General features: G+C 69.1%; 47 protein-coding genes, 1 tRNA gene and 11 pseudogenes (1 of these 59 only partly in view). 32 read left to right on the top strand and 27 right to left on the bottom strand.

Going from position 1 to position 55,998, the window contains the following annotated elements:
• Together BMG07_RS01385 and BMG07_RS01390 are read left to right on the top strand one after the other, a co-directional pair.
• The coding region (locus BMG07_RS01385) for a SelB C-terminal domain-containing protein (protein ID WP_269758529.1) at positions 1-752 on the top strand (752 nt) is incomplete at its 5' end.
• Between the two features lie 23 nt (positions 753-775).
• Positions 776-868 (top strand) — tRNA-Sec (locus BMG07_RS01390).
• A 150-nt stretch (positions 869-1,018) separates the two neighbouring features.
• Here the strand turns inward: BMG07_RS01390 and selD are convergent.
• The gene (selD, locus tag BMG07_RS01395) at positions 1,019-2,089 is read right to left on the bottom strand and encodes a selenide, water dikinase SelD (RefSeq protein ID WP_198082857.1); all 1,071 of its coding nucleotides are present in this window, start codon (positions 2,087-2,089) and stop codon (positions 1,019-1,021) included.
• Positions 2,090-2,163: 74 nt separating this feature from the next.
• Here selD and BMG07_RS01400 point away from each other — a divergent pair, with 74 nt between their 5' ends.
• The 5 genes and pseudogenes from BMG07_RS01400 (at position 2,164) to mnmH (ending at position 6,674) form a co-directional block, all read left to right on the top strand.
• Entirely contained in the window at positions 2,164-3,021 is an 858-nt protein-coding gene (locus tag BMG07_RS01400) for a putative selenate ABC transporter substrate-binding protein (protein WP_198082858.1), read from the top strand.
• A gap of 10 nt (positions 3,022-3,031) precedes the next feature.
• Positions 3,032-3,852, top strand: a pseudogene (locus BMG07_RS01405) (phosphonate ABC transporter ATP-binding protein).
• Positions 3,849-4,678: pseudogene (locus BMG07_RS01410) on the top strand (PhnE/PtxC family ABC transporter permease). The pseudogenes BMG07_RS01405 and BMG07_RS01410 overlap by 4 nt, the downstream one beginning before the upstream one ends.
• The gene (phnE, locus tag BMG07_RS01415) at positions 4,675-5,478 is read left to right on the top strand and encodes a phosphonate ABC transporter, permease protein PhnE (RefSeq protein WP_198082859.1); all 804 of its coding nucleotides are present in this window, start codon (positions 4,675-4,677) and stop codon (positions 5,476-5,478) included. The pseudogene BMG07_RS01410 and the gene phnE overlap by 4 nt, the downstream one beginning before the upstream one ends.
• Positions 5,479-5,603: 125 nt before the next feature.
• The gene (gene mnmH, locus BMG07_RS01420; RefSeq protein ID WP_198082860.1) at positions 5,604-6,674 is read left to right on the top strand and encodes a tRNA 2-selenouridine(34) synthase MnmH; all 1,071 of its coding nucleotides are present in this window, start codon (positions 5,604-5,606) and stop codon (positions 6,672-6,674) included.
• Here mnmH and fdhD read toward each other — a convergent pair.
• The gene (fdhD, locus tag BMG07_RS01425; RefSeq protein WP_198082861.1) at positions 6,608-7,528 is read right to left on the bottom strand and encodes a formate dehydrogenase accessory sulfurtransferase FdhD; all 921 of its coding nucleotides are present in this window, start codon (positions 7,526-7,528) and stop codon (positions 6,608-6,610) included. The genes mnmH and fdhD overlap by 67 nt on opposite strands.
• Before the next feature lie 335 nt (positions 7,529-7,863).
• Positions 7,864-10,191 (bottom strand): annotated as a pseudogene (locus BMG07_RS01430) (FdhF/YdeP family oxidoreductase); the annotation flags it as partial.
• Positions 10,192-10,399: 208 nt separating this feature from the next.
• Between BMG07_RS01430 and BMG07_RS01435 the strand changes: the two are divergent.
• Positions 10,400-10,900: a sugar O-acetyltransferase gene (locus BMG07_RS01435; RefSeq protein WP_307866829.1), complete on the top strand. Its 501-nt coding sequence runs from the start codon at positions 10,400-10,402 to the stop codon at positions 10,898-10,900.
• 10 nt (positions 10,901-10,910) lie between these two features.
• Here BMG07_RS01435 and BMG07_RS44605 read toward each other — a convergent pair.
• From BMG07_RS44605 to modB, 3 genes and pseudogenes are all read right to left on the bottom strand, one after another.
• Positions 10,911-11,701: pseudogene (locus tag BMG07_RS44605) on the bottom strand (ABC transporter ATP-binding protein).
• 352 nt (positions 11,702-12,053) lie between these two features.
• Positions 12,054-12,803: a molybdate ABC transporter substrate-binding protein gene (gene modA / locus BMG07_RS01445; RefSeq protein ID WP_198082862.1), complete on the bottom strand. Its 750-nt coding sequence runs from the start codon at positions 12,801-12,803 to the stop codon at positions 12,054-12,056.
• A gap of 34 nt (positions 12,804-12,837) precedes the next feature.
• Positions 12,838-13,521, bottom strand: coding sequence for a molybdate ABC transporter permease subunit (gene modB / locus BMG07_RS01450; protein WP_198082863.1), 684 nt, complete (start codon positions 13,519-13,521; stop codon positions 12,838-12,840).
• Between the two features lie 106 nt (positions 13,522-13,627).
• Between modB and BMG07_RS01455 the strand changes: the two genes are divergently transcribed.
• Positions 13,628-13,867: a hypothetical protein gene (locus tag BMG07_RS01455; protein WP_198082864.1), complete on the top strand. Its 240-nt coding sequence runs from the start codon at positions 13,628-13,630 to the stop codon at positions 13,865-13,867.
• Positions 13,868-13,881: 14 nt separating this feature from the next.
• Complete coding sequence (locus BMG07_RS01460; RefSeq protein WP_307866830.1) at positions 13,882-14,547, top strand: nitroreductase; 666 nt, start codon at positions 13,882-13,884, stop codon at positions 14,545-14,547.
• Here BMG07_RS01460 and tsaA read toward each other — a convergent pair.
• Together tsaA and BMG07_RS01470 are read right to left on the bottom strand one after the other, a co-directional pair.
• A pseudogene (tsaA, locus tag BMG07_RS01465) lies at positions 14,508-15,004 on the bottom strand (tRNA (N6-threonylcarbamoyladenosine(37)-N6)-methyltransferase TrmO). The gene BMG07_RS01460 and the pseudogene tsaA sit on opposite strands and share 40 nt — an antisense overlap.
• On the bottom strand, positions 15,001-15,348 hold the full coding sequence (locus BMG07_RS01470; RefSeq protein WP_198082865.1) for a winged helix-turn-helix domain-containing protein: 348 nt from the start codon (positions 15,346-15,348) through the stop codon (positions 15,001-15,003). Before BMG07_RS01470 ends, tsaA begins: the two are co-directional and overlap by 4 nt.
• 111 nt (positions 15,349-15,459) lie before the next feature.
• Between BMG07_RS01470 and BMG07_RS01475 the strand changes: the two genes are divergently transcribed.
• The gene (locus BMG07_RS01475; protein WP_198082866.1) at positions 15,460-16,059 is read left to right on the top strand and encodes a hypothetical protein; all 600 of its coding nucleotides are present in this window, start codon (positions 15,460-15,462) and stop codon (positions 16,057-16,059) included.
• Positions 16,060-16,074: 15 nt separating this feature from the next.
• On the opposite strand, the gene BMG07_RS01480 is transcribed toward BMG07_RS01475, so the two are convergent.
• The 3 genes from BMG07_RS01480 to apbC form a co-directional block, all read right to left on the bottom strand.
• Positions 16,075-17,775 (bottom strand): OFA family MFS transporter, encoded by a 1,701-nt coding sequence (locus BMG07_RS01480; RefSeq protein ID WP_198082867.1) that lies wholly within the window; start codon positions 17,773-17,775, stop codon positions 16,075-16,077.
• Between the two features lie 147 nt (positions 17,776-17,922).
• A complete protein-coding gene (locus tag BMG07_RS01485) occupies positions 17,923-18,867 on the bottom strand; it encodes a LysR substrate-binding domain-containing protein (protein ID WP_198082868.1) in 945 nt (314 codons plus the stop codon).
• A 134-nt stretch (positions 18,868-19,001) separates the two neighbouring features.
• A complete protein-coding gene (gene apbC / locus BMG07_RS01490) occupies positions 19,002-20,093 on the bottom strand; it encodes an iron-sulfur cluster carrier protein ApbC (RefSeq protein WP_198082869.1) in 1,092 nt (363 codons plus the stop codon).
• Between the two features lie 116 nt (positions 20,094-20,209).
• Between apbC and BMG07_RS01495 the strand changes: the two genes are divergently transcribed.
• The 7 genes and pseudogenes from BMG07_RS01495 to BMG07_RS01520 all read left to right on the top strand — a co-directional run bounded on the left by BMG07_RS01495 (position 20,210) and on the right by BMG07_RS01520 (position 28,186).
• A complete protein-coding gene (locus BMG07_RS01495) occupies positions 20,210-21,403 on the top strand; it encodes a patatin-like phospholipase family protein (protein ID WP_198082870.1) in 1,194 nt (397 codons plus the stop codon).
• Between the two features lie 107 nt (positions 21,404-21,510).
• Positions 21,511-21,867 (top strand): hypothetical protein, encoded by a 357-nt coding sequence (locus BMG07_RS01500; protein WP_269758532.1) that lies wholly within the window; start codon positions 21,511-21,513, stop codon positions 21,865-21,867.
• 76 nt (positions 21,868-21,943) lie between these two features.
• The gene (locus BMG07_RS41260) at positions 21,944-22,207 is read left to right on the top strand and encodes a hypothetical protein (RefSeq protein WP_269758533.1); all 264 of its coding nucleotides are present in this window, start codon (positions 21,944-21,946) and stop codon (positions 22,205-22,207) included.
• A complete protein-coding gene (locus BMG07_RS01505; RefSeq protein ID WP_269758534.1) occupies positions 22,204-23,175 on the top strand; it encodes a TolC family protein in 972 nt (323 codons plus the stop codon). The genes BMG07_RS41260 and BMG07_RS01505 overlap by 4 nt, the downstream gene beginning before the upstream one ends.
• Before the next feature lie 82 nt (positions 23,176-23,257).
• Complete coding sequence (locus BMG07_RS01510; protein ID WP_198082872.1) at positions 23,258-24,670, top strand: efflux RND transporter periplasmic adaptor subunit; 1,413 nt, start codon at positions 23,258-23,260, stop codon at positions 24,668-24,670.
• A pseudogene (locus BMG07_RS01515) lies at positions 24,667-27,725 on the top strand (efflux RND transporter permease subunit); the annotation flags it as partial. The gene BMG07_RS01510 and the pseudogene BMG07_RS01515, both read left to right, overlap by 4 nt.
• Before the next feature lie 113 nt (positions 27,726-27,838).
• Positions 27,839-28,186 (top strand): copper-binding protein, encoded by a 348-nt coding sequence (locus tag BMG07_RS01520; protein ID WP_198082873.1) that lies wholly within the window; start codon positions 27,839-27,841, stop codon positions 28,184-28,186.
• 13 nt (positions 28,187-28,199) lie between these two features.
• Here BMG07_RS01520 and BMG07_RS01525 read toward each other — a convergent pair whose 3' ends face one another.
• From BMG07_RS01525 to BMG07_RS01535, 3 genes are all read right to left on the bottom strand, one after another.
• Complete coding sequence (locus BMG07_RS01525) at positions 28,200-28,817, bottom strand: DUF4337 domain-containing protein (RefSeq protein WP_198082874.1); 618 nt, start codon at positions 28,815-28,817, stop codon at positions 28,200-28,202.
• A gap of 67 nt (positions 28,818-28,884) precedes the next feature.
• Positions 28,885-30,144 (bottom strand): diaminopropionate ammonia-lyase, encoded by a 1,260-nt coding sequence (locus BMG07_RS01530; RefSeq protein ID WP_198082875.1) that lies wholly within the window; start codon positions 30,142-30,144, stop codon positions 28,885-28,887.
• A gap of 5 nt (positions 30,145-30,149) precedes the next feature.
• Positions 30,150-31,337, bottom strand: coding sequence for a M20 aminoacylase family protein (locus BMG07_RS01535; RefSeq protein ID WP_198082876.1), 1,188 nt, complete (start codon positions 31,335-31,337; stop codon positions 30,150-30,152).
• Positions 31,338-31,423: 86 nt separating this feature from the next.
• On the opposite strand from BMG07_RS01535, the gene BMG07_RS01540 reads away from it, so the two are divergent.
• Positions 31,424-31,894, top strand: coding sequence for an Lrp/AsnC family transcriptional regulator (locus BMG07_RS01540; RefSeq protein ID WP_198082877.1), 471 nt, complete (start codon positions 31,424-31,426; stop codon positions 31,892-31,894).
• Between the two features lie 55 nt (positions 31,895-31,949).
• Here the strand turns inward: BMG07_RS01540 and BMG07_RS01545 are convergent, their stop codons facing one another.
• The 5 genes from BMG07_RS01545 to BMG07_RS41265 all read right to left on the bottom strand — a co-directional run bounded on the left by BMG07_RS01545 (position 31,950) and on the right by BMG07_RS41265 (position 36,185).
• The gene (locus BMG07_RS01545; RefSeq protein WP_198082878.1) at positions 31,950-32,423 is read right to left on the bottom strand and encodes a hypothetical protein; all 474 of its coding nucleotides are present in this window, start codon (positions 32,421-32,423) and stop codon (positions 31,950-31,952) included.
• Between the two features lie 87 nt (positions 32,424-32,510).
• Positions 32,511-33,206 carry a YceH family protein gene (locus tag BMG07_RS01550; protein WP_198082879.1) on the bottom strand — a complete coding sequence of 232 codons (696 nt, stop codon included), beginning with the start codon at positions 33,204-33,206 and terminating at the stop codon, positions 32,511-32,513.
• Positions 33,207-33,245: 39 nt separating this feature from the next.
• A complete protein-coding gene (locus BMG07_RS01555; protein WP_198082880.1) occupies positions 33,246-33,959 on the bottom strand; it encodes a phosphodiester glycosidase family protein in 714 nt (237 codons plus the stop codon).
• Between the two features lie 28 nt (positions 33,960-33,987).
• On the bottom strand, positions 33,988-35,022 hold the full coding sequence (locus tag BMG07_RS01560; protein WP_198082881.1) for an isocitrate/isopropylmalate dehydrogenase family protein: 1,035 nt from the start codon (positions 35,020-35,022) through the stop codon (positions 33,988-33,990).
• A 74-nt stretch (positions 35,023-35,096) separates the two neighbouring features.
• The gene (locus tag BMG07_RS41265; RefSeq protein ID WP_269758535.1) at positions 35,097-36,185 is read right to left on the bottom strand and encodes a hypothetical protein; all 1,089 of its coding nucleotides are present in this window, start codon (positions 36,183-36,185) and stop codon (positions 35,097-35,099) included.
• 89 nt (positions 36,186-36,274) lie between these two features.
• Between BMG07_RS41265 and metG the strand changes: the two are divergent.
• Positions 36,275-38,370 (top strand): annotated as a pseudogene (gene metG / locus BMG07_RS01575) (methionine--tRNA ligase).
• Between the two features lie 440 nt (positions 38,371-38,810).
• On the opposite strand, the pseudogene BMG07_RS41270 reads toward metG, so the two are convergent.
• Positions 38,811-40,355, bottom strand: a pseudogene (locus BMG07_RS41270) (hydrogenase maturation protein); the annotation flags it as partial.
• A gap of 156 nt (positions 40,356-40,511) precedes the next feature.
• On the opposite strand from BMG07_RS41270, the gene BMG07_RS01585 reads away from it, so the two are divergent.
• Entirely contained in the window at positions 40,512-41,024 is a 513-nt protein-coding gene (locus BMG07_RS01585; RefSeq protein WP_198082883.1) for a GAF domain-containing protein, read from the top strand.
• Between the two features lie 36 nt (positions 41,025-41,060).
• Positions 41,061-42,740, top strand: coding sequence for a SulP family inorganic anion transporter (locus tag BMG07_RS01590; RefSeq protein WP_198082884.1), 1,680 nt, complete (start codon positions 41,061-41,063; stop codon positions 42,738-42,740).
• A 3-nt stretch (positions 42,741-42,743) separates the two neighbouring features.
• Here BMG07_RS01590 and BMG07_RS01595 read toward each other — a convergent pair whose 3' ends face one another.
• Positions 42,744-43,220, bottom strand: a complete 477-nt coding sequence (locus BMG07_RS01595) for an outer membrane protein assembly factor BamE (RefSeq protein WP_198082961.1) — start codon at positions 43,218-43,220, stop codon at positions 42,744-42,746.
• Positions 43,221-43,289: 69 nt separating this feature from the next.
• Here BMG07_RS01595 and BMG07_RS01600 point away from each other — a divergent pair, with 69 nt between their 5' ends.
• From BMG07_RS01600 to BMG07_RS01630, 7 genes and pseudogenes are all read left to right on the top strand, one after another.
• Positions 43,290-43,496 (top strand): DUF3460 family protein, encoded by a 207-nt coding sequence (locus BMG07_RS01600; RefSeq protein ID WP_198082885.1) that lies wholly within the window; start codon positions 43,290-43,292, stop codon positions 43,494-43,496.
• Between the two features lie 76 nt (positions 43,497-43,572).
• Positions 43,573-44,409, top strand: a complete 837-nt coding sequence (locus tag BMG07_RS01605; protein WP_198082886.1) for a ScpA family protein — start codon at positions 43,573-43,575, stop codon at positions 44,407-44,409.
• Positions 44,410-44,440: 31 nt separating this feature from the next.
• Positions 44,441-46,011 (top strand): annotated as a pseudogene (gene nadB / locus BMG07_RS01610) (L-aspartate oxidase).
• A gap of 72 nt (positions 46,012-46,083) precedes the next feature.
• Entirely contained in the window at positions 46,084-46,980 is an 897-nt protein-coding gene (panB, locus tag BMG07_RS01615; RefSeq protein ID WP_198082887.1) for a 3-methyl-2-oxobutanoate hydroxymethyltransferase, read from the top strand.
• A gap of 22 nt (positions 46,981-47,002) precedes the next feature.
• Positions 47,003-47,845 (top strand): pantoate--beta-alanine ligase, encoded by an 843-nt coding sequence (gene panC / locus BMG07_RS01620; protein ID WP_198082888.1) that lies wholly within the window; start codon positions 47,003-47,005, stop codon positions 47,843-47,845.
• Positions 47,842-48,480, top strand: coding sequence for a 7-carboxy-7-deazaguanine synthase (gene queE / locus BMG07_RS01625; RefSeq protein WP_198082889.1), 639 nt, complete (start codon positions 47,842-47,844; stop codon positions 48,478-48,480). The genes panC and queE overlap by 4 nt, the downstream gene beginning before the upstream one ends.
• Positions 48,481-48,513: 33 nt before the next feature.
• Positions 48,514-48,876, top strand: a complete 363-nt coding sequence (locus tag BMG07_RS01630; protein ID WP_198082890.1) for a 6-carboxytetrahydropterin synthase — start codon at positions 48,514-48,516, stop codon at positions 48,874-48,876.
• 117 nt (positions 48,877-48,993) lie between these two features.
• Here BMG07_RS01630 and nadA read toward each other — a convergent pair.
• The 6 genes and pseudogenes from nadA to BMG07_RS01660 all read right to left on the bottom strand — a co-directional run bounded on the left by nadA (position 48,994) and on the right by BMG07_RS01660 (position 53,351).
• Positions 48,994-50,114: pseudogene (gene nadA / locus BMG07_RS01635) on the bottom strand (quinolinate synthase NadA).
• A 16-nt stretch (positions 50,115-50,130) separates the two neighbouring features.
• Positions 50,131-51,003: a carboxylating nicotinate-nucleotide diphosphorylase gene (gene nadC / locus BMG07_RS01640; protein ID WP_198082891.1), complete on the bottom strand. Its 873-nt coding sequence runs from the start codon at positions 51,001-51,003 to the stop codon at positions 50,131-50,133.
• Positions 51,004-51,023: 20 nt separating this feature from the next.
• A pseudogene (locus BMG07_RS01645) lies at positions 51,024-52,069 on the bottom strand (NAD(P)H-dependent glycerol-3-phosphate dehydrogenase).
• Between the two features lie 24 nt (positions 52,070-52,093).
• The gene (gene secB, locus BMG07_RS01650) at positions 52,094-52,558 is read right to left on the bottom strand and encodes a protein-export chaperone SecB (protein ID WP_130420675.1); all 465 of its coding nucleotides are present in this window, start codon (positions 52,556-52,558) and stop codon (positions 52,094-52,096) included.
• Positions 52,559-52,686: 128 nt separating this feature from the next.
• The gene (gene grxC, locus BMG07_RS01655) at positions 52,687-52,947 is read right to left on the bottom strand and encodes a glutaredoxin 3 (RefSeq protein ID WP_198082892.1); all 261 of its coding nucleotides are present in this window, start codon (positions 52,945-52,947) and stop codon (positions 52,687-52,689) included.
• Between the two features lie 20 nt (positions 52,948-52,967).
• Positions 52,968-53,351, bottom strand: a complete 384-nt coding sequence (locus BMG07_RS01660; protein WP_269758542.1) for a rhodanese-like domain-containing protein — start codon at positions 53,349-53,351, stop codon at positions 52,968-52,970.
• Between the two features lie 105 nt (positions 53,352-53,456).
• On the opposite strand from BMG07_RS01660, the gene gpmA reads away from it, so the two are divergent.
• From gpmA to BMG07_RS01675, 3 genes are all read left to right on the top strand, one after another.
• The gene (gene gpmA / locus BMG07_RS01665; protein WP_198082893.1) at positions 53,457-54,200 is read left to right on the top strand and encodes a 2,3-diphosphoglycerate-dependent phosphoglycerate mutase; all 744 of its coding nucleotides are present in this window, start codon (positions 53,457-53,459) and stop codon (positions 54,198-54,200) included.
• A 103-nt stretch (positions 54,201-54,303) separates the two neighbouring features.
• The gene (locus tag BMG07_RS01670; RefSeq protein ID WP_198082963.1) at positions 54,304-55,746 is read left to right on the top strand and encodes a S41 family peptidase; all 1,443 of its coding nucleotides are present in this window, start codon (positions 54,304-54,306) and stop codon (positions 55,744-55,746) included.
• Between the two features lie 117 nt (positions 55,747-55,863).
• Positions 55,864-55,998, top strand: the beginning of a protein-coding gene (locus BMG07_RS01675; protein WP_198082894.1) for a molybdopterin-synthase adenylyltransferase MoeB. The gene runs 624 nt beyond the window's last position; 135 of the gene's 759 nt are visible here — the first part of the coding sequence; its start codon is at positions 55,864-55,866; its stop codon lies beyond the right edge, outside the window.

Raw genomic sequence — 55,998 nt, forward strand, 5'->3', positions numbered from 1 at the left:
GCCGCGCTGCTGCACAACGCGCCGCTGGCGTCGACACCGCGCGGCTGGCGCGGGCGCTCTCGCTGCCGGACCCATCGGCGCTGCCGCTGCCCGGCGATGCGGTGCGCATCGACCACACGGCCATCGCGCAAGCGCATCTGGACACGCTGGAAGAACAGATCACCGAACGCCTTGCCGACTTCCATCGCACGGCGCCCGACGAGGTCGGCCCCGACGCGCGCCGCCTCAAGCGCCTGGCCGCGCCGCGCACCGACGACGCGCTGTGGCGCCATGCGCTCGATGCGCTGCTCGCGCGCGGCGCGCTGGTGCGCAGCGGCACCTGGCTGCATCTGCCGGACCACGCGGCGCGCCTGGACGAAGCGGAGCAGAAGCTCGCGCAGAAACTGCTGCCGCTGCTGCTCGACGGCGGCTTCGATCCGCCATGGGTGCGCGACCTTGCGAAGGACTGCGCGACGAGCGAGCCGATGGTGCGCCAGACGCTCGCGAGCCTCGCGCGGCGCGGCGAGGCCTTCCAGGTGGTGAAGGACTTGTACTATCCGCTGGCAACCATCGAACGGCTCGCGGCCCTTGCGCGCGACTGCCTCGACGGCCCGGAAGGCCTGCAGGCCGCGAGCTTCAGGGATGCGACAGGGCTGGGCCGCAAGCGCGCGATCCAGCTGCTGGAGTTTTTCGACCGTGTGGGGCTGACGCGGCGCGTGAAGGACACGCACCTGCTGCGGCCCGACACCTCGTTGTTCGGGGCGAGGCCGTGAACAACGATGAAGACGAGAGTCATGGGAGGGGATCGTCCCTGGTGGGGCGGCCGGGCTTCAAACCCGGTGGGTGGCGCCAGTCGTCGCCGGGAGGGTTCGACTCCCTCCCCTTTCCGCCGTATTTGCCTTTGTCTTGCGCCTTCCCCTTTCGGGGGAAGGTTGGGATGGGGGCAAGCGGCGCTGGTTCTGCTGCGGCAGTGTTTCATCGACCGCCGCTTGCCCCCACCCCGGCCCTCCCCCGGGAGGGGAGGGAGCAATGCAAGGACTCAGGGCACCACGCGCAGCGAGGGCTCGCCGGCCTCGACGCGGCCGATGACCGCAGCCTGCGCAAAGCCTTCGTCGCGGAAGATCTTCAACACGCCGTCGACTGCTTCGGGCGCGCAGCTCACCAGCAGCCCGCCCGATGTCTGCGGATCGCTCAGCAGATTCTGCGCGGTGGCATGCAGCCCCGGGGCCAGCGTCACGTCGGCGCCATAGCCGGCCCAGTTGCGCCCCGAGGCGCCGGTGACCATGCCCTCGGCGGCCATCACCACCACGTTGTCCAGCAGCGGCACCTTCGACCATTCGATCACCGCCGTCAGCTTGGCGCCGCGCGCCAGTTCGAGCGTGTGGCCGGCCAGGCCGAAGCCCGTCACGTCGGTCAGCGCATGCACGCCGTCGAGTGCCGACAGCGCGATGCCGGGCGTGTTGAGCTTCGTGGTGTTCTCGATCAACTGGCGGTAGCCGGTGACGGACAGCTGCTCCTTCTTGAGCGCCGCCGACAGCACGCCCACGCCCAGCGGCTTGCCCAGCACCAGCACGTCGCCCGCCTTGGCGTCGGCATTGCGCCGCACGCGCTTCGGGTGCACCAGCCCCATCGCGACGAGGCCGTAGATGGGCTCGACCGAATCGATGGTGTGGCCGCCCGCGATCGGAATGCCCGCCGCGCGGCACACGTCCTGGCCGCCGCGCACGATCTCGGCGATGACCTCCACGGGCAGCTGGTTGATCGGCATGGCCACCAGCGCCAGCGCCATGATCGGCCGGCCGCCCATCGCGTACACGTCGCTGATGGCGTTGGTCGCGGCGATGCGGCCGAACTCGTAAGGGTCGTCCACGATGGGCATGAAGAAATCGGTGGTCGCGATCAGCGCCTGCTCGTCGTTGAGCTTGTAGACGGCCGCGTCGTCGGCGGTCTCGATGCCCACCATGAGTTCGGGCGGGATCATGCCGCCCGCGTGGTTCTTCAGGATCTGCGACAGCACGCCGGGCGCGATCTTGCAGCCGCAGCCGCCGCCATGCGAAAAACTCGTGAGGCGCAGCGGCGCGAGCGGGTTCATGAGCGTAGGTGAATTCATGGGCCGATTATCGAAGCGGCCCCGCTTTCTACAATCCCGTCCTTTCCTAACCCGCACGTCCTCGAGGCACATCCATGAAGAAGACTCTCACCCGCATGGCGCTCGCGCTGGCCTTTTCCGCCGCGAGCTTCGGCGCCTTCGCCCAGGGCGTGCTGCGCGTCTCGGCCATTCCCGACGAGGCGCCCACCGAGCTGCAGCGCAAGTTCACGCCGCTGGGCGACTACCTGAAGAAGGAAACCGGCATGGACGTGCAGTTCACGCCCGTGACCGACTACGCCGCCGTGGTCGAGGGCCTGGCCACCAACAAGATCGACCTGGCCTGGCTCGGCGGCTTCACCTTCGTGCAGGCGCGCATCCGCACCAACGGCGGCGCGGTGCCGATCGTGCAGCGCGCCGAAGACGAGGTGTTCACCAGCAAATTCATCGTGCCCCTCGACAGCCCCGCCAAGACGCTGGCCGACCTGAAGGGCAAGACCTTTGCGTTCGGCGCGCCCTCCTCGACCTCGGGCAGCCTGATGCCGCGCTACTTCCTGTTGCAGGCGGGCATCAACCCCGAGAAGGACTTCAAGACGGTGGCGTTCTCGGGCGCGCACGACGCCACCGTGGCCTTCGTGGCCGCGTCGCGCGCCGAAGCCGGCGTGCTCAATGCGTCGGTGTGGGACAAGCTGGTCGAGACCAAGAACCCGAACGCCGCCAAGGTGCGCGTGCTGGCGACCACGCCGACCTACTACGACTACAACTGGACCGTGCGCCCGGGCATGGACCCCGCGCTGCAGAAGAAGCTGACCGATGCGTTCCTGAAGCTCGACCCGGCCAACCCGGCGCAGAAGGAAATCATGGCGCTGCAACGCGCGAGCAAGTTCATTCCGACCAAGTCGTCGAACTACGACGGGATCGAGACGGCGGGCAAATCGGCAGGCTTGATCAAGTGAGCCTGCACGGATGAGTTTTTCGCTGGAAGGCGTCGGCGTGGTCCACCCCAACGGCCACCGAGCCTGAACAACGTGGCGCTGGCCGCGCGCGACGGCGAGCGCATCGCCGTCATCGGGCCTTCGGGCGCCGGCAAGACCACGCTGCTGCGCGTGCTCGGCGCCGCGTTGCGTCCGGTCGAAGGCGAAGCGCGGGTGCTCGGCACAACGCCCTGGCAACTGCCGGCCGCCGCCCTGAAAAAGCTGCGCGCCCGCATCGGCACCGTGCACCAGTCGCCGCCCATCGCGCCGCGCCTGCGCGTGGTCACCGCCGTGCTCGCGGGCCGGCTCGGCGAATGGTCGACGCTGCGCGCGCTGGGCTCGCTGTTCCATCCCTCGGACATTGCCGGCGCGCATGAAGCGCTTTCGCGGCTGGCCATGGAAGACCGCCTGTTCGACCGCTGCGACCGCCTCTCGGGCGGCCAGCTGCAGCGCGTGGGCATCGCGCGGGCCCTGTACCAGCGCCCCGCCCTGCTGCTGGCCGACGAGCCCGTGTCCGCGCTCGATCCCACGCTGGCCGACGCCGCCATCGGCCAGCTCGTTGCACAGAGCGACACCACCGGCGCCACGCTCGTGGCCTCGCTGCACGCTGTCGATCTGGCGCTGCGCTGGTTCCCGCGCGTCGTCGGCATGCGCGGCGGACAGGTGATGTTCGACCTGCCCGCCACGCAAGTGACGACCGCGATGCTCGATGCGCTCTACGCCAGCGAAGGCGGCATCGCGGCACAGCGACCGCAGGCGTTCGCCGCGGCAGGGGCGGTCGAAGCGCCCTTCCACAAGCCGGACTGCCCGTGAGCTCGAACGCCGTCGCCCTGCGCGATCCGCATGCGTCGCGCCGCCTGGCCGCATGGCTGCTCGCGCTCGTCGTTGCATGGCCGATGCTCGCGCTCTCCGAGTTCAAGCCGTGGGCGCTGTTCGAAGGCGGCAACCTCGCAGTGATCGGCGGTTTTCTCGCGGGCTTCTTCCCGCCCGACGGCTCACCCGCCTTTCTCGCGCTGCTCTTCAAGGCCACGCTCGAAACACTGGCCATGGCCACCGCCGGCACCGCGCTCGCGCTGCTCATCGGCGCGCCACTGGGTTTCGTGACCACGCGCGCGCTCTCGATCTCGCGCATCGGCCCGGGCCCCGGCCGCGTGCAGGCGGGCGTCGTGCGGCAGGCCGCGCGCTGGCTGCTGATGGTGCTGCGCGCCATTCCCGAAATCGTCTGGGCGCTGCTGTTCGTGCGCGCGCTCGGCCTCGGCCCCGCGTCGGGTGTGCTCGCGCTGGCCATCACCTACGGCGGCATGCTCGGCAAGGTCTACGCCGAGATCCTCGAATCGACCGACACCCGCCCCGCGCGCGCCCTGCTCGAAAGCGGCAGCGGCCGCCTCGCGGCGCTGTGCTACGGCCTGCTGCCCAACACCGCGCAGGAGCTGGCCTCGTACACCGTGTATCGCTGGGAATGCGCCGTGCGCGCGTCGGTGGTGATGGGTTTTGTCGGCGCGGGCGGGCTGGGCCAGTTGATGGACCAGTCGATGAAGATGCTCAACGGCGGCGAGGCCAGCAGCATCCTGCTGGTGTTCCTCGCGCTGGTGCTGCTGGCGACGTGCTGAGCAATGCGCTGCGAAGGCTGCTCGCATGACCACGACAACGCTGCCCCCGCGCCCACCGCCATGCTGGCGCTGCCGCGTCGCGCTGCTGCTGATCGGCGTGGCGGTGGTCGCCAGCTTCGTCTACCTCGGCATCGACTACCGCGCGCTCGGATCGCCCGAGTCGCTGCGGCTCATGGCCAGGTTCATCGCCGAGTTCTTCCCGCCCGACCTGTCGCCGGACTTCATCGCCAAGGTCGGCCACGGCGCCTTGCAGACACTGGCCGTGTCGGCCCTGGGCACCGTGCTGGCCGCCATTGCGGGTGCGGTGCTCGCCCTGCCCGCGTCGGGCCGCGCCGGCTGGCTGCCGCGCCATGTCGCGCGCTTCGCGCTCAACTTCCTGCGCAGCGTGCCCGAGCTGGTCTGGGCCGCGCTGATGGTGCTGGCCGCCGGCATCGGGCCGTTCGCCGGCGCGCTCGCGCTGTCGCTGCACACCACCGGCGTGCTGGGCCGCCTGTTTGCCGAAGCACTGGAAAACGCCCCGCGCGACCCCGAGCACGCGCTGACCCAGGCCGGCGCCAATCCCGTCACCGCCTTCAGCTACGCGAGCCTGCCCATCGTGTTGCCGCAGTGGGTGGCCTACACGCTCTACCGCTGGGAAATGAACATCCGCATGGCGGCGGTGCTGGGCTTCGTGGGTGGGGGCGGCCTGGGCCAGTTGCTGTACTTCCACCTGTCGATATTCCAGCAACAGCAGGCGATGACCGTGCTGATCGCGATGTTCGTGCTGGTCACGTTCGTGGACTTCGCCAGTGCCCGTTTGCGCAAGGGACTGGGGCCTGCGTACGCCTAGTGCCTCTTCGGATTCGTAGTTCTTGAGGGCGCGCTCCCTCCGGCAGCGTGCCCAGGTGCCCTGTGCACACGCCCTGAACGGAGCCCCCCGAACAAAGCCGACAATCAGCACATGAGGTTCCTCCCATGAGTCATCGCCAGCCCGTGCGGGTCGCCGACCGCCACGCCTTCGACGCGCTGATCGACGCCCGCTCCCCCGCCGAGTTCGCGCTCGACCATATTCCCGGTGCCATCAACTGCCCGGTGCTCAACGACGAAGAGCGCCACATCGTCGGCACCGTCTACGTGCAGACCGGCGCCTTCGAGGCACGGCGCATCGGCGGCGCCATGGTGGCCGCCAACATCGCGACGCATCTGCGCGACACCCTGGCCGACCGCCCCGAGAACTGGAAGCCGCTCGTCTACTGCTGGCGCGGCGGCATGCGCAGCGGGTCGATGGTCACGTGGCTGCGGCTCGTGGGCTGGGACGCGCAGCAGCTCGCGGGCGGCTACAAGAGCTTCCGGCGGCACGTGATCTCGCAGATCGACACGCTGACACCGCAGCTCGACCTGCGCGTCATCTGCGGCGCCACCGGCAGCGCCAAGACCCGCGTGCTGCATGCACTGGCCGCGCGCGGCGCGCAGGTGCTCGACCTCGAGGACTTCGCCAACCATAAGGGCTCGCTGCTGGGGTCGCTGCCCGGCGTACCGCAGCCTTCGCAAAAGCATTTCGAAACGCGCATCGCAGCCGTGCTCGAAACCCTCGACCTGAAGCGCCCGCTGTATGTCGAGGGCGAGAGCATCCGCATCGGGCGACTGTCGCTGCCCCTGTCGCTGGTCGCGCGCATGCGTGCCGCGCCGTGCGTCGAGGTCTCGGCCACGCCCGAGGCGCGGCTGGCCTACCTGCTGCGCGACTATGCCTACCTGGGCGACGACCGCAATGCGCTGGCCGACAAGATGGGCGTGCTCAAGGAAATGCAGGGCAAGGAAACCGTCACGCGCTGGCAGCAATGGGCCCACGAAGCCGACCTGCCGCACCTGTTCGCCGAGCTCATGTCGCTGCACTACGACCCGCACTACGAGAAGTCGCAGTCACTGCACTTTCGCACCTGGGCACAGCGCCAGCGCGTGGAAGCGCCCGACCTGTCGGATCAGGGCATCGAGGCGGTGGCCGACGCGGTGCTGGCGTTGGCCGAACCGTCGAGCCCGTCGGCGTAAAGCACGCCGCGCGGCGCGCGGCACAGGCCCCAGAAACGCAGGCCGCTGAGCTCGGCCATGCGCACGCCCATCGAGGTCGGCGCCGAAATGGTGGCCATCGCCGCGATGCCCAGGCGCGCGCACTTGCGCACCAGCTCGTGGCTGCCCCGGCTGGACATCAGCACGAAGCCCGGCTCTCGCAGCCGGTTCGCCATCGCGAGCTTGCCCAGCAGCTTGTCGAGCGCGTTGTGGCGGCCGACGTCTTCCATCAGGTCGGTGAGTTCGCCGTCGACCGTGGCCCACGCGGCGGCGTGGATCGCACCGGCTTCGGCGTTGAGCACTTGGCGCGGCTGCATCGCTGCGAAGGCGCGCAGCACGGTCGCCAGGTCGATGCGTTCGATCCACTCGCGCGGCGGCACACGCTGCGGCGTGAGGTCCAGCCCCGCGAAGCTTTCGACACCGCACACCCCGCAGCCGGTGCGGCCCGCAAGGCTGCGGCGGCGGTCTTTCAGGCGCTCGAAGCTGCGCGTGGAAATCTCGAGCCGCACCTCGATGCCGGGCATGCCTTCGGGCAGCCCCGCGTCGGTGGCGTCGATGGCCTGCACGTCGATGCCGCGGCAATCGGCGGCGGTGTCGAGGATGCCTTCGCTCAGCGCAAAGCCCAGCGCGAAGGCTTCCAGGTCTTGGGGCGTGGCCATCATCACGGCGTGCGAAACACCGTTGAACACCAGCGCCACCGGCACCTCGGCCGCCAGCGTGTCGTCGCGCACCACGCCTTCGGGCGCGAGGCCGCGCTCGCCGAAGACATGCACCGCGTGCCGCGAAAGGGGCGGCAGGGTGTCGTCGGATTCAGGCGTCGTGGGGTCGTGTTGCATGGCCGCGGCCATTGTCCGCTCAGCCGGGGTTTTCGTCAGCAGGCAGCGCCTCGACCCAGGCGCGGCCGGCGTCGGTCAGGTGCGCGACCCAGCGGTCGTCCAACTGCACCACGCGCACCCAGCCGGGCCCGCGCACGCCGCCGATGGCGGCATCGCCCATCAGCGTGAGCTGGCGCATGACCACGCTCGCACCCTGGCCGAGCCGCTTGCCCAGGCGCGGCAGCGACATGCCGCCCTCCCCGGGCGCTTCGGCAAGCGCGCGCAGGATGGCGACAGAGAAAGCGTCGGTGTCGAAGGACGAAGGCGTGGCGGCGATCATGCCGCCACGGTATCAGCGTCGGCCGGCACCGGCGCGGGCGCGCGTGCAGCGACAGCACCACGGGAATGGATTTGGAGGTCGGCGTGCCCGCGTTCTCGGCCACCGACGACAGCGGCACCAGCGGGTTCGTCTCGGGGTAGTAGGCCGCGAGGTTGCCGCGCGGAATGTCGTAGGCCACCAGCTTGAAGCGGTCGGCGCGGCGCTCCTGGCCGTCGCTCCACACGGTCTGGATGTCGACCCAGTCGCCGTCCTTCATGCCCAGCTTGCGGATGTCTTCCTGATTGATGAAGACCACGCGGCGCTGGCCGAACACGCCGCGGTAGCGGTCGTCCATGCCGTAGATGGTGGTGTTGTACTGGTCGTGCGAACGCGTGGTCAGCAGCGTGAAGACGATGGTGTCGCCCTTCTTCGCGAAGCGCGCGCGGGCGCGGTGCGAGTGCGTGTCCAGCGGCACGGCGTGCGTGAAGAACACGGCCTTCTTCGAGGCGGTGTTCCACACGCGCTCGCTCGCCGTGTTGCGCAGGCGAAAGCCGCCGGGGTGCGCCACGCGGGTGTTGAAGTCCTTGAAGTCGTCGAACACGGCTTCGATCTTGTCGCGGATACGCGCGTAGTCTTCAATGAGCCACAGCCACGGCGTCTTGCTGCGCGCGCCGATGGTGGCCGCCGCCAGGCGCGCCACGATGGCGGGCTCCGACAGCAGGTGCTCCGACGCGGGCGGGTTGATGCCCATCGAGATGTGCACCATGCTCATCGAGTCTTCGACCGTCACGCCCTGCGGGCCGTTGGCCTGCATGTCGATTTCGGTGCGGCCCAGGCACGGAAGAATGATCGCCTCGCGCCCGTGGATCACGTGGCTGCGGTTGAGCTTGGTGGTCACGTGCACCGTGAGGTCGCACTTGCGAAGGCCCTTCCAGGTCTGGTAGGTGTCGGGCGTGGCGGCCGCGAAATTGCCGCCCAGCGCGAAGAACACCTTGCCGCCGCCGTCGAGCATGAGCCGGATGGCCTCGACCGTGTCGACGCCGTTCTGGCGCGGCGGCTCGAAGCCGAACACCTTCTGCAGCCGGTCGAGCAGCGCCGCGGGCGGCTTCTCCCAGATGCCCATGGTGCGGTCGCCCTGCACGTTGCTGTGGCCGCGCACCGGGCACGCGCCCGCGCCTTCGCGGCCCATGTGGCCGCACAGCATGAGCCAGTTGCCGATCATCTGGATGGTGGCCACCGAATGCTGGTGCTGCGTGATGCCCATGCCCCAGCAGGCGATGACACGCTTGGCGCCCAGGTACACGTCGGCCGCGGCGCGGATCTGCTCTTCGCTCAAGCCCGACTCGCGCACCAGGATGTCCCACGACTCGGCGCGCAGGTCGGCCGCCAGCGACTCGAAGCCGGTGGTGTGCGTGGCGATGAATTCATGGTCGAGCACCGAAGGCTCGCCGCGCGCCACGGCCGCGTCTTCGCGCTCGATGACGTGCTTCATCATCCCTTTGACGGCGGAGAAGTCGCCGCCCACGCGCAGCTGGAAGTAGTGCGTGCTGATGGGCGTGGAGCCCATGGTGGCCATCTCGAGCTTGTCCTGCGGGTCGGCAAAGCGTTCCAGGCCGCGCTCGCGCAGCGGGTTGAAGCTCACGATGCGCGCGCCGCGCTTGGAAGCCGCGCGCAGCTCGCCCAGCATGCGCGGGTGGTTGGTGCCGGGGTTCTGGCCGAAGATGAAGATGGCGTCGGCCTTCTCGAAGTCGTCGAGCGTGACCGTGCCCTTGCCCACGCCGAGCTGCGGGCGCATGCCGCTGCCGCTGGGTTCGTGGCACATGTTCGAGCAGTCGGGGAAATTGTTGGTGCCGTACTCGCGCACGAACAGCTGGTACAAGAACGCGGCCTCGTTGCTCGCGCGGCCCGAGGTGTAGAAGATCGCCTGGTTCGGGTCGGGCAGCGCGTTCAGGTGCCGGGCAATGCGCGCAAAGGCGTCGTCCCACTCGATCGGCACGTACTTGTCGCTGGCCGCGTCGTAGGCCATGGGGTGCGTCAGGCGCCCCTGGTCTTCGAGCCAGAAGTCGCTCTGCTCGGCCAGTTGGGCCACCGTGTGCCTGGCAAAAAGCTCAGGGCCGGCGCGGCGCGCGGTGGCTTCGGCAGCCACGGCCTTGACGCCGTTCTCGCAGAACTCGAAGGTCGAGGCGTGGTTGCGGTCGGGCCAGGCGCAGCCGGGGCAGTCGAAGCCGTCGGGCTGGTTGGCCGAAAGCAGCGTCTTGGCGCCCTTGATGGGAATGTCCTGCCGCAGCAGCGCATTCGTGACGCTGCGCAACGCCCCCCAACCACCGGCGGGGCCCTTGTAAAACTCGATCTTCTGCTCGCTCATGGCGGGAGTGTTCGCCCACGAGGGGCCGCCGTCAAATTGGATCGGCATATGCGTCGATTCAAAATGGAAATGAAGGGGGCTTTGCGGAGGCCCGGACCCGACTCGCTACAGTGACCCGGATGAACCTGGAAGAACAACGCGCCCACATGCTTTCGGGCGCCGTCTACAACGACCTGACCCCCGAACTGCTGGCCGCGCGCGAGGCGCCGTGCTGCGCACCACCGAATACAACCAGAGCTTCGGCCGCCCGGCACCGGAGCGCCTGGCGCTGCTGCGCCGGTTGCTGAAAGCGGTGGGCGACGGCGCTTATTTCGAGCCCACCTTCCGCTGCGAATTCGGCTTCAACATCTCGGTGGGCAAGGCCTTCTATGCCAACTTCGACTGCGTGATGCTCGACGGCGGCGGCATCGACATCGGCGACCACGTGCTGTTCGGGCCGCGCGTGGGCATCTACACCTCGAACCACGCGCTGGACGCCGACGAGCGCGCGGCAGGCGCCTGCCAGGCCCGGCCGGTGCGCATCGGCCACCGCGTGTGGGTGGGCGCGGGCGTGCACATCAACCCGGGCGTGACCATCGGCGACAACGCGGTGATCGGCTCGGGGAGCGTGGTGACGAAGGACGTGCCGGCGAACGTGCTGGCGGCGGGGGTGCCGTGCCGGGTGCTGCGGGAGATCACGGCGCAGGACCGGACGGGCTTCCGCCCATAGCCGGAAGGCGTCAGGCGCCGCGCGCGTCCTGCATCAACAAGCCACGCAACTTGCTGCGCAGCGGCGTGTCTTCAACGTCCTGCACGCCGGCAATATCGCGCAGCGCAAAGTCACGGCTCTGCGCGTTGTGCAAGTCGATCTCGCGCACCACCTGCCCGTCCTTGTAGACGAACGCAACATCGGCGAGCGCGAGCACGTCTTCGATGTCGTGCGTGATCATCAGCACCGGAATGCCCCACTGCTTGCGCACTTGCGCGAGTTCGTTGCGCAGCTCGGCGCGCAGCATCGGGTTGAGCGCGGCAAAGGTTCGTCGAGCAGCAGCACCTGCGGCTCGCAGGCCAGCGCGCGCGCGAGCGCCACGCGCTGTTGCTGCCCGCCTGACAGGTTGCGCGGCCGGCTGTCGGCCAGCGCGGCCAGGCCAAAGCTCTCGAGCAGCGCCTGCACGCGCTCGGCGTCTTTGGCGGTCGGCCTGCGGCGGTGCCAGGCGGTGAGCCCGAACGACACGTTCTCGCGCACCGACAGGTGCGGAAACAGCGCGTAGTCCTGGAACAAGTAGCCCACGCGGCGCGCCGGCGCGGGCACGTCGATGCGCTGGGCCGAGTCGTACAGCGTTCGGCCATCGAGTCGCACGTGGCCCGAGGTGGGATGCAGCAGGCCGGCAATGGCCTGCAAGGTCAGCGACTTGCCCGCGCCCGACGGGCCGTAGAGCGCGGCAAAGGGCACGTCCGTCGCGAAACGCACCGCCAGGTCGAAGCGCCGACGGCCGTCCACGACGGAGAGCTTCAGATCGACGTCGATCATTTTTGGGGCTCCGTTGTGGGGACGGGCGCTTCTGGACGGGTGCCCAGGACACCGGGTACTCCCCTCCGCGAATGTCCCCCGGGGCTTCGCCCCTCCTCCTTTATTTCGCTGCGGGGAGTACCCAGTGCCCTGTGCACCTGGGCACGCTGCTGGTTTGCAGCCGATGAACCAGTGCTCTGATAACGCTCACGTCGGCGGTGTGCTCTGCGCAGCGAAATAAAGGAGGAGCCCGAAGGGCGGGGGACATTCGCGGAGCAGAGCACACCGTCGGCGTGGGCGCGCCCTGAAGAACGGCACACCTCACGCACAGCACGGTGAACAGAAAAGCAGGGCGTCATCTCAACAACAAGAATCAGGGCTTGCCGAACCCGTAGCGCGTGAGCACTTCCTGCGCGGCAGGCGTCGACAGGAACGCAATGAAGTCCCCGGCCAGCGTCTTCTGCTTGCTTTCCGCCACGACGGCGATCGGGTACGTCACAGGCGTGTGGCCGGTCGGCGTGAAGGCGATCTTGACCTTGTCGCCGGCCACTGCCGCGTCGGTGCGGTAGACGAAACCGGCCTCGACCTCGCCACGGCTCACGTAGTCGAGCACCTGGCGCACGCTGTCGGCCTGCACGAACTTGGGTTCCAGCGACGTCCACAGGTTCGCGCCGTCCAGCACCTGCTTGGTGTAGCGGCCGACCGGCACCGTCGCGACCTTGCCCACGGCGATCTTCTTCACGCTGGCGCCGCTCAGGTCCTGCAGCGTCTTCACGCCCACGGCGTCTTTCGTCGGCTCGATCAGCACCAGGCTGTTGGTGACGAAGTCCTTGCGCGTCGGCACGTCGATCAGCTTCTGCTCGACGCCGCGGTTCATGGTGTCCTGGTCGGCACTGGCGAACACGTCCACCGGCGCGCCCTGGCCGATCTGCTGCAGCAGCACGCCCGAGGCGGCGAAGTTGAAGCGCACCGTCGCGCCCGACTTGGCGGCCTCGAACTTGGGACCGATTTCCTTGAAGGCGTCGGTCAGGCTCGCGGCGGCGGACACGGTGATCTGCTGGGCGGCCGCGGCCAGCGGCAGGGCCAGCGCAACGACGAGGGACAAGAGACGGAACGAACGCATGACAACTCCTTATAAGAATGAATGAAGCACGAAATCAGCGAAGCGAGAAAAAGCGGTTCGACACGACCAGCACCGTGATCGACAGCACCGAGGTCACGATCACCAGCAGCAGCGCGAGGTCGTCATGCCCCGCCTGCACCGCGTCGTAGATGGCCATCGACAGCGTCTGGGTCTGCTTGGGAATGGAGCCTGCCACCATCAGCGAGGCGCCGAACTCGCCCATGGCGCGCGCGAACGCGAGCAGCGTGCCCGCCAGGATGCCGGGCCACGCCAGCGGCAGCGTGACGCGCAGGAACACCGAGAACGGCGACTGGCGCAGCGTGCTGGCCGCGGCTTCGAGCGAGCGGTCGACGTTGGCGAACGCGGCGCTGGCCGACTTGAGCACCAGCGGCAGCGCCACCACGGCCGAGGCCACCACGGCGCCGTGCCAGCTGAAGATGATGGTGTAGTCGAGGTGCTCGCGCAGCCACGCGCCCAGCGGGCTGCGGCGCCCCGCCGCCACCAGGATGGCGTAGCCGATGACCGTGGGCGGCAGCACCAGCGGCAGCATGAACACGGCCTCGAGCACGCTGCGGCCGAAGAAGCGCTTGCGCGCGAACACCCAGCCCAGCGCCACGCCCACGACCAGCGCGAGCACGGTGGCCACCGCGGCCACCTTGAGCGACAGCACCAGCGGAAACCAGTCGGTCGAAGCGATGAGCGAATTCGTCGTGTTCATGAAAATACGGCGGGATTGTTACACGGTGGGGCCTAAGGTTCTCACGGGGATGCGCAAACCGATGAGTCTTCATATACTGCGGTATACAGCGTTGGACACCCCCACCATGCGCCCCTCCGCCCTCGACACCGTTGTCCGCTCGATCTCCGGCAGGCCGGAACTGCGTCATGTGACGCAGGTGCAGGAGTGGCGCATCGAGCGCGCCATGGACGCCGCCGGGTTCGTGCTGTCCATCACCGCGCCCGACGGCGAAAGCCAGTCGTTCCTGGTGGCCGAGACCGACGCCAACGACATCGGCGAAGTCTTGCGCCGCACGGCGGTGTACGCCGAGCGCAGGGGCCAGTGACTGGCGCGACCGGCGTGCCCCGCACGACCCGCATGCTGCGGCACATGACCGGCGCGGAACGCATCCTCGAGGTTTTGCTGACGCGCCGCTCGGTGTCGCCGTGCCGGCTGCAGCCGCCCGCCCCCAACCCCGACGAACTCGACGGCATCTTGCAGGCGGGCCTGCGCGCGCCCGACCACGGCGGACTGCACCCGTGGCGCGTGATCGAGTTCCGCCCGCAGAACCGCGAAGCGCTGGCCCGGTGCTTCGAGCAGGAGAAACTGCGGCGCGACCCGCTCGCCACCCCGGCCGACCTGAAGAAGGCACGCGAACACGCCACGCGCCCGCCGCTGCTGCTGGGCTTCGTGGTGTCGCCGCGCGAGCGCAGCAAGATCCCGGCGCGCGAGCAGTGGCTGAGCGCCGGCGCCGCGCTGGGCAACATGCTGAGCGCCGCGCACCAGCTGGGCTACGGCGCCATCGTGCTGAGCGGCGAGCGCTGCTTCGACGAGACGCTGGCGCGGCAGGTGGGCGTGCTGCCGGGCGAATACCTGGCGGGGTTCATCAGCGTGGGCAGCATCAAGGAGACGCCGCCGGCCGCGCGCGAGCTGCTGTCGCAGAGCGTGTGGTCGTGCTGGCAGGGCAGCGACGCCCTGCCGCCCGGTCAGCCCATCCTGCCGTCGGAGCGGATGCCCGGCAGCTGATCGAGCCGGTCGCCGAACCAGCGACGCGCCCGGTCTCGCGCACGTCGAACTTCGGCACGTAGGGCTTGATGTCGAGCACGGGCGTGCCGTCCATCATGTCGTTGCCGCTGAAATGCAGCGTGGTGCCGTCCACCGACAGCAGCCGCACGATCGACAGGCCCAGCCGGTTGGGCCGCGCGGGCGCCCGGGTGGCGAACACGCCGTGCGACGTGTTGTCGAGAAAGGGCACCACCTCCAGCCGCTCGTGCGCGCACTGGTGCAGGTGGGTCACGAGGATCAGGTAGTCGAAGCCCTCGATGTCGCGCAGGCCCGGCGCGAACTCGGCGAACACCTCGAGGCGGCCCGGCTCGTCGGGCGCGCCGGCGGTCTGGATCGGCATGCCGGTGGCTTCGGTGAAGCGGCTGCGCACGACGCCGACCGGACGGCAGACGACGGTGTCGGGTGTGGCGGGCGTCATGGCGCGAGCAGGCGGGTCAGCGCGCGGATGTCGGCCGCCGTGGCCAGGCGCGCGGCGTTTTCGATGGCGCGGTAGTGCTTGACGATTTCCTCGCCCACCGGCGTGAGCGCGGTGCCGCCGCCGCGCGAGCCGCCGGCGGCGGTGTTCACGGCCGGCGAAGCCAGCGCCTGGTTCATCTCGTCGATCAGCATCCAGGCACGGCGGTACGACATGCCCAGCAGCCGGGCCGCCGCGGAGATCGAGCCGGTCTCGGCCACGGCTTCGAGCACGGCGATCTTGCCGGGGCCGATGGCGATGGTGTCGTCCCGGTAGATGCGCAGGCGGAACTGGACTTTGGATTTCATGTTGGCGCGAAGCGTAAACCAATGCGGGCCGCCATTGTCCGCCCACGGGGGGCCACCATCGTCATGCAAGAATGAATACGACGCCCCACCCTGGGAAAACGAGGAGTCCACGTGAAAGACCGCACCCTGTTCCTGCCCGTGCATTGGCTTGGCCGCGCTGCTGTCGCCGTCGCGGCAGTCGCCGTGCTGGGCGGCTGCGCCGGCAACCCACCCCCGGTCTCGGCCTCGACGTCGGCGATGGCGCCTCATGCCGCGCACGCCCCGGCCGGGGCCAGCGAAGGCATCTCGCCGTCGTCCTTCACCGTCTCGGGCGCCGTCGGCAAGCGCGCCTCCTTCGACCTCGCCGCGCTGCAGGCCCTGCCCGCCGTCACGCAGACGGTCGGCGGCAACACCTACACCGGCGTGAGCCTGTGGGCGCTGCTGAACGATGCGTCGGTGGGCCTGAAGCCCGACACCGCGGTGCGCAACCCGGTGCTGTCGATGTATGCGGTGCTGGTCGGCAGCGACGGCTACCGCGCGGTGGTCTCGCTGGCGGAGATCGCACCCGAATCGGGCAACCGCGTGGCGCTGGTTGCCTACAGCCTGAACGGCGCGCCGCTGGGTCGCAACGGCATGGCCCGGCTGGTGATGGCCGGCGACGTGAAGCCGGGCCGCTCGGTGGCCCGGCTGGCCGCGATCGAAATCTTCGCGGCGCAGCCTTCGGGCCGTTGACCGGTCAGGCCAACTTCAGGCGAAGAACTTCGCCGCGCTCACCAGCGTCTTGTAGACGCCCCACGCCAGCGGAATGCCCACGGCCACCCAGGCCAGCGCCACCACCAGCGGGCTCACCGCGTCGGCGCGGCCCGAGCCGCTGCCCACTTCGGCCGCCGAGGCTTTTTCGTGCGCCAGCTTCTTCTCGACGGCCAGTTCGGCGTCGGTCATGAAGTGCTTGTCGGCCACCGGGCGCACCAGCAGGTTGGCGATGAAGCCGATCACCAGCATGCCCACCAGGATGTACATGGTCTGGTTGTAGACCTGCTCGCGCGGCAGGCCCATGCCCAGCTGGTACTCGCGCATGTAGTTCACCACCACCGGACCCAGGATGCCGGCCGTGGCCCACGCCGTGAGCAGGCGGCCGTGGATGGCGCCCACGAACTGCGTGCCGAACAGGTCGGCCAGGTAGGCCGGCACCGTGGCAAAGCCGCCGCCGTACATCGACACGATCACGCAGCAGGCGCCCACGAACAGCAGCTTGCTGCCCGCGCCGGCCGACGATGGAATGCTCGCGTACAGCACGGCGCCGAGCACGAAGAACACCGTGTAGGTGAGCTTGCGGCCCAGCTTGTCCGACAGGCTGGCCCACACGAAGCGCCCGCCGATGTTGAACAGCGACAGCAGCGCCGTGAAGCCGCCCGCCACCACGGCGATGGCCGCGAGCTGGGTCTTGTCGAGCTGGCCGTACTTGGCCGGCAGGTCGATCAGCGCGCCGCCGAACACTTCCTGCAGCATCGGCGAGGCCATGCCGATCACGCCGATGCCGGCGCTCACGTTCATGCACAGCACCAGCCACACGAGCCAGAACTGCGGAATGCCCCAGACCTTTTTCACGTGCACGTGGCGCTGCGTGATCATGGTGTTGCTGGTTTGCGCCGGGGGCGGCGTCCAGCCTTCGGGCTTCCAGCCCGAGGGCGGCACGCGGTAGCCCAGCGCGCCGGCCATCATGAAGACGAAGTAGCCCAGCGCCATCACGACGAAGGTCTGCATCACGCCCACGTCGGTGGCGGTGCTGAAGCGCTTCATCAGGTCCACAGCCAGCGGCGAGCCGATCATCGCGCCGCCGCCGAAGCCCATGATGGCCATGCCGGTGGCCATGCCGCGGCGGTCGGGGAACCACTTGATCAGCGTGCTCACCGGCGAGATGTAGCCCAGGCCCAGCCCGATGCCGCCGATCACGCCCGAGCCGAGGATCATCAGCCAGAACTGGTGCAGGTGAATGCCCAGCGCCGACAGCAGCATGCCGCCGCACCAGCACGCGGCCGACACCACGCCGGCCTTGCGCGGGCCGGCCCGCTCCAGCCAGCCGCCCCACAGGGCCGCCGAGCAGCCCAGGAAGACGAAGAACAGCGTGTACATCCAGCCCAGCGTGGCCACGCGCCAGTCGCAGTTCGTGGCAAAGAGCTCCGCGAAGAAGCTCATGTCCTTGGCGCAGGCCTGCGCGCCGGTGCCGGCCGTGCCCAGCGCCTTGGACAGCGGCAGCCAGAACACCGAGAAGCCGTAGGCCATGCCGATGCACAGGTGAATGGCCAGTGCGGCCGGGGGTACCAGCCAGCGGTTGAAACCGGGGCCCGCGATGATGCGTTCTTTGTCCAGGAAGCCGGGTTGCTGTTGCTGCAATCCGCCTCCGCCGATGCGTTCTCCCTCGAGAACGCCCGCAGATGAGCCTGCCATATTTCTCCTTGTTCGCCGGATGTGTAATTTGTTGCCGAATCCGGGTCGCGGAGTGTGAGTGAGCGCTTCATGCGCCGTCAAATTCGATCAGCGCATGACCCGATTCAAGATCTGAATGAAGCGACCCGGCCCGGTATGTCGGTGTGTCTATGCGACGAGCGCCCCGCTGTGTTGCTGCACCTGCGCCTGCCACTCGGGCGTCTGCAGGAACGCGAGCGCGGCGTCGAGCGCGCGCGAGCTTCGCACGCCGTCCTGCGTCATGAAGCCGATGGCCGTGCGCACCTCGGGCGCCACCAGCGGCAGCGCCTCCAGCTCGCGGTGGCTGCGCACGGCGGCCACCATCGCGCCCGGCAGCACGCTGCTGACGGTGCCCACGCTCACGGCCAGCGCCAGCGTGAGCACCGAGTTGGTCTCGATGGCCGGCACCACCGGCACGCCGGCCTCGCGCAGGGCCTGGTCGATGATGGCGCGGTTGTGCATGTCGGGCGTGAGCAGGCACAGCGGCAGCTTGCCCGCTTCGGCCCAGGTCATGGGCTTGCCGATGCGCAGCTGGTCCGCCGAAGCCCTCTTCGCGCGACGCAGCAGGAAGTAGTGTTCGATGCTCTGCGGCCACGCCTTGAGCTTGATGCCCGGCAGGTGCATGCGCTCGGTGTAGCCCAACGCAAGATCGATCGCCAGGCTTTCGAGGCCCGTCTCCAGGTCTTGCGAGCTCATGGACAGCACGGCCGGCATGATGCCCTGATGCCGCTGTTGCAGCATGGCCGCGAAGCGCGAGAGCATCGGCATGGCCGTGGGCACCGCCGCCATGCGAAGCCGCCCGTGGGGGTCGCCGGCGTCGCTGCGCAGTTCCTGCAGCAGCACTTCGTTGTCGCGCAGCATGCGCTGCGCCGTGGCCAGCACGCGTTCGCCCTCGTGCGTGAGGCCGACGTACACGCGGGCCCGCTTGACGATGACGACGCCGAACTCGCTCTCCAGTGCGCGCAGTGCGTTGGACAGGGCCGGCTGCGTGATGTGGCAGGCCTGCGCGGCGCGGCCGAAATGCTTGTGCTCGCTGAGCGCGACGAGATAGCGCATCGAGGCGAGCAGGTTCATGCCTCGGGCTCCGTCGCCTGCCGCTTCTGTTCTTGCCCAGGACGTGTGCGCAGGCCACCGCCGGCGGGAGCGCGCCCCGGCCAGCAGCGCCCCTCCCGCACAACGCGGCGAACGAAGAAGCGGGGCTTCATCCCCTATGTGTTCTTGCTGATCGAGATGGTCGGGAACTTCGACGAGAAGTCCTTGGCCTTCTCGGCAATGCCGACCGCCACGCGGCGCGCCACGGCCTTGTAGATGCCGGACACATCGCCTTCGGGGTCGGACACCACGGTCGGCGCCCCGCTGTCGGCCTGCAGGCGGATCTTGATGTCCAGCGGCAGCGCGCCCAGGTATTCCATCTGGTATTCGGCCGCCATGTTCTTGCCGCCGTCCGCGCCGAAGATGTGCTCCGCGTGGCCGCAGTTCGAGCAGATGTGCACCGCCATGTTTTCCACGATGCCCAGGATCGGCACGCCGACCTTCTCGAACATCTTGATGCCCTTCTTGGCGTCGAGCAGCGCGATGTCCTGCGGCGTGGTGACGATCACCGCGCCCGTCATCGGCACGCGCTGGCTCAGCGTGAGCTGGATGTCGCCGGTGCCCGGGGGCATGTCGACGATCAGGTAGTCCAGGTCTTTCCAGTTGGTCTGGCGCAGCAGCTGCTCCAGCGCCTGCGTGGCCATGGGGCCGCGCCAGATCATGGCCTGGTCCTGGTCGACCAGGAAACCGATCGACATCACCTGCACGCCGTGGCGCTCCATGGGCTCCATGGTCTTGCCGTCGGCGCTGTCGGGGCGGCCTTCGATGCCCATCATCATGGGCTGGCTCGGGCCGTAGATGTCGGCGTCGAGCAGGCCCACGGTGGCGCCTTCGGCGGCCAGCGCCAGCGCCAGGTTGGCGGCCGTGGTGCTCTTGCCCACGCCGCCCTTGCCCGAGGCCACGGCGATGATGTTCTTGACGTTGGGCATCAGCTGCACGCCGCGCTGCACTGCATGGCTGATGACCTTGGTGACGATGTTGACCGACACGTTCTGCACGCCCGCCACCGCCTTGGCGGCCGTCACCAGCGCCTTGCGGATGGCCGCGTGCTGGCTCCTGGCCGGGTAGCCGAGCTCGAGGTCGAAGGACACGTCGCCCTCTGAGATCTGCAGGTTTTTGAGCGACCGGCTCGCCACGAATTCCTTGCCGGTGTTAGGGTCTGCGACGGCCTTGAGCGCGTCCATGAGCCCTTCTGGGGTGAGTGCCATTGATCAAACTCCTGAATGGCCGGTAGTCTAAGGCGCTCTCCAAGCCCTCGTCGCACGGCCTCCCAATAAGCCTGAACGCGCCCGAACACGTCCGAACCGCCACACAACAACCAAAAATGCCCGAGACAAGCCCCGCCACCGGCCTCCTGCTCACCGGAGGCGGCGCCCGGGCCGCCTACCAGGTGGGCGTGCTGGAAGCCATTGCCGAGATCCGGCGCGCCGCCGGCCCCGCCGCCGGCAGCGGCAACCCCTTCGACGTCATCACCGGCACCTCGGCCGGCGCCATCAACGCGGCCGCGCTGGCCTGCGGCGCCGACAACTTCGACCGCGTGGTGGCGCACATCGCCGAGGTCTGGAGCCAGTTCCACGCCGACCAGGTCTACAAGGCCGATTCGCTCTCGGTCATCGGCAGCGGCGCGCGCTGGCGCATGCTGCTCGGCCTCGGGCGCTTCGCGGCCAACTGGATGCGCGTCAAGCCCCGCTCGCTGCTGGACAACTCGCCGCTGGCCGACCTGCTGCAGCGCATGGTGCCGCTGGACCGCCTGCCGCAACTCATGAAGGACGGCCACGTGCAGGCGCTGGCCGTGACGGCGTCGAGCTACAGCTCGGGCGAGCACGTCACCTTCTTCGAGGCTGCCGTGCCGATGGAGCCCTGGGTGCGTTCGCAGCGCATCTCGGTGCGCGACCGCATCTCGCACCAGCACCTGCTGGCCTCGTCGGCCATTCCGTTCGTGTTCCCGGCCGCGGCGCTGCCGATGCTGCAGGGCCACACCGAGTATTTCGGCGACGGCTCGATGCGCCAGTCGGCCCCCATCGCGGCGGCCATTCACCTGGGGGCGCAGCGCATCGTGGTGATCGGCGCGGGCCGCATGCACGAGCCGCGCGAAGTGCCGGGGCCCAACACGCACAGCGGCTACCCGACGATGGCGCAGATCGCGGGCCACGCGCTGTCGAGCATTTTTCTCGACGCGCTGGCGGTCGACATCGAGCGGCTGCACCGCGTCAACCATACGCTGAGTCTCATCCCCGAGGAGGCGCGGGCAACGAGCGGTCTGCGTCCACTCGACCTGCTGGTGATCTCGCCGTCGGAGCGGCTCGACGTGATCGCGGCGCGCCACGTCGACGCCCTGCCCGGCGCGGTGCGCTACCTGCTGGGCGGCTCGAAGGTGGCGGCCGACGTGAAGGGCGGCGCGCTCGCGAGCTACCTGCTGTTCGAGTCGGGCTACACGCGCGAGCTGATGGCGCTGGGGCGCTCGGACGCCATGAAGCAGCGCGACGAGGTGCTGCGCTTCTTCGGCTGGGATGCATGAATGAGCGCTTCTGCTTTTTTTCATGCATTGAAGAACCAGATCGAACTTCCGACCTGCTGGCTACACTAATCGCCGTCATGCCAGGCCGCCGCCCCCTCCACCGCTGCTTGACCGCGTTCCTCGTGGTCCTGTCGCTGCTGTTCTCGCAGCTGGCGTTGGCGAGCTATGTCTGCCCCGGCGTGCCGGGCATGGAGGCCATGGCCGAGATGACGGCCACGGGCGAGCCCTGCGAAGGCATGGACACGGCCCAGCCCGTGCTCTGCCACGCGTACTCGGCCGACGCCTCGCTGTCGTTCGAACCGGTGAAGGTCGCGACCCCGTCGCTGCCGGCCATCGTGCAGGTGGTGGTGATGCCGCTGGCGCTCGCCACGCCAGGCGAAACGCTGCCGGCGCAGGCGCGTCCCGAGCGGCAACGCCCGCCCCCCGACCCCGTCTTCCTGGCCACGCGCAGACTGCGCGTCTGAAATTTCCACTGACTGACCGGTGCTGGTGCGGCGCGTCCGCGCACCAGCGATTGCCTCGTTTGTCCGTGGAGTTTTCATGTCCATTCCTTTCCCGCGCGCGGCCGTCCTGGCCGCCGCGCTGCTGCCGTTCGTCGCAACGGCAGCACCCTTGTCCCTGGAGGCGGCGCTTCGGCTCGCCGTCCAGCGTTCCGAAACGGCGCGAGCCGCCCGCGCCTCGGTACTGAGCGCGACCGAGGCGGCGCATTCGGCGGCGCAGCTTCCAGACCCCACGCTGCGCGTCGCATCGACAACCTGCCCGCAACCGGGCCCGACCGCTTCCACACCGCGCGCGACTCGATGACGATGAAGCGCATCGGCATCAGCCAGGAGTGGCTGTCGGCCGACAAGCGCGCTGCGCGGCAAGCGGCCGCCGATGCCGCCGTCGGCCGCGAGACGGTGCAGATACAGGTCGCCGCCGCCGACACGCGGCTGCGGACCGCGCTGGCGTATGCCGACGCTTTCTACGCCGACGAGAGCCTCGCGCTCGCGACGCTCATGACGCACCACGCCGCCGAAGAGCTCGACGCGTCGCGCGCGCGCCTGGCCTCGGCCACGGGCGGCAGCCAGGACGTGCTGGCGCTGGCCGGCGCCAGCGGCGTGTCGGAAGACGAAGCCGACGACATGCGACAGCAACGCAACGCCGCGCGGGTTGCTTTCGAGCGCTGGGTCGGCCAGCCACCCGACGCGTTGATGCCGCTCGCGGCCATGGAGCCGCCCCCGGAAGCGGCCTACGTCGCGGCCCACCCCACGGTCGCGGCGATGCAGCGCGACGTGGACGTGGCCCGGCAGGCCGCCGCCGTGACCGCGTCGAACCGCAAGCCCAACTGGACCTGGGAGGTGGCCTACGGCCAACGCACCGGCTACGCCGACATGGTGTCGGTCGGCGTGAACATTCCGCTGGCCGTGGCGCCGGGCGAGCGGCAAGACCGCGACACCGCCGCCAAGCTCGCCCTGGTCGAGAAGGCCGAGGCCGACCTCGCCGAGGCCACCCGCGCGGCCACTGCCGAGTACCGCACCCTGCTCGGCGACACGCAGCGCCTGCGGCAGCGCATCGAGCGCTACCGCGCCGGCGTGGCCACCACCGCATGGCAGCGCACGGCCGCCGCCACGGCGACCTACCGCTCCGGCCAAGGCAGCCTCGCCGCCGTGTTCGAAGCACGCCACGCCGACGTCGAGGCACAGCGCAAGCTGCTGGCGCTGCAGCGCGACCTGGCCAAGACCCTGATCCAACTGGCCTTCCGGCCCCTGACCGCCGAGGTGGCGCAATGACGAAGACAAGCACACGCACGATCGCCGTATCGCTGCTGGGCGCCTGCTGCTCGCGGCCGGCGCCTTCTACCTGGGCCACCGCATGGGCGGCTCGCCGCAGGCGGCCTCCGCCGCTGCGGGCGACGGCCGCAAGGTCCTCTACTGGCACGACCCGATGGTGCCCGGCCAGCGCTTCGACAAGCCCGGCAAGTCGCCGTTCATGGACATGCAGCTCGTGCCCATGTACGCCGACAGCGCCGCGGGCGCGGGCGGCGATGACGGCGGCGTGAAGATCAGCCCCACGGTGCGGCAGAACCTGGGCATCCGCCAGGTCGCCGTGCGGCGCGCGGAAATCGCCGCCTCGTTCGACGCCGTGGGCACCGTGCAGTTCGACGAACGCCTCAACGTCGCGGTGCAGACGCGCGTGGCCGGGTACGTCGAGCAGTTGTCGGTGCGCGCGCCGATGGAACGCGTGCGCAAGGGCCAGGCACTGGCCACCGTGTTCGCGCCCGAATGGCTGGCGCCGCAGAACGAGTTGCTCGCGCTCCAGCGCGCCAACGTGGCGCCCGACCTGATTGCCGCGGCGCGCGAACGCATGCGCGCCATGTCGATTCCCGCCGAGCTGGTGCGGCGCAGCGAGGCCACGGGCACCGCGCAAGCGCGCTACGTGCTCGTGGCGCCGGCCGACGGCGTGGTGGCCGAGCTGGGCGTGCGTGAAGGCGTGGCGGTCACGCCCGGCATGACGCTGTTCCGCATCGCGGGGCTGCGCAAGGTCTGGGCGGTGGCCGAGATTCCCGAGGCGCAGGCGGTGCGCCTGGCGCGCGGGCAGAAGGTCAAGGCCGTGCTGCAGGCCGACGCGAGCCAGTCGTTCGACGGCACGCTCGACGAGATCCTGCCGCAGATCGACGCCGCCACGCGCACGCTGAAGGCCCGCTTCGAGGTCGACAACGCGAACGCGCGGCTCACGCCCGGCATGCTGCTGCGGCTGCAGGTGAGCGGCGCCAGCGGCACACGGCTGCTGGTGCCCTCGGAAGCGCTCATCCGCACGGGCAAGCGAACCGTGGTCATCGTGCGCAAGGACAGCGGCGCCTTCGAGCCGCGCGAGGTGTCGGTGGGCCAGGACCTCGGCGACGACACGGAAGTGCTGTCGGGCCTGGACGACGGCGACCAGGTGGTGGCCAGCGGTCAGTTCCTGATCGACTCCGAGGCCCGGCTGCGCGCGGTGCTGGACAACATGGCTGCGCCGGCTCCGGCCCCCGCTTCCGCTCCGGCCGCGCAACTGCACACGGGCGAAGGCAAGGTCGAGAGCGTCACGCCCGACGGCATCACCATCTCGCACGGCCCCGTCGCCACGCTGAAGTGGCCGGCCATGACCATGGGCTTCGCCAAGCCGTCGCCGGGCGACTACCCGCAAGTGAAGCCCGGCGACCGCGTGCGCTTCACCTTCCGCGAGGGCGGCCCCACGGGCTACGAGCTGGCCTCGGTGCAGCGCGTGCAACCGGACGCCAAGCCATGATCGCGGCGCTCATCCGCTGGTCGGTCGGCAACCGCTTCCTGGTGCTGATCGCGACCGTGTTCCTGGTGGCCGCGGGCCTGTGGTCCGTCGCGCGCACGCCGCTCGATGCCTTGCCCGATTTGTCGGACACGCAAGTCATCATCCGCACGCCCTTCCCCGGCAAGGCGCCGCAGGTGGTCGAGGACCTGGTCACGTATCCGCTGACCACCACCATGCTCAGCGTGCCCGGTGCCAAGACCGTGCGCGGCTATTCGTTCTTCGGCGACTCGTTCGTGTACGTGCTGTTCGACGACAAGACCGACCCGTACTGGGCGCGCTCGCGCGTGGTCGAGTACCTCAACCAGGTGCAGAGCCGGCTGCCCGCGGGCGCCAATGCCTCGCTGGGCCCCGACGCCACCGGCGTGGGCTGGGTCTACGAGTACGCGCTGGTCGACCGCACCGGGCAGCGCGACATCGCGCAGCTGCGCGCGCTGAACGACTGGTTCCTGAAGTTCGAGCTCAAGACCGTGCCCGACGTGGCCGAGGTCGCGAGCATCGGCGGCATGGTGCGCCAGTACCAGGTGGTGCTCGACCCCGAGCGCATGCGCGCGCTCGGCATCGCGCAGTCGACCGTCGTGCAGGCGCTGCAGAAGGCCAACCAGGCCTCGGGCGGCTCGGTCGTCGAGTTTTCCGAGGCCGAGTACATGGTGCGTTCGCGCGGCTACCTGCGCTCGCTCGACGACTTCCGCGCCATTCCGCTGGCCGTGTCGGGCGCCACGCCGGTGCTGCTGCGCGACGTGGCCACCGTGCAGCTCGGCCCCGAGATGCGGCGCGGCATTGCGGAGCTCGACGGCGAAGGCGAAGTGGCCGGCGGCGTGATCGTCATGCGCTCGGGCAAGAACGCGCGCACCACCATCGAGGCCGTGAAGGCGAAGCTCGACACGCTCAAGCCGAGCCTGCCGCCGGGCGTGGAGATCGTGCCCGCCTACGACCGCTCGCTGCTGATCGACCGCGCCGTGGAGAACCTGCGCGGCAAGCTGGTCGAGGAGTTCGTCGTGGTGGCGCTGGTGTGCGCGGTCTTCCTGTTCCACCTGCGCTCGGCGCTGGTGGCGGTGGTGGCGCTGCCCATCGGCGTGCTGGCCGCGTTCGTGGTCATGCACTGGCAAGGCGTCAACGCCAACATCATGTCGCTGGGCGGCATCGCGATCGCCATCGGCGCGATGGTGGACGGCGCCATCGTGATGGTCGAGAACGTGCACAAGCACGTCGAGGCTTTCGAGACGGCGCACGCGCGGCAGCCCACGGCGGCGCAGCGCTGGCGGCTGGTTGCCGATGCGTCGGTGGAGGTGGGGCCGGCGCTGTTCTTCTCGCTGCTGGTGATCACGCTGTCGTTCGTGCCGGTGTTCTCGCTCGAGGCGCAGGAGGGGCGGCTGTTCGCGCCGCTGGCCTTCACCAAGACCTACGCCATGGCGGCGGCGGCGGGCCTGTCGGTGACGCTGATCCCGGTGCTCATGGGCTACCTGGTGCGCGGGCGCATTCCGCACGAGGCGGCCAACCCGGTGAACCGTTTTCTCATGGCGGCGTACCGGCCCGCGCTGGAACTGGTGCTGCGCTTTCCCAAGGGCACGCTGGCCATGGCCGCGGTGCTGCTCGCGCTGACGGCGGTGCCGCTGATGCGGCTGGGCGGCGAGTTCATGCCGCCGCTGGACGAGGGCGACCTGCTCTACATGCCCTCGCGCTGCCGGGGCTGTCGGTGTCGAAGGCGTCCGAGCTGCTGCAGCAGACCGACCGCCTCATCAAGACCGTGCCCGAGGTGGCGCGCGTGTTCGGCAAGGCGGGCCGCGCGGACACGGCCACCGACCCCGCGCCGCTGGAGATGTTCGAGACCACCGTCCAGTTCAAGCCCAAGTCGCAATGGCGCGCGGGCATGACGGCCGACAAGCTGGTCGAGGAGCTGGACCGCACGGTCAAGGTGCCGGGCCTGACCAACGTGTGGGTGCCGCCCATCCGCAACCGCATCGACATGCTGGCCACGGGCATCAAGAGCCCCGTGGGCATCAAGGTGGCGGGCGCGGACCTGGCCACCATCGACGCGCTGACCACGCAGATCGAGGCGGCGGTGAAGCAGGTGCCCGGCGTGTCGTCGGCGCTGGCCGAGCGGCTCACCGGCGGGCGCTACATCGACGTGGACGTCGACCGGCTGGCGGCGGCGCGCCACGGGCTTTCGGTGGCCGACGTGCAGGCCGTGGTGTCCACCGCCATCGGCGGCGACAACGTCGGCGAGGTCATCCAGGGCCGCGAGCGCTACCCGATCAACGTGCGCTACCCGCGCGAGGTTCGCGACACGCTCGAGCGGCTGCGGCAACTGCCCTTCGTGACCGACAAGGGCGCGCAGTTGCTGCTGGGCGACGTCGCGCGCATCGCCATCCAGGACGGCCCGCCGATGCTGCGCAGCGAGAACGCACGGCTCTCGGGCTGGGTCTACGTGGACGTGCGCGGACGCGACCTGCGCTCCGCCGTCAACGACATGCAGGCGGCCGTCGACAAGGCCGTGAAGATGCCCGCGGGCTATGCCGTGTCGTGGTCGGGCCAGTTCGAGTACCTGGAGCGCGCGACCGAGCGGCTGAAGCTGGTGGTGCCGGTCACGCTGGCGGTCATCTTCGTGCTGCTGTATCTGCTCTTCCGCTCGTTCGCCGATGCGGCGCTGGTGATGGCGGCGGTGCCGTTCTCGCTCATCGGCGGCTTCTGGCTGATCTGGGCGCTGGGCCATTCGATCTCGGTGGCCACGGCCGTGGGCTTCATTGCGCTGGCCGGCGTGGCGGCCGAGTTCGGCGTGGTGATGCTGGTCTACCTGAAGAACGCGCTGGCGCGGCGCCTGGAAGCCGGCGAGCCGATGAACGACGCCACGCTGCTGGCCGCGATCCGCGAAGGCGCCGTGCTGCGCGTGCGGCCCAAGGCGATGACCGTGGCCGTCGTCATGGCCGGGCTGTTGCCCATCCTGTGGGGCAGCGGCACCGGCTCGGAGGTGATGACCCGCATTGCCGCGCCGATGGTGGGCGGCATGGTCACCGCGCCGCTGCTGAGCATGCTCGTCGTTCCCGCCGCCTGGTACCTGCTGCGCCGGCGCGGCCGTGCCGCGCCCTCCCCTTTGCCTGCTGTTTCCACTCAACCCACTGAAGGAGTTCTCCAATGAAAGTCTTGCATCCCCTCGCACCCATGTTGCTCGTGCTGTTCGCGGCCTCGGCCCAGGCCCAAGCACCGAAGGACGCGATGTCGTCCATGCAGATGCCCGCGCCCAACCGGCAAGCCGCCGGCGCACTGACCGACGCGGTCGTGCAGAAGGTCGACACGGCCCGCGGCCTGCTCGTGCTCAAGCACGGCGACATTCCCAACCTCGGCATGCCGGGCATGACCATGGGCTTCGACGTGGCCGACCGGAAGATGCTCCAGGCGGTCAAGGCCGGCGACAAGGTGCGCTTTCATGTGGAGATCATGAAAGGCAAGCCGACCGTGACGCAGCTGGAAGCGGCCCGCTGACCGCAATAACCCGCTAGACGTGCAGCGCGGCCAGCACGCCCACCACGAGGCCCGCGGCCGCCACGCCGAACATCGCGCGCTCCAGCCATTTCTTCTTCGTGAGAAGGGCGATGGCCGCGAGCGCGATCGACACCTGCAGCACCGTGGTCGCCTGGGCCCAGCGGTGGTGCTGGTGCATCTGCTCTTCGGACTGGGCGTCCCAGCGGCTGGCTTCGTCTTCCAGCTTGCGGGCCGCCGACTGGATCTCGGTCTTTTCCTGCTCGTAGCGGCTGACCTTGGTCTGCCAGCCGGGGCGCTTGTCGTCCGTCGCGGTGTCGCGCGCGAACTCGGCCAGCGCCTGCTTGGTGCTCTTCGACTGGAAGTAATTCCACTGGTTCGACGCCTCGGTCTTCTTGATCGCGGCGTTGTTCTTGTAGAGCCCGGCGTTGGCCTGCGTGGCCCCGCCCATGTACGCGAAGATGGCGCCGACGGTGGCGATCACCGCGGTGCACACCGCGATCTTGCTCGTCATGCTCATGCCGCCGGAGGCGGTGTCCATTGCGTCGCCATGGCCGTTGCCGTGGCCGCCGGATGCGGCGTGTTCCAGCTCGTGGTCGTGCGGGCCGTGCACGTGAAAACCGTGTCCTGACATGAGATCCTTGTTGAAGTGACGTGGGTGGAGGGCGCGCGAGTATGCACGCCCCTCCATGACAGTCACATCAACGCACCGACCGGCGCTTGCGCCTACCGCCGCGCGTGCAGCAGCCATTGCTGCTGCGCCGCCACGACTTCTTCGCCCGACGCCCGGTGATCGCGCGGTAGACGCCGGGCGCCGTCGCGCCTTCGGTGCTGATCAGCAGCACGCGCGCCTCGGGGCCCAGGCCTGCGGCCCGGCGTGCCTCGGGGTCGGCCGCCAGCACCTGCAGCGCGGCCAGGCCGGCCGCGCCGGACTCGCCGGACTCGCCGCTGAGCACCGGCGTGTCGCCCGCCTCCCCGGTCGCCAGCGTGCGCATCGCGTGCTCGGCCTGTGCGTCGCTCACGGTCATGAACGCATCGACGGCGGGCTGCAGGAAGCGCCACGCGAGCGGCGAGGTTTCGCCGCAGGCCAGCCCCGCCATCACCGAATCGACCGAGCCCGTGGCGCGGGCCGGTCGGCCACTGCGCGCGCTCTGCAAGAGGCAATCGGCCTGCTCGGGCTCGACGACGATGAAGGCCGGGCGCGCGGCGCCGTAGCGCTCCCAGAAGTGGCTCGCCACGCCCGCGGCCAGCCCGCCCACGCCGCCCTGCAGGACGACATGGGTGAACGGGCACGGCGCATCGGCGGCGGTGTGCTCAAGCAGCTCGTCGGCCAGGATGCCGTAGCCCTGCATGACGTCGCGCGGCACCTCTTCGTAGCCGTCGTAGGAGGTGTCGGAAACCACCTCCCAGCCGTTGGCCCTGGCCAGCCGCGCGGCCTCTTCGACCGACTCGTCGTAGTTGCCGGTGATGCGGACGATCTCTGCGCCCAGGGCCGCGATGGGCGTCTCGCGCTCCTCGCTCACCTGCGCATGCAGCACGATCACGCAGCGGCAGCCGATGCTCTGCGCGGCGGCGGCCAACGCGCGGCCGTGGTTGCCGTCCGTGGCGCTGATGACCACGAAGTCGCGCAACTGCGCCGCATGCTTGCCCGCGAGCAGATCGGCGGGCGTCCACTTGCGGTCGGGCCAGTGGCGCAGCACCAGCCGCAGCAGCGCCACCGGCGCGCCGAGCACCTTGAAGCTGCCCAGCGCCGAGCGCTTCGACTCGTCTTTCACGGTGAGCTGGCCGATGCCCAGCTGCTTCGCGAGCAGGGGCAACGACCATGCCGGCGTCGGCTGCGGCGCGAGCCGGTTCCAGCTCGACAGCCACTGCCGGCTCTGCCGGCCGCGCGCGATGCTCATCACCTCGCGCAAGGATTCGTCGTAGGCGCGCCGACGCGCCTGGGGGTTCGTGAAAAGCATGTCTTTCAATTTCCGGTGCCGGTCGATGCGGGAAGACGCAGGCGGACGATTTCCGCGAAATAACGCGCGCCCGTCGCGAGCACCTCGTCGTTGAAGTCGTAGCTGCTGTTGTGCAAAGGCGTGCCGCCGGGTTCGCCGTCGGCGCCGTTGCCCAGGAACACGAAAGCGCCCGGTACCTTCTGCAAAAACGCGCCGAAGTCTTCCGACGCCATCAGCGGTGTCACGTCGGCATCGACGTTCTGCGCGCCCACCACGGCCGTAGCGGCCGCCACCGCGACGGGCACGCACTCGGCCCAGTTCACGGTGGGCGCGAACTCATGCGTGTAGCTGAAGTCGCAGTCGGCGCCGTTCATGCGGCAAACGCCCTCGCTGATCTCGCGCATGCGCGTGGCCAGCATCCGCTGCACCGCAGGGTCGTAGCTGCGCGTGTCGCCCTTGATGACCACGTTCGACGGAATCGCGTTGCGGATGCCGTCGGTGATGAACTCGGTGCACGACACCACCGCTTGCGCGCCGGGGTCGAGCGAGCGCGACACCACGGTCTGCAGCGCCAGCACGATCTGCGCGCCGATCACGATCGGGTCGATGCCCATGTGCGGCCGCGCGGCATGCGTGCCGCGGCCCTTCACGTGGATCACGAAGTTGTCTTCGCTGGCCATCACGCCGCCCACGCGCGTGGCGATGGTGCCGGCGCGCATGCCGGGCATGTTGTGCAGGCCATAGATCTCGTCGACCGGGAAGCGCTCGAACAGGCCGTCGTCCATCATGGCCTTGGCGCCCCGGCCGTGCTCCTCGGCGGGCTGGAAGATGAAGCGCACGGTGCCGTCGAAGTCGCGCCGCTCGCGCAGCAGGCGCGCCGCGCCGAGCACGATCGACATGTGGCCGTCGTGGCCGCAGGCGTGCATCTTGCCGGGCGTGGTGGAGGCATGGGCGCGGTCGGTGGGCAGCTCGGTGATGTTGAGCGCGTCCATCTCGGCGCGCAGGCCGATCACGCCCTTGCCGTTACCCACCTTCAGGTTGGCGACGAGACCGGTGCCGCCGATGCCGGTGTGTACCTCGAGCCCCAGCGCCTTCAGCACGCGGATCACGAAGGCCGAGGTCCTGGCTTCCTCGAAGCCGGTCTCGGGCATGGCATGCAGCTGGCGGCGCCAGCCGGTGAGTTCGTCGCGCAGGGGCGTGTCGGTCGCGTTCATGGCGAGATGCTATTGACAATGCGGCGATACGGGCGCGCAAAATCGGGCCCTTCGACGCAACGTTTTTGCGTTACCCCACCCTTTGCATGACGCCTCTCGACGCCCTCGACCTTCGCCTGCTCGACCTCATCCAGACCAACAGCCGCATGCCGCAAAGCGAGTTGGGCGAGCGGGTGCACCTGTCGACGGCGGCGGTCAACCGGCGCCTGAAGCGCATGCTCGACGAGGGCGTGATCCAGCGCTACGGCGCGGTGCTGTCGCCCACCGCGCTGGGCCACCCGCTGACCATCGTGGCCGAGGTGGAAACCGAGAGCGAGCAGATCGAGCTGCTCGACGCCATGAAGCAGAGCTTTCGCGACTGCCCGCAGGTGCAGCAGTGCTACTACGTGACGGGCGAGTGGGACTTCATCCTCGTGTTCGTGGTGCGCGACATGGCGCAGTACACGGCGCTGAGCCGCCAGCTTTTCTTCCAGAGCAACAACGTCAAGCGATTTCGCACGCTGGTGACGATGGACCCGGTGAAGCTGAGCCTGGACGTGCCGGTCGCCTCTTCATAGGCGTGATCGGCTCGGTCCAAACAGCACCCGCATGCCCGCGACGAGTGCGCAGTCGTCAGCGCACGGAAGTGGCCGGCTGGGCCGGCAGCATCGAACGCAACAGCAGCAGCACCGCGCAGACGATGGGCGCCAGCGCGAGCAGCCGGCCGGGCTCGAAGGCCAGCCCCGCGATCGCGCCGACAAAGCAGCCGGCCTTGATCCAGGACGCCACCGCGTCCCAGCCGCGCCGGTGCGCCACGGCGAAACCGGCCAGCGCGACCCAGCCGAACAGCCCGCCGAACACCGACAACACCCAGCTCAGCAGGTAGAAGGCCGAGTCGGCATCGCGGAACGCGAGCGCCGTGCCCAGGCCGCGCCACGTGTGCCACCAGCCATCGAACAAGAGGAAGCCGGTGGCCGAGGCGGCCCACCAGAAGAATGCGTACAGGCTGGCCACGCCGGCCAGCGCCGCGAGCCAGGCGAGCATCCGGCGGGTGATGTCGTCGAAAGGCATGTGATCGCGCCAGGTGGCGATGTGTCCGTTGTCCATGTCCCGTGCTCCATGAAGAGTTGGCGATGGGGACGAAGTTAGACACCCGATGCGCGGGCTGCGTGAAGCCCGTGTGAAGTGTCGGAATCAGTTCGTTTCCGAAGAAGAAATGCCCAGCTCGGAGCACACGCGCCCGAGCAGCGCCTTGAGCGACGCCACCTCGGTTTCGAGCCGCGCCACATTGGCCTTGAGCGCCGCGACCTCCCCGAGCGACACGTCGTTGGCCGTGTACGCCGCCCCATCGGACGACGCGCTGCCGGGCCCCGCGACCTCTTCCGCCGGCGCGCCGCTCAGCAGGTGCGCCCAGCGGCTCTCGCGCGCGCCGGGCAGCCGCGCGAGCTTGACGACCAGCGCGCCGGCCTGGCGTTCCGCGAGTTCGTTGAGAAAGCCCTCGACCGACGAGATGTCGGCGAAGTTGTGCATGCGGTCGCAGGCGATGCGCAGCTCGCCGGCCGTCTGCGGGCCGCGCAGCATCAGCACGGTCAGCAGAATGACCGACTGCGACGGAATGCGCAGCACGCGGTCGACGTTGTGCTCGTAGCGGAAGGCGCGCCCGCCGCTGGTCTCGGCGACCAGGCTGTAGCCCTTCAGGCTGTCGATGGCGGCCTGCACCTGCGACTCGGTGAGTTCGAGCACGGGGTTGCGGCTGGTCTTCTGGTTGCAGCCCGACACCAGCGAATTGAGCGTGAGCGGGTAGCTGTCGGGCACGGTGCGCTGCTTTTCGGCCAGCACGCCGAGGACACGGGTTTCAAGAAGGGACAGAACGGGCAGCGGTGTGGACATGGCTCAACAGGATTCAAGAAAGAAACACAAGAAGCGGGATCAGGGCGACGCGATGCCGAGCATAGGCCCCAGTTCGCGCACGAAGTCGCTGCGGCCCAGCGCGTTCGAATGCAGGGCCGAGACCGTGCCGTCGAGGTAGAGCGCGTCGCGGCAGTGGAGCACATCGCGAAAGTAGAGCGCGAACTCGTAGAAGTTCACCGGTTGATTGCTGATGACGAAAAGCGCCGTGTGGCCGATCACGCCCACGCCGTTGCGGATCTTGCGCGAATCGGAATGCGGAATGAACGCCGGGTGCACCACGCCGTGGCGCAGCAGCAGCGGGCCCGATTGCGTGGCCAGGCGCACGCCTGTGGCCAGCGCCGCCAGCGCCGGATATTCGGACGACTCGACGACACGCGGCCCCGCATCCGACACGAGGAACACGCCGTTTGGCTTGAGGAAGAAATTGCCCTCGCCTGACGAGAGATTGAGCGGCGCCTCTTCATGGCCGTCGCGCACCAGCAGGCCGACCGGCGAAAAGTCCTCGTGGTACATGCCGGCGTTCACCGCGAAGCTCAACTGCCGGTGGCGCGCCTTCAGCCATGCGTCGAGCCGGTCGAAGCGCTTGAAGGGCTCGCCCGCGTCGTCGCGCAGGAACAGCGCGAGCCGCTCGGTGCGAAGGTCGACCTTCACCACCGTGTAGCGCGGGTCGGCGGCCGCCGCGAGCTTCGCGAACAGCAGCAGGGCGCCCAGGAGCAGCAGAAGCCTCTTCATGCAGCGCCCGCGAGCCCCACCCTGCCGCTCAACCGCCGTGGATGCGGCTGACCAGCGCCTTCGTGAACGCCGCCGTGCCCGCCGTGCCGCCCAGGTCGCCGGTGCGCACCTTGTCGATGTTCAGCGTCTCGTCGATGGCCTTGCGCAGGCGCGTGCCCAGTTCGGGCAGCTTGACGTGGTCGAGCATCAGCGCGGCGGCCAGCAGCAGCGCGGTCGGGTTGGCGATGCCCTTGCCCGCGATGTCGGGCGCGGAGCCGTGCACGGCCTCGAAGATCGCGGCGTCGGTGCCGATGTTGGCGCCGGGCGCCATGCCCAGGCCGCCGACCAGGCCCGCCACCAGGTCGGACAGGATGTCGCCGAACAGGTTGGTCGTGACCAGCATGTCGAACTGCCACGGGTTGAGCACCAGCTTCATCGCGCAGGCGTCGATGATGACCGTGTCGAGCTCGAACTTGCCCTTGTACTTCTTCTCGTACAGGTCCAGGCCGGTCTCCAGGAAGATGCCCGTGAGCGCCTTCATGATGTTGGCCTTGTGCACCAGCGTGACCTTCTTGCGGCCCGTGGCCACGGCCGTGTCGAAGGCGTATTCGAGCAGGCGGCGGCTGCCCTGGCGGGTGTTGATGCCGGTGGCCATGGCCACGGCATGCGGGTCGCCGTCGATCGGCACGTAGTGCTCGTGGCCGATGTACAGGCCCTCGAGGTTCTCGCGCACGACCACCAGGTCGATCTTGTCGAAGCGCCCGCCCGGAATGATGGTGAGCGCGGGGCGCAGGTTGGCGTACAGCTGGAACTCTTCGCGCAGCCGCACGTTCGATGAGCGGTAGCCGCCGCCCGACGGCGTTTCCAGCGGGCCCTTCAGCGCCAGGCGGGTGCGGCGGATGCTGTCCAGCGTGGCCAGGGGCAGCGGGTCGCCGGCGGCCACCACGCCGCCGAGGCCGGCGATCTGGCGGTCCCACTCGAAGGGCGCGTTCAGCGCGTCGAGCGCGGCCAGCGTGGCATCGACGATCTCGGGGCCGATGCCATCACCGGGGATCAGGGTTGCGGGAATGCGGGTGGAGGTCATCGGCTGCGTCTCACTTTCTGTATCAGGGGCTGCAGCATACGTCGCGCGCGAGACAGCGCCGGGCGTCCCCGTGCTCAAGGCACTGCTTGCCTGAGGTGTTTGTGGTACGCGAAGGTGCCGATCACCCCCTGCACGTAGAAATAAAGGAAGAGCAGCGAAGTGAACACGTTGCCGCCACTGATGCCGCCGCTGCGCATCATCAGAAACTTGGAATAGACGAAGTAGATCAACATCAGCACCGCGCAGACCCGGCTCTTCTTGTAGATGCCGAAGGACAGCCCCAGGATCACCGCAACGTCCAGCAGTTGCGCAAGACCAAAGCCGAGCAGGCTCGTCCCCGAGACCGCAACCAGGACAAAGATGAGCGTCACCGCCGCCGACACCAGGCCGGCGCTCCAGGCAAGGCGGATCTTCTTGTGGATGGCGGCGGGCACCGGCGGCGCGACGTCGGGCATCGACACTTCCGCGGTCGGCGGGGCAAAGCGATCGTCGGACATGGTCCTCTTCCTCCCGGTTTGTGGCCGCGACTTTATCGGCCAGGCAGTTCCTCGTCCACCAGCGCCGCGCGGCGACGACGCGGCCCGGCGCCAGCAGCGCCCCGGCGCGATCACGGCATTCGCGCCGATGCGCACGCCGTCGCCCACCAGCGCGCCGAACTTCTCGCAACCCGTGCCCTGCAGCGCCCCGCCCTCCCCGCTGCGCACGAAGACCTGCTTGTCCGCCCGCTCGTTGCGGTGGTTGCAGACGATGCTCCCCGCTTCCATGTTGACGCCCGCGCCCAGCACCGAATCGCCGACGAAGTTGAAGTGCGCGAGCGCCGTGCCCGCGAACACGAAGGACGATTTCAGCTCCACGCCCGGTCCGATGCTGCAGCGCGCGTCGACCCAGTTGCCGCCGCGCAGGTACGCGCCGGCGGCCACGAAACAGCCCGGCCCCAGGATCAGCGGCCCCTTGAGCACCGCGCCCGGCTCGACCGTGGCGCTGCGGTGAATGGCCACTTCGCCGTCGATGGCGTAGTCGCCCGCCGGCAGCCCGGCCAGCAGCCGGCGGACGATTTCGGGGGCGCGCGGCGGCAGTTCCCACGGGAGCAAGTCGGCCCAGGGCGCGAGGGGAGACGCGGCGAATCCCGCGACATGGCTGGCAAGTTCGACGTGGTGCGGCATGGGGTCGATGCTGCCATCAAACCCCTGGGCGGACGCGGCCACCTAAAATGCCCGGTTCCCCGTCAGCCACTCCGAAAGCGCCCTTCCCGATGTCCGCCCCGCGCAAGCTCTTCGTCACCACCGCCCTGCCGTACGCCAACGGCAAGTTCCATATCGGCCACATGATGGAATACATCCAGGCCGACATCTGGGTGCGGAACCAGCGAATGAATGGCGCCGAGGTCAACTTCGTGTGCGCCGACGACGCGCACGGCGCGGCCATCACCATCGCGGCCGACAAGGCCGGCGTGACGCCACAGGCCTTCGTGGCCGAGATCGCCGCGGGCCGCAAGCCCTACCTGGACGGCTACTACATCTCCTTCGACAACTGGCACTCGACCGATGCGCCCGAGAACCACCAGCTCGCGCAGGACATCTACCGCGACCTGCGCGCCAACGGGCTCATCAGCACCAAGAGCGTCGAGCAGTTCTACGACCCTGAAAAGGGCATGTTCCTGGCCGACCGCTTCATCAAGGGCGAGTGCCCCAACTGCCACTCGAAGGACCAGTACGGCGACAACTGCGAGGTGTGCGGCGCCGTGTACGCGCCCACCGAGCTGATCAACCCCTACTCGGCCCTGTCGGGCGCCAAGCCCGAGCTGCGCAGTTCGGATCACTTCTTCTTCAAGCTGTCGGACCCGCGCTGCGAGGCCTACCTGAAGGAGTGGACGGCCGCCCCCGGCCACGTGCAGAGCGAGGTGCAGAACAAGATCCGCGAATGGCTCTACAAGGACGACGAAGGCAAGGGCGGCCTGGGCGACTGGGACATCAGCCGCGACGCGCCCTACTTCGGCATCGAGATCCCCGATGCGCCGGGCAAGTACTTCTACGTGTGGCTGGACGCGCCCGTGGGCTACCTGGCGTCGCTGAAGAACCTGCTGGACAAGCGCTGCATCGAACTGGGCGGCGACGGCATTTCGTACACCGAGTACATGGCCGACCCCGACCTGGAGCAAGTGCACTTCATCGGCAAGGACATCATCACCTTCCACACCCTGTTCTGGCCCGCCATGCTGCACTTCAGCGGCCGCAAGCGCCCGACGCGGTGTACGTGCACGGCCACCTCACGGTGAGCGGCGAGAAGATGAGCAAGAGCCGCGGCACCGGCATCGACCCGCTCAAGTACCTGTCGATCGGGCTGGACCCCGAGTGGCTGCGCTACTACATCGCGGCCAAGCTCAACGGCCGCAACGAAGACATCGACTTCAACCCCGAGGACTTCGTGGCGCGCGTGAACAGCGACCTCGTGGGCAAGTACATCAACATCGCCAGCCGCGCGGCGGGCTTCATCGGCAAGCGCTTCGGCGGCCAGCTGGGCGAGGTGTCGGCCGACGGCGACGCGCTGCTGTTCGCGCTGCGCGACGCGGCCGGCCAGATCCATTCGCTGTACGACGGGCGCGACTACGCCCGCGCGCTGCGCGAGGTGATGGCGCTGGCCGACAAGGTGAACGAGTACGTCGACCAGAACAAGCCCTGGGAACTGGCCAAGAAGGAAGGCGCCGAGGCGCGGCTGCACGACGTGTGCACCGTGTGCATCGAGGCCTTCCGCCTGCTCACGCTGTACCTGAAGCCGGTGCTGCCGGCGCTGGCGCTGAACGTCGAGGCCTTCCTGAAGATCTCGCCGCTGGTCTGGGGCGACGCGGCGCAGCCGCTGCCCGTGGGCCACGCCATCGGCGACTACAAGCACCTGATGCAGCGCGCCGACCCCAAGCAGGTCGACAAGCTGTTCGACGCGCCCGAGCCGGCTGCCGCAGCCCCCGCCGCCGCCGAAGCCCAGGCGCTGCCGGGCGGCGAGGCCATCGCGCCCACCATCACCATCGACGACTTCGCGAAGATCGACCTGCGCATCGCGAAGATCGTGGCCTGCGAGAAGGTCGAGGGCTCGACCAAGCTGCTGCGCCTGACGCTCGACGCGGGCGAGGGAAAGACGCGCAACGTGTTCAGCGGCATCGCCTCGGCCTACCAGCCCGAGCAGCTCGTGGGCAAGCTCACGGTGCTGGTCGCCAACCTCGCGCCGCGCAAGATGAAGTTCGGCGTCAGCGAAGGCATGGTGCTGGCCGCGAGCCACGGCGACGAAAAGGCCCACCCCGGCATCCACGTGCTGGAACCGTGGCCGGGCGCGACGCCGGGCATGCGCGTTCGCTGATCCACCACGCCAAGGACTGCACCATGACGACCACGCTGCTGCATCGCGCCCTTCTGCTGGTGTTGCTCTCGGCCCTGCTGAGCGGCTGTGCGGTGGTGGCGGTGGCCGACACCGCTGTCAGCGTGGGTGTGGGCGCGGTGGGGCTGGCGGCCGATGCGGCCATCGGCACCGCGCGCATCGCCGGCAAGGCCGTGGGCGCGACGGCCGACGCGGTGATTCCCGACAGCAAATAAATAAAAAGCGCGGGAGACGGCTTCAGTCCGCCAGGCCCAACCGGGCCACGTGCGGCGGCGTGTGCGGCGCCTTTTTTTCCGCACGAAGGACGAGCGCAGCGCGGCATGCGGCTCGGCCGGGTCGAAGAAATTGCGGCGCATGTGGGCCAGCTCCTCGTCGCGGTACTGCTGCAGCGGCTTGACGGCCTCGTGCGCGGCGCGCGTCGCCTTCTTCTTCGCGATGCGCGCGGCCAGGTCCGGCGATGCTGCCAGTTGCATCGCCAGCCGCAACACCTCGTCTCCCAGCTCCTCGGGCGCGGCCTGCAGCACGCGCTGCGCCATGCCGAGCGCGACCGCGCGCTTCGCGCTCACCGGCAGCGCCGCTTGCGTGAGCCTTTGCGCCTCGGCTTCGCCCACGCGGCGCGGCAGCGTGTAGGTCCAGTATTCGGAGCCGTACAGGCCCATCAGCGTGTAGTGCGGGTTGAGCACCGCGCCGTCGCGGCACCACACTTCGTCGGCCGCCAGCGCGAGCATCACGCCGCCCGCTGCCGCGTTGCCGCCCAGCGCCGACACCGTGAGCCGGTCGGTGGTGGTGAGCACCGCGTGGACGAGGTCGTTCATGGCGTTGATGTTGGCCCACGATTCCTCGGCCGGGCTCGCGGCCGCCTCGATCACGTTAAGGTGGATGCCGTTCGAGAAGAAGTCGCGCACGCCGCCCAGCACCAGCACCGAGGTCGGCCGCGTGCAGGCGAAGCGGTAGGCCTCCAGCAGGCGGCGGCACTGCACGGTGCTCATCGCGCCGCCGGGGAAAGAGAAGTTCAGCACGCCCACGCCGCCGGTGCCGCCAGTCCCGCCGTGCTCGCTGTAGCGGATGTCGGTCCAGGTGCGCCGGCCGGCCGGCAGTTGCAGCGGCACGGGCACCTCGGGCACCCCGGGCGGCAGCAGCGCGCCGAGCGCCTGGGCGGCCGGCAGCTTGTAGCTGGGCTGGCCCGAGCCGGGCGCGCGCCAGGGCCGCAACTGCGGGATCCACACCGCGCCGTCGACCGTGGCGCGGCAGATGGCGCCGGCGCGCGTGGCGATCAGTTCGCCGGGCGCGCCGCGCAGTTCGTCCTCGGGATGGCCGCCGTGCAAATACCACTGCGCGCCGAGCAGGTCGCCCAGCACGCCGGGCTGCGAATCGGCGGCGCGCAACTGGCGCAGCACCGACGCGGTCGTGTCCGCCTGCCAGTCGATGCGCCGCTGGGCCTGCTTCATGAACGGGCGCCAGCCGGCGGCGAGGTCTTCGGACTTCTGCCGCTGCGGCCTGTGCCTGCCCGAGGCGAAGCGCTCCACCGCGAGCAGCACCGCGTCGACGGCGGCGTCGGCCACCTCGCCCCGGTAGAGATCGCTCTTGCCCGCCAGCGCCGGCACCTTGAGCGGCGACCACGCCCAGACGTCGCCCGCGTCCATCTCGGCCACGGCCTCGAGCACCGTGACGCCCCAGCTTTCAGTGCCGCCCTGCAGCGTCCAGTCGAGCGACGAAGGGCCACGGTCGCCCGGCGGTCCGGGGTGCACGATCAGGCAGGTGTGGGCGCGCCAGACATCCTCGGGGATCGCGGTGGTGAGCATGGGCGCCACGATCAGCCCGGGTGCGTGCCGCCGCACGGCCTCGCGCAACGCGTCGTCATTGCCGAGGGCCAGCTCCACGCCGACCGTGTGGCCACGGTCCTGGAGTTCGGCGAGAACCCGTTGCGTCAGGCTGTTGAACGCGCTTGCGACAAGCAGGATGTGCATCGGACGCCCTCGGTAATGGTGGTGTCTAAATGTCAATTAGTGTCAAAAATGTATCTGGATCCTTTGTTCCGGATAAGTCGGGCAAAAGTTCGCATCGGGAGAAATCCCCTGTTGCCGCGCGGCGTTGGGGGGTGCCGCTTCGTCAATACTCGTTGCATGCGCAATTCACCCCAGCGGCTGGCCCTGCTGCGCCGCCTCGCCCTTCTGGACACGTCGCCGCAGCGTGTGTTCGACGACCTCACGCGGACCCTCTCGCACAGCTTCGGCGTGCCGGTGTCGATGGTGAATCTGCTCGACGAGCAGCGCGACTGGTTCCTGTCCTGCGTCGGCCTGCCCATGACCGAATCGCCCGCTGCGACCTCGTTCTGCGAAGTCTTCTTTCGCACCGACGAAGACTTCCTGGTGGCGGAAGACGCGGCGCTGCACCCCGCCTTCGCGGACCACCCGCTGGTGAAGGGCCCGCCGCATGTGCGCTTCTACGCCGCGAGCCGGCTGGTGCTGAACGGGCAGACGGTCGGCACGCTGTGCGCCTACGACTTCGCGCCCCGGCGGTTGCCGCCAGGCAAGCTCGACGAGCTGCGCATGCTGGCCGCCGCGGCCATGGACCTGCTGCAGCGGCGCTTCGACGAACAGGCCGCGCAAGACAGCGGCGACCCGGCGCGCCGATAGCCCCGCGCCGCGGGGGCGGTGGACAATGCACGGCCCATGCATTTGCCGTCGAACCTCACCCGCTTCCGTCCCCGCCTGATGGAGGCCCTTGCGGGCTACGACCGCGAACGTTTCTTCAAGGACCTGGGCGCGGGCGCGATGGTCGGCATCGTGGCGCTGCCGCTGGCCATGGCCTTCGCCATCGCGTCGGGGCTCAGGCCCGAGGCCGGCATCTGGACGGCGATCGTCGCGGGCTTCCTGATCTCGCTGCTGGGCGGCTCGGCGGTGCAGGTCGGCGGGCCGGCGGCCGTGTTCATCGTGATCGCCTACGGCATCGTCGAGCGCTATGGCGTGGCCAACCTGCTGATCTCCACGGCCTGTGCGGGCGTGCTGCTGTTCATGGCGGGACTGTTCGGGCTGGGGCGGCTGGTGCGCTTCGTGCCGATGTCGATCGTGGTGGGCTTCACCACCGGCATCGCGGTGCTGATCCTGTTGTCGCAGCTGAAAGACCTGCTGGGCCTGGCGGTCGCGAAGATGCCGGCCGACGCGTTCTTGCAGCTGCACGCGATGGCGCTGCGGATCGACACCTTCAACCCGTACGCGTTCGTGCTCGGCGTTGCATGCGTGGCCGGCCTGCTGCTGTGGCCGCGGCTGCTGCGCGCCGAGTCGAGAGTCGGCGCCGCGGTGCTGCGCGTCGGCGGGCGCGTGGCGCGCACGCGGGCCGTGCAGATGGCCGCGCGCACGCCGGGCCCCGTCGTCGCGCTGGTCACGCTCACGCTGTTGTCGTGGAGCCTGGCGTTGCCGGTCGAGACCATCGGCACGCGCTTCGGCGGTTTTTCCGAAGGCGGGCCGGCCTTCGCGCTGCCCGACTTTTCCTGGGAAACGGTGAAGCAGCTCGTGGCCCCGACGCTGACCCTCGCGCTGCTCGGCGCCATCGAGTCGCTGCTGTGCGCGCGCGTGTCGGACCAGGTCAGCGGACAGCCCCGGCACGACCCGAACCAGGAGCTGATGGCGCAGGGCATCGCGAACGTGGTCGTGCCCTTCTTCGGCGGCATGCCGGCCGCGGGCACCATCGCGCGCACGGTCGCCAACATCCGCTCGGGCGGCACCTCGCCCATCGCGGGCATCGTGCATGCGCTGACGCTGTTGCTCGTGGTGCTGCTGGCCGCGCCGCTCGCACGCCACGTGCCGCTCGCGGTGCTGGCGGGCATTCTGGTGTTCGTGGCGCTGAACATGGGCGAGTGGCGCGAGTTCATGCCCACCCAACTGCGGCAGCTGGGCCGCCATTACCGGCTGCTGATGCTCGGCACTTTCTTCCTCACCGTGGTGTTCGACCTGACGGTGGCGATGCAGGCGGGCCTCGTGCTAGCCTGCGTGCTGTTCCTGCGGCGCATGAGCGGCCTGTTCAGCCTGGAGCTGGTGACGCTGCAGCCGCCGGTGCTGACGTACCGCATCTACGGCGCGTTGTTCTTCGGCGCGGCGGCCAAGCTCGACGAGGCGGTGAACGCCGCCGAGCGCGCGCCGCGCGGCATGACGGTGGTGCTCGACGCCACGCACCTGATCTACCTGGACGCCGCCGGCATCGACGCGCTGCGGCAATTGCACCGCGCGGTGCTGGCGCGCGGCGGGCTGCTGCGCGTGGAGTCGCTGCAACCGCAGCCGCGCGAACTGATCGAGCGCTCGGGCTTTGCGGAGGAACTGGCGGCGGGCCGGTCCGACGCGGGGTACGGCGCCTGAAGACTACGGCGCCTCGGTGCCCCGGTCGGGCGACGAGCCGCTGCGCACCACGCGCTGGTCGTCGTTCAGCGTGGCGGTGAACACCATCGACGAATTCGGCGGCTGCACCCAGCGCCACTCCCATTCGGTCTCGCGCTTGAGCGCATAGGGCGTGACCTTGGCGGGCTTGCCAAGCAGCTTGCGCAGGTCTTCCATCATCATGCCGGGCTGCACCCTGGCGAAGTTCTCGGGCGTCAGCACCTGGCGCAGCGCGCTCATCTTGCCGTCCGCGCCGATGGTGATCATGTAGTTCTTCTGGCCCGCCGGCTGGCGGTTGTATTCGAAGATGCGCCCCCGGGCCGGGGCGTCCCAGATGTTCTCGGGCTCGCCGAAACGGGCGCGCACGTCGGCCTCGGTGGAGACGCCTTCCTCGAGCTCGCTGATGTTCTTCGTATCGCAGCCCGCGAGCCCCAACAGGGTCGCCAGCAACACCGTTGCCATGCCGATCTGCCACCCTTGCCGATGCTTCATGCCGTCCCCGGTAAAATTCGCGCCATAAAGGTCCAGTCTATGTCCATCTTCCGCCGCCCCCACTACTCTTCAGAGATCACCAACTTCATCGAGGAGATGAAGGAAAAGAAGCCGACGCTGGAAGCCGAACAGCGCGCCGGCCGCGCCCTCCTCTGGGACAAGCACCTCGACCGCAGCCTGCTCGAGGAATACAGCGAAGCCCGCATCCCGATGCAGCCCTACGTCTACCAGACGCAATCCAAGTAATTTCGTTGATGCCGAATTGGCAGCACACGCCCGTCCGCATTGCGCCGGTCGCTATTAAAAGCATAGCGACCTGCCAATGAACGGAGACGAGGACAACGGCACGCTCGTGGTCGACATGCCCGACGTGGTCGACCAGGTCGCGCTCGCGAGGCTCTATGGCGAGCCGCTGTTCGCGATGCCGAAAGACCTGTACATCCCGCCCGAGGCGTTGCAGGTGTTCCTCGAGGCCTTCGAAGGCCCGCTGGACTTGCTGCTCTACCTGATCCGCAAGCAGAACTTCAACATCCTCGACATCCCGATGGCGGGGCTCACGCGGCAATACCTGAGCTACGTCGACGAGATCCGCCAGACCAACCTCGAACTGGCGGCCGAGTATCTGCTCATGGCCGCGATGCTGATCGAGATCAAGTCGCGCATGCTGCTGCCGCCCAAGAAGGTGGCCGACGGCGAAGAGGCCGAAGACCCGCGCGCCGAACTCGTGCGCCGCCTGCTCGAGTACGAGCAGACCAAGCTGCAGGCCGCCGCCATCAGCGCCATGCCGACCTACGGCCGCGACTTCTGGAAGGGGCAGGTCTACATCGAGCAGTCGCTCAAGCCGCGCTTTCCCGACGTCGACGTGGCCGAGCTGCGCGACGCCTGGGCCGACATCATGAAGCGCGCCAAGCTCGTGCAGCACCACAAGATCTCGCGCGAGGAGCTCAACGTGCGCGAGCACATGAGCATCGTGCTGCGCCACCTGCAGGGGCAGCGCTTCGTGGAGTTCGAAAAGCTGTTCGACGTGTCGCGCGGCGCGCCGGTGCTGATCGTCACTTTCATCGCGATGCTCGAGCTCGCGAAGGAAACGCTGATCGACATCACGCAGGCCGAGGCCTTTGCCCCCATCTACGTCCGGCTGGCCTACTCGCCGGCCTGACCCCACCGATTGCCGCCTTGTGAACTCCGCCGTGCGTGACTTCGATGTACTGATCGTCGGCAGCGGCCTGGCCGGCCTGTCGGCCGCGTTGCACCTGGCCCCCACGCACCGCGTGGCCGTGCTGACCAAGCGCGCGCTGAACGACGGCTCCAGCGCCTGGGCGCAGGGCGGCATCGCGGCGGTGCTGGCGGCGGGCGACAGCTTCGACGCCCACGTCGAAGACACGCTGGTGGCCGGCGCCGGCCTGTGCGACCCCGAGGCCACGCGCTTCGTGGTCGAGCATGCGCCCGAGGCCATCGGCTGGCTGCGCGAGCTGGGCGTGCCCTTCTCCGAAGAAGATGGCGACCTGCACCTGACGCGCGAAGGCGGCCACAGCCAGCGCCGCATCGTGCACGTGACCGACGCCACCGGCGCGGCCGTGCAGCAGGTGCTGATCGAGCGCGTGCGCCGCACGCCGAACATCACGCTGTTCGAGCACCACACGCTGGTCGACCTGATCACCGCCCGCAAGCTCGGCCAGCCAGACCCAGCCTGCCTGGGCCTGTACGCGCTCGACGACGAGACCGACGAGGTACTGGCCTTTCGTGCGCCGCACACCATCCTGGCGACGGGCGGCGCGGGCAAGGTCTACCTGTACACGACCAACCCCGACACGGCCACCGGCGACGGCATTGCCGCCGCGTGGCGCGCGGGCTGCCGGGTGTCGAACATGGAGTTCATCCAGTTCCACCCGACCTGCCTGTACCACCCGCACGCCAAGTCGTTCCTGATCAGCGAGGCGGTGCGCGGCGAAGGCGGGCTGCTGAAATTGCCCGACGGCACGCGCTTCATGCCGAAGCACGACGAGCGCGCCGAACTCGCGCCGCGCGACGTGGTGGCCCGCGCCATCGACTTCGAGATGAAGAAGCACGGGCTCGATTGCGTGTACCTCGACATCTCGCACCAGCCGGCGGCGTTCCTCAAGGAACACTTCCCCAACATCCTCGCGCGCTGCGCGGAGCTGGGCATCGACATCACGCGCGAGCCCATTCCCGTGGTGCCGGCCGCGCACTACACCTGCGGCGGCGTGCTCAGCGACCTGCGCGGGCGCACCGACATCCCCGGCCTGTACGCCATCGGCGAGACCGCCTGCACCGGCCTGCACGGCGCCAACCGGCTGGCCAGCAACTCGCTGGTCGAGTGCATGGTGTTCGCGCGCGCGGCCGCCGGCGCCATCCTCGAGGCGCCCGTGCGCGAGCGCGCCGAGCTACCCGCCTGGGACGACAGCCGCGTCACCGACGCCGACGAAGCCGTGGTCATCTCGCACAACTGGGACGAGCTGCGCCGCTTCATGTGGGACTACGTCGGCATCGTGCGCACCAACAAGCGCCTGGAGCGCGCGAGCCACCGCATCGCGCTGCTGCAGGCCGAGATCCACGAGTCTACGCGAACTTCCACGTCACGCGCGACCTGCTCGAACTGCGCAACCTGGTGCAGGTGGCCGAGCTGATCGTGCGTTCCGCGCAGGCCCGCCACGAAAGCCGTGGCCTGCATTTCAGCCGCGATTACCCTTCGCTCGCCGAGCCCACCGCACCCACGGTGCTGGTGCCGCCGGTCGACTGACCCGCCCCACCCGTCTCGTTGTCTTCACTCAAGGATGCCCGGCCACCGACGCCCGCAGGGAGAAACCCAACCATGTCGAACACCTCCACCCCGTCCACCGAAACACCCTCGGCCTCGCCCTACGGCACGCTGCCGCCGGCATCGCAGCCCGCGGCGCGCAAGCCCGTGAGCCTGCCGCGCCTGGCCGACATGCACGCGCGCGGCGAGAAGATCGCGATGCTCACGGCCTATGACGCCACCTTCGCGGCCATGGCCGACGCGGCGGGCATCGACTGCCTGTTGGTCGGCGATTCGCTCGGCATGGTCTGCCAGGGCCTGAACAGCACGGTGGGCGTGAGCCTGGAGGCCATGCGCTATCACACCGACAGCGTCTCGCGCGGCCTGCGCCGCGTGCAGGGCACGGCCTGGCTGATTGCCGACCTGCCCTTCGGCAGCTACCAGGCATCGCGCGAGCAGGCGCTCGCCAGCGCCACGGTGCTGATGCAGGCCGGCGCGCACATGGTCAAGCTCGAAGGCGGCGGCTGGACCACCGAGACGGTGCGCTTCCTGGTCGAGCGCGGCATTCCCGTGTGCGCCCACCTGGGCCTGACGCCACAGACGGTGCATGCGCTGGGCGGCTACCGCGTGCAGGGCAAGGGCGACAGCGCCGGTGCGTTGCTCAAGCAGCAGGCCCATGCGCTGCAGGACGCGGGCGCCGCCATGCTGGTGCTGGAGATGGTGCCGGCCGCGCTGGCCGCCGAACTCACGGCCGAACTCGCGCACTGCGCCACCATCGGCATCGGCGCCGGCAAGGCCACCGCCGGCCAGGTGCTGGTGTTGCACGACATGCTGGGCATCAACCTCGGGAAGATGCCGAAGTTCGTGCGCAATTTCATGGCCGACGCGCCGGGCGTGCTGCCCGCGCTGAAGGCCTATGTGCAGGCCGTCAAGGACGGCAGCTTTCCCGACGACCGGCTCCACGCCTGGTAAAGACACAAAGGAACCCGCTCCCATGTACATCGCACACACCATCGAAGAACTGCGCGGCCGCCTGTCGGCCAGCAAGCGCCCCGCCTTCGTGCCCACCATGGGCAACCTGCACGACGGCCACATCGCGCTCATGAAGCAGGCCAAGCCGCTGGGCGACGCCACGGTGGCCAGCATCTTCGTGAATCGGCTGCAGTTCCTGCCGCACGAAGACTTCGACACCTACCCGCGCACCTGGGACAGCGACTGCGAGAAGCTGCGCGCGGCCGGCTGCGACGTGCTGTTCGCGCCCACCGAGAAGGTGCTCTACCCCGAGCCCCAGACCTGCAAGGTACACCCCGACCCGGCGCTGGCGGACATTCTCGAAGGGCACTTCCGGCCCGGCTTCTTCATCGGCGTGTGCACGGTGGTGATGAAGCTCTTTCAATGCGTGCAGCCGCGCGTAGCCGTGTTCGGCAAGAAGGACTACCAGCAGCTGATGATGATCCGCCACATGGTGCGGCAGTTCGCGCTGCCCGTCGAGATCGTGGGCGGCGAGACCTTCCGCGCCGACGACGGGCTGGCGCTGTCGTCGCGCAACGGCTACCTGAGCAAGGACGAGCGCGCCGAGGCGGTGCAGTTGTCGAAGGCGCTCAAGGCCATGGCCGAGGCGGTGCGCGCGGGCGAGCGCGACCTGGCCGCGATCGAAGCGCGGGCCATGCAGTCGTTGGCGCAGCGCGGCTGGCAACCGGACTACCTGGTGCTGCGTCGGCGCTCCGACCTGCAGGCCCCTGAAGCCGGGGAACCGCTCGTGGCGCTGGCCGCCGCGCGCCTGGGCAACACGCGGCTGATCGACAACCTGGAGATCGAGGCTCTTCCCGCCTTATGAGCTACAGCGTCAAGGAAATCTTCTACACCCTGCAGGGCGAAGGCGGCCAGGCCGGCATGCCGGCCGTGTTCTGCCGCTTTGCCGGGTGCAACCTGTGGAGCGGCCGCGAGAGCGACCGCGACACCGCCGTCTGCCGTTTCTGCGACACCGATTTCGTGGGCACCGACGGCACGCTGGGCGGCAAGTTCAAAACCGCCGACCTGCTGGCCGACACCATCGCCGCGCAATGGCCGGCCGGCGACGCCGACCACCGGCTGGTGGTGCTGACCGGCGGCGAGCCACTGCTGCAGGTGGACGCGGCGCTGGTCGACGCGCTGCATGCGCGGCGCTTTCGCATCGCCGTGGAAAGCAACGGCACGGTCGAGGCGCCCGAGGGCATCGACTGGCTGTGCATCAGCCCCAAGGCCGGCGCCCCGTGGGTACAGCAGCGCGGCCAGGAGCTGAAGCTGGTGTGGCCGCAGACCGAATTCGACCTGGACACGATGGCGCGCACGGGCGAGTTCACGCACCGCTTCCTGCAGCCGATGGACGGGCCCGACCGGCTCGCGAACACCGAGCTGTGCATTGCCGAATGCATGAAGCAACCGGTCTGGCGCCTGAGCGTGCAGACGCACAAGATCACCGGCATCCGCTGAAGCGGCCGCCCTTTTCCCCCGAGTTTTTTGACGATGCGATTCACCATCAGCCAACGCTTTTTCTTCGACGCCGCCCACACGCTGAAGCGCGAGATCGAAGTCGAAGGCAGCCGCCGTATCCACGGCCACACGTACCACGCCGAGGTGTGGCTGGCAGGGGAGCGCGACCCGGTGACGGGGATGGTGATCGACCTGGGGTTGCTGCGGCGGCGGCTGGAAGATGTGCGCGAGCAGCTCGACCATCATCTGCTGGACGACGTGCCGGGGCTGCATCCGCCGACGCTGGAGAATTTGTGCGTGTTCATTGCGCAGGCGCTGCCGGATCTGCGGGCTTCATTGGCGCGCGTGAAGGTGTGGCGCGAGGCGTTGGGCGACAGCTGCACGGTGGAGTTCTAGGCATTTCTCCCTCCCTTCCGGGGGAGGGTCGGGGTGGGGGCCAGCGGTGTTTCCACTGGGCATGCTCTGCCTGCCCCCATCCCAGCCTTCCCCCAGAGGGGGAAGGAGCAAAACGGTTCAGGCCGCGCCGATGCCCGCCACCAGGCTCCCAGGCGCCTGCCCATTCTTCAACCCCGCCGTGAACGCCAGCATCCGGTCGATCGGCACCCGCGCCCGCACACCCAGCGCCGGGTCGACATGGATCTCTCCCGCGCCCGTTTCCAGCGCGTTCGCCAGCTCCACCAGCCCGTTCATCGCCATCCACGGGCAATGCGCGCAGCTCTTGCAAGTGCCGCCGTTGCCGGCGGTCGGCGCCTCGATGAAGGTCTTGCCGGGGTTCAGCGTGCGCAGCTTGTGCAGCATGCCGGTGTCGGTCGCGACGATGAATTCGCTCGCGTCCATGCCCCGCGCGGCGTTCAGGATGGCCGAGGTGGAGCCCACCGCGTCCGCCAGCGCGATCACATCCGCCGGCGACTCCGGGTGCACCAGCACCTTGGCCTTCGGATGCTCCTTCATGAGCAGTTCGAGCTCCAGCGCCTTGAACTCGTCATGCACGATGCAGGCGCCGTTCCAGCTGACCATGTCGGCGCCGGTCTGGCGCTGGATGTAGTCGCCCAAGTGGCGGTCGGGCCCCAGAGAATCTTTTGCCCGGCCGCGTGCAGCGCGCCCACCACGTCGAGCGCGCAGCTCGAGGTGACGAGCCAGTCGGCGCGCGCCTTCACGGCCGCGCTGGTGTTGGCGTAGACCACCACCGTGCGGTCGGGGTGCTGGTCGCAGAAGGCGCTGAACTGTTCCACCGGGCAACCCAGGTCGAGCGAGCAGTTCGCATCGAGGTCGGGCATCAGCACGCGCTTTTCGGGCGACAGGATCTTCGAGGTCTCGCCCATGAAGCGCACGCCCGACACCACCAGCGTCTGCGCGGCGTGGTCGCGGCCGAAACGCGCCATTTCGAGCGAATCGCTCACGATGCCGCCGGTTTCCTCGGCCAGGTCCTGCAGGTCGGGGTGCACGTAGAAGTGCGACACCATCACGGCGTTGCGCTCGCGCAGCAGGCGGCGAATGCGCGCCTTCAGTGCGATGCGTTCGTCGGGGGAAGGCTCGGGCGGCACGCGGGCCCAGGCGTGGCGCGTGTCGCAAACGGCGCCGGCCGATTCGGTGGGCTGCTCGTAGTCGACGTCGATGACGGAAGCGGTCGTCATGGGGAGATTGGTTTTTTTACAGGAACCGCATCGAGTAATCGATGGCCTTCACGTCTTTGGTCAACGCGCCAACCGAAATACGGTCGACACCGGTCTCGGCCAGGGCCCGCAGGCCGTCGAGCGTGACCCCGCCCGAGATTTCGAGGACGGCCTTGCGGTCGTCGCCCACGGCGTCGTTGATGCGAACGGCTTCGCGCAGCGTGGCCAGGTCCATGTTGTCGAGCAGCACCATGCGCGCGCCGGCTTCCAGCGCTTCGTGCAGTTGGGCCAGCGTTTCGACCTCGACCTCGACGAAAGCGGCTTGCGAGGCCACCGGCGCCACGGCGCGCAGCGCGGCCGCCACGCCACCGGCCGCGGCAATGTGGTTTTCCTTGATGAGCACCGCGTCGTACAGCCCGATGCGGTGGTTCAGGCCGCCGCCGGTGCGCACGGCGTACTTCTGCGCCAGGCGCAGCCCCGGAATGGTCTTGCGCGTGTCGACGATGCGCGCGCGGGTGCCGCGCACGGCGTCGGCATACAGGGCGGTCTTGGTGGCGACCGCGCTCAGCAGCTGCAGGAAGTTGAGCGCGGTGCGCTCGGCCGTCAGCAGCGCGCGGGCGGCGCCTTCGATCTCGAGCACGGTCTGGTCGGCGGCGCAACGCTCGCCTTCGGCGCAGAGCCAATGGATGCGCACCGCGGGGTCGAGCTGCCGCAGCGTGGCCTCGACCCAGGGCGCGCCGCACACCACGGCGGATTCGCGCGCCAGCACGCGGGCACGGGCGGTGCGGGCCGGGTCGACCAGCGATGCGGTGAGGTCGCCGTCGGCAACGTCTTCCTGCAGGGCACGGGTGGCGTCCGACAGGGCCAGCGCGGCCACGGCCGACGCTGAAAAATCAAAGCGAAGGCTCATGGCTCTTTGTCTTTTCGTTTTTAAGAGGGGTGACGGGGCGAGGTTGCGCCAGCACCGGGCGCCACGACGGATTCCGGCACCGGGTCGCGGCCGGTCAGGGCGGCCACGGCGTCCTGCGGGCTCACGCGGCCGTCGAGCAGCGCAACCACGCCTTCGGCGATCGGCATTTCGATGCCCAGGCCGCGCGCACGCTGCACCACGGTGCGGGCGCAGTACACGCCTTCGGCCACATGGCCCAGCGACGCCACGGCCTGCGCCAGCGTACGGCCCTGGGCCAGCAGCAGGCCGACCTTTCGGTTGCGCGACAGGTCGCCGGTGGCGGTCAGCACCAGGTCGCCCAGGCCGGAAAGGCCCATGAAGGTCTCGGCGCGAGCGCCCAGCGCCAGGCCGAAGCGTGTCATTTCAGCCAGGCCGCGCGTGATCAGCGCCGCGCGGGCATTGAGCCCGAGCGCCAGGCCGTCGCACAGTCCGGTGGCGATGGCCAGCACGTTCTTGACCGCGCCGCCCACTTCCACGCCCACGATGTCCTCGTTGGCATAGACGCGCAGCGCCGGTCCGTGGAAAGCCTCGACCAGCGCGTCGCGCACGGTGGCGTGCGGGCTGGCGGCCACCAGCGCGGTCGGCCGCCCTTCGGCGACTTCCTGCGCGAAGCTGGGGCCGCTGAGCACGCCGCCCTTCAGCTCGGGCGCGACCTGCGCCCAGATTTCGTGGGCGAGCAGGCCGAAGGATGCGGGGGAGGTGTCGAGCGCGGGCTCGACGCCCTTGCACAGCCACGCCACTTGCGCGCTCGTGCCGCGCAGGGCCATGAGCTGTTCGCGCAGGGCGGCCATGGGGGTGGCCACGATGACGAGGTCGGCACCGGCCTGGGCCTGGCCGATTTCGCCCGCGCGCACGGCGAGCGAGGCTGGCAGGGCCAGCCCGGGCAGGTAGCGGGTGTTTTCACGCGCGGCGACATGGCGTCGGCCTGGCCCGCGTCGCGGGCCCAGAGCGTGACCTCGTGGCGGGCCGCCGCGTTGACCGCGACAGCCGTGCCCCAGGCACCGGCGCCATGAACGCAGATCTTCATCGGCGTTGGCGGCGTCGTGCCGGTTTACTGTGCGAGGGTGGGCGCGGCCTGGCCGGCGGCCTGTGCCTGCTGCTGCTCGTACATCGCCTGGAAGTTGATTTCGGCGAGGTGCACGGGCGGGAAGCCGCCGCGCTGGATCACGTCGGCCACGTTGCCGCGCAGGTACGGGTACACGATCTGCGGGCAGGCGATGCCCAGGATGGCGCCCATCTGCTCTTCGGGCAGGTGGCGGATCTCGAAGATGCCGGCTTGCTTGGCTTCGACCAGGAACACGGTCTTGTCGCCGATCTTGGTCTGCACAGTGGCCGACACGGTGATCTCGAAGATGCCTTCGGCCACGGGCTGAGCGTCCACGCCGAGCTGGATGTCGACGGTGGGCTGCTCCTGCTCCAGCAGGATGGCGGGCGAATTGGGTTGTTCGAGCGACAGGTCCTTGAGGTAGACGCGCTGGATCTGGAACACGGGATCTTGGGCTTGCTGGTCGGCCATGGCTGAACTTTCGAGGATCAAAACAATGCCCGCCGGGGAGAGGTTCCCGCAGCGGGCTGCAGATGAATGAGCGAACGATTATCGCCCGACGGCCGGGCCGCTTTTCGCGGCGCCGGTTGCTTTCTGTTTCAGGCGCCCTGCAGCAGGGGCACGAGGCCGCCGCGGCCGTCCAGGGCCATCAGGTCGTCGCAGCCGCCCACATGGGTGTCGCCGATGAAGATCTGCGGCACCGTGCGGCGCTGGGTGATTTCCATCATGGTGTTGCGGGCCTGGGGGTCGGTGTCGATGCGGATCTCTTCGATCTGCTCGACGCCCTTGGCCTTGAGGATTTGCTTCGCACGCGTGCAGTAGGGGCAAACGGCGGTGGTGTACATCTTGACTGCTTGCATGCTCTTTACCTTGGGAAAACTCAGGCTTTTTCAACCGGCAGGTTAGCGTCTTTCCAGGCCTTGAGCCCGCCCGCGACCGCTTGGGCCTGCTCGTAACCGAGCTTCTTGGCCATGGCCACGCCGCGCTGGGCACGGGCGCCGGTGGCGCAGACCAGCAGCAGCGGCACGGTCTTGTTCTTGACCGCGCCGGTCAGCTTCTCTTCGAGCTGGTTCAGGGGCACGTTCTTGGCGCCGATCATGTGGCCGGTGGCAAATTCCTCGGGCTCGCGCACGTCGACCAGCACGGCGCGTTCGCGGTTGATGAGCTGCACGGCGCCCTGCGCGGTGAGCGTTCCGCCGCCCGCTCCCCGCACCAGCGGCCAGGCCAGCATGGCACCCGAGCTGAGCGCGATCAGGATCAGCATCCAGTTCGCGGTGACGAATTCGATCAATTTCACGGAGGTTCCTTGAATGGCAAACCGGGGATTTTAGAATGCGAGGTTTCGCAAGCGCAGCCAAAGGCCTCCTACATGCACAAACTGGTATTGATCCGTCACGGCGAATCCACCTGGAATCTCGAAAACCGCTTCACGGGTTGGACGGACGTCGACCTGACCGAAACCGGCGTGGAGCAGGCCAAGCAGGCCGGCCGGCTGCTCAAGGCCGAGGGCTACGACTTCGACGTGGCCTACACGAGCGTGCTCAAGCGCGCCACCCGCACCCTGTGGCACACGCTCGACGAACTCGACCGCACCTGGCTGCCTGTGGTGCATTCCTGGCGCCTGAACGAGCGCCACTACGGCGGCCTGCAGGGCCTGAACAAGGCCGAAACCGCCAAGAAATACGGTGACGAGCAGGTGCTGGTCTGGCGCCGCAGCTACGGCACCCCGCCGCCGCCGCTGGAAGCCGACGACCCGCGCAGCGAGCGCTCGGACGTGCGCTACGCCAAGCTGGCGCAGGAGCAGATCCCGCTGACCGAATGCCTGAAGGACACGGTCGCCCGCGTGCTGCCGTTCTGGAACGAATCGATGGCGCCGGCCATCCGCACCGGCCGCCGGCTGGTGGTCGCGGCCCACGGCAACTCGATCCGCGCTCTCGTGAAGTACCTGGACGGCATCTCCGACGACGCGATCGTCGGGCTGAACATCCCGAACGGCATTCCGCTGGTGTACGAGTTGGACGACGACCTCAAGCCCCTGCGCCACTACTACCTGGGCGATGCCGCCGCCGCCGAAAAAGCCGCCGCCGCGGTGGCCTCGCAGGGCAAAGGCTGAAGAAACCCTCTTCTGCCGGCCCATTCGTGGAACCCCGGCAGGCAATTTGCTTCCAAGCTGTGTATATTGGTTTGACAGCCGCCGACAAGGACAACCACTCATGATGGGCCAGAAACTGAAGATCACCGGCTGGGTCGCCGCCGGCGCCGTTGCAGGCGTCCTGACCACCGTCTCGTTGCAGACAGTCGCACGCGGTTCGCTTGCGCCACTGCCGCTCGAGGAATTGCAGCAGCTTGCTGCCGTCTTCGGCATGGTCAAGAGCGACTACGTCGAGCCGGTCGACGAGAAAAAGCTCATCTCCGACGCCATTTCGGGCATGGTCGCCGGGCTCGACCCGCATTCCCAGTACTTCGACAAGAAGTCCTTCAAGGAATTCCGCGAGGGCACCACCGGCCGTTTCGTCGGCGTGGGCATCGAGATTTCGCAGGAAGACGGCCTCATCAAGGTCGTCTCGCCCATCGAAGGCTCCCCGGCCTTTCGCGCCGGCCTGAAGCCCAATGACCTGATCACCAAGATCGACGACACCGCCGTGCGCGGCCTGTCGCTGAACGAAGCGGTCAAGCGCATGCGCGGCGAAGCCAACACCAAGGTGCTGCTGACCATCTTCCGCAAGGACGAGAGCCGCACCTTCCCGGTCACGATCACGCGCGAGGAAATTCGCACGCAGTCGGTGCGCGGCAAGATCATCGAACCCGGCTACGGCTGGATCCGCCTGTCGCAGTTCCAGGAACGCACCGTCGACGACTTCGTCAAGAAGATCGACGAGATGTACAAGGAAGACCCGAACCTCAAGGGCCTGGTGCTCGACCTGCGCAACGACCCGGGCGGCCTGCTCGACGCGGCGGTGGCGGTGTCTTCGGCCTTCCTGCCCGAGAACGTCACGGTGGTCACCACCGACGGCCAGCTGGCGGAAAGCAAGTCGGTCTACAAGGCGGCGCCGGAGTACTACCAGCGTCGTTCGGGCAGCGACCCACTGCGCAGCCTGCCGGCCGCGCTGAAGACCGTGCCGCTGGTGGTGCTGGTGAACGAAGGCTCGGCCTCGGCCAGCGAAATCGTGGCCGGCGCCCTGCAGGACCACAAGCGCGGCATCGTCATGGGCAGCCAGACCTTCGGCAAGGGCTCGGTGCAGACCGTGCGCCCGCTGGGTCCGGACACCGGCCTGAAGATCACCACGGCGCGCTACTACACGCCCAGCGGCACGTCCATCCAGGCCAAGGGCATCGTGCCCAACGTGCTGGTCGACGAAAGCGCCGAAGGCAGCCCCTTCGCCGCCCTGCGCATGCGCGAGGCCGACCTCGAGAAGCACCTGGCCAGCGGCCAGGGCCCCGAAGTCAAGGACCCGGAACGCGAAAAGGCCCGCGACGAAGCCCGCAAGCGCCTCGAGGAAGAAGCCAAGAAGCCGCCGCAGGACCGCAAGGTGCCCGAGTTCGGCACCGACAAGGACTTCCCGCTGGTGCAGGCGCTGAACCGCCTGAAGGGCCAGCCGGTGCTGGTCAGCAAGACGCAGGTCATCGTCGACAACAAGGAAGAGAAGAAAGAAAACTGAGCTGAACAAGCCAGGTTTTCTTTCAGGAATACCGCGGAACCGGCCTGGCCGGGCCGCCGGTATTGCCCCCGGCAGGGGGTGGGCGGCCACACGAAGCGGGCAAGCCTGGGGGCGAGCATGAACGATCACGAACTGCTGCGCTACTCGCGCCACATCCTTCTGGAAGAGTTCGGCATCGACGGGCAGGAGCGCGTCAGTGCCGGGCGGGTTCTGGTCATCGGCGCCGGCGGGCTGGGCTCGCCGGTTGCGCTG

Origin of the sequence: Variovorax sp. E3 (genome assembly GCF_016082275.1) — a bacterium.
Classification (GTDB): domain Bacteria; phylum Pseudomonadota; class Gammaproteobacteria; order Burkholderiales; family Burkholderiaceae_C; genus Variovorax.

Excerpts from the sequence above, each read along its gene's own strand:
- BMG07_RS01400 (WP_198082858.1), top strand. The coding sequence starts at position 2,164 with ATGAAGAAGACTCTCACCCGCATGGCGCTCGCGCTGGCCTTTTCCGCC.
- BMG07_RS01520 (WP_198082873.1), top strand. The coding sequence starts at position 27,839 with ATGAAAGTCTTGCATCCCCTCGCACCCATGTTGCTCGTGCTGTTCGCG.
- BMG07_RS01485 (WP_198082868.1), bottom strand. The coding sequence starts at position 18,867 with ATGAACCTGCTCGCCTCGATGCGCTATCTCGTCGCGCTCAGCGAGCAC.
- secB (WP_130420675.1), bottom strand. The coding sequence starts at position 52,558 with ATGGCCGACCAGCAAGCCCAAGATCCCGTGTTCCAGATCCAGCGCGTC.
- phnE (WP_198082859.1), top strand. The coding sequence starts at position 4,675 with ATGACCACGACAACGCTGCCCCCGCGCCCACCGCCATGCTGGCGCTGC.
- BMG07_RS01545 (WP_198082878.1), bottom strand. The coding sequence starts at position 32,423 with ATGGACAACGGACACATCGCCACCTGGCGCGATCACATGCCTTTCGAC.
- BMG07_RS01525 (WP_198082874.1), bottom strand. The coding sequence starts at position 28,817 with ATGTCAGGACACGGTTTTCACGTGCACGGCCCGCACGACCACGAGCTG.
- gpmA (WP_198082893.1), top strand. The coding sequence starts at position 53,457 with ATGCACAAACTGGTATTGATCCGTCACGGCGAATCCACCTGGAATCTC.
- grxC (WP_198082892.1), bottom strand. The coding sequence starts at position 52,947 with ATGCAAGCAGTCAAGATGTACACCACCGCCGTTTGCCCCTACTGCACG.
- BMG07_RS01600 (WP_198082885.1), top strand. The coding sequence starts at position 43,290 with ATGTCCATCTTCCGCCGCCCCCACTACTCTTCAGAGATCACCAACTTC.
- BMG07_RS01510 (WP_198082872.1), top strand. The coding sequence starts at position 23,258 with ATGGGCGGCTCGCCGCAGGCGGCCTCCGCCGCTGCGGGCGACGGCCGC.
- BMG07_RS01670 (WP_198082963.1), top strand. The coding sequence starts at position 54,304 with ATGGGCCAGAAACTGAAGATCACCGGCTGGGTCGCCGCCGGCGCCGTT.
- BMG07_RS01495 (WP_198082870.1), top strand. The coding sequence starts at position 20,210 with ATGCCCGAGACAAGCCCCGCCACCGGCCTCCTGCTCACCGGAGGCGGC.
- queE (WP_198082889.1), top strand. The coding sequence starts at position 47,842 with ATGAGCTACAGCGTCAAGGAAATCTTCTACACCCTGCAGGGCGAAGGC.
- BMG07_RS01480 (WP_198082867.1), bottom strand. The coding sequence starts at position 17,775 with ATGGCAGGCTCATCTGCGGGCGTTCTCGAGGGAGAACGCATCGGCGGA.
- BMG07_RS41265 (WP_269758535.1), bottom strand. The coding sequence starts at position 36,185 with ATGCCGCACCACGTCGAACTTGCCAGCCATGTCGCGGGATTCGCCGCG.
- BMG07_RS01595 (WP_198082961.1), bottom strand. The coding sequence starts at position 43,220 with ATGGCAACGGTGTTGCTGGCGACCCTGTTGGGGCTCGCGGGCTGCGAT.
- BMG07_RS01630 (WP_198082890.1), top strand. The coding sequence starts at position 48,514 with ATGCGATTCACCATCAGCCAACGCTTTTTCTTCGACGCCGCCCACACG.
- BMG07_RS01505 (WP_269758534.1), top strand. The coding sequence starts at position 22,204 with ATGACGATGAAGCGCATCGGCATCAGCCAGGAGTGGCTGTCGGCCGAC.
- mnmH (WP_198082860.1), top strand. The coding sequence starts at position 5,604 with ATGAGTCATCGCCAGCCCGTGCGGGTCGCCGACCGCCACGCCTTCGAC.
- panC (WP_198082888.1), top strand. The coding sequence starts at position 47,003 with ATGTACATCGCACACACCATCGAAGAACTGCGCGGCCGCCTGTCGGCC.
- BMG07_RS41260 (WP_269758533.1), top strand. The coding sequence starts at position 21,944 with ATGTCCATTCCTTTCCCGCGCGCGGCCGTCCTGGCCGCCGCGCTGCTG.
- BMG07_RS01590 (WP_198082884.1), top strand. The coding sequence starts at position 41,061 with ATGCATTTGCCGTCGAACCTCACCCGCTTCCGTCCCCGCCTGATGGAG.
- BMG07_RS01555 (WP_198082880.1), bottom strand. The coding sequence starts at position 33,959 with ATGAAGAGGCTTCTGCTGCTCCTGGGCGCCCTGCTGCTGTTCGCGAAG.
- apbC (WP_198082869.1), bottom strand. The coding sequence starts at position 20,093 with ATGGCACTCACCCCAGAAGGGCTCATGGACGCGCTCAAGGCCGTCGCA.
- selD (WP_198082857.1), bottom strand. The coding sequence starts at position 2,089 with ATGAATTCACCTACGCTCATGAACCCGCTCGCGCCGCTGCGCCTCACG.
- BMG07_RS01585 (WP_198082883.1), top strand. The coding sequence starts at position 40,512 with ATGCGCAATTCACCCCAGCGGCTGGCCCTGCTGCGCCGCCTCGCCCTT.
- BMG07_RS01560 (WP_198082881.1), bottom strand. The coding sequence starts at position 35,022 with ATGACCTCCACCCGCATTCCCGCAACCCTGATCCCCGGTGATGGCATC.
- panB (WP_198082887.1), top strand. The coding sequence starts at position 46,084 with ATGTCGAACACCTCCACCCCGTCCACCGAAACACCCTCGGCCTCGCCC.
- BMG07_RS01470 (WP_198082865.1), bottom strand. The coding sequence starts at position 15,348 with ATGAAATCCAAAGTCCAGTTCCGCCTGCGCATCTACCGGGACGACACC.
- BMG07_RS01540 (WP_198082877.1), top strand. The coding sequence starts at position 31,424 with ATGACGCCTCTCGACGCCCTCGACCTTCGCCTGCTCGACCTCATCCAG.
- BMG07_RS01455 (WP_198082864.1), top strand. The coding sequence starts at position 13,628 with ATGCGCCCCTCCGCCCTCGACACCGTTGTCCGCTCGATCTCCGGCAGG.
- BMG07_RS01660 (WP_269758542.1), bottom strand. The coding sequence starts at position 53,351 with ATGCTGATCCTGATCGCGCTCAGCTCGGGTGCCATGCTGGCCTGGCCG.
- nadC (WP_198082891.1), bottom strand. The coding sequence starts at position 51,003 with ATGAGCCTTCGCTTTGATTTTTCAGCGTCGGCCGTGGCCGCGCTGGCC.
- modB (WP_198082863.1), bottom strand. The coding sequence starts at position 13,521 with ATGAACACGACGAATTCGCTCATCGCTTCGACCGACTGGTTTCCGCTG.
- BMG07_RS01535 (WP_198082876.1), bottom strand. The coding sequence starts at position 31,337 with ATGAACGCGACCGACACGCCCCTGCGCGACGAACTCACCGGCTGGCGC.
- BMG07_RS01605 (WP_198082886.1), top strand. The coding sequence starts at position 43,573 with ATGAACGGAGACGAGGACAACGGCACGCTCGTGGTCGACATGCCCGAC.
- fdhD (WP_198082861.1), bottom strand. The coding sequence starts at position 7,528 with ATGCAACACGACCCCACGACGCCTGAATCCGACGACACCCTGCCGCCC.
- BMG07_RS01550 (WP_198082879.1), bottom strand. The coding sequence starts at position 33,206 with ATGTCCACACCGCTGCCCGTTCTGTCCCTTCTTGAAACCCGTGTCCTC.
- BMG07_RS01530 (WP_198082875.1), bottom strand. The coding sequence starts at position 30,144 with ATGCTTTTCACGAACCCCCAGGCGCGTCGGCGCGCCTACGACGAATCC.
- modA (WP_198082862.1), bottom strand. The coding sequence starts at position 12,803 with ATGCGTTCGTTCCGTCTCTTGTCCCTCGTCGTTGCGCTGGCCCTGCCG.